The following is a 57671-nucleotide window of genomic DNA, read 5'->3' as shown; positions in this document are numbered from 1 at the left end:
CCAGTCCAATACCGCAGGCCGCGATCTGAATGACGCGCAGCTGAAATACGCCGCGGATGTGGAAGGTCGCGTGCAGCGTCGCATCGAAGCCATCCTTGGCCCGGTCGTGGGTAACAGCAACGTGCATGCGCAGGTTACCGCGCAGATTGACTTCTCTAATAAAGAACAGACCGAAGAGCAATATAGCCCGAATGGCAACCCGGCTCAGGCGGTAATGCGCTCTCGTCAGGTCAATGAAAACGAACAGGTTGGCGGCGCATACCCAGGCGGTGTGCCGGGCGCACTGTCTAATCAGCCAGCACCGGCTAACGCGGCGCCAATCTCAACGCCACCGGCTAATCAGCAGAACGGTCAACAAACGAATCAGCAGACCACCTCAACAGCCAGCACCGCCGGTCCGCGTACCAGCAGTCGTAACGAAACCACCAACTACGAAGTGGACCGTACCATCCGCCACACCAAACTGAACGTGGGCGATGTACAGCGTCTGTCGGTTGCGGTGGTGGTGAACTACAAAACGCTGGCGGATGGCAAGCCGTTGCCGTTGACCGCCGAGCAGATGAAACAGATTGAAGACCTGACCCGTGAAGCGATGGGTTACTCCGAGAAGCGCGGCGACACGCTCAACGTGGTGAACTCACCGTTCAACTCGGTTGAAGAGTCAGGTGGCGAACTGCCGTTCTGGCAACAGCAGGCGTTTATCGATCAGCTGCTGTCCGCAGGTCGCTGGCTGCTGGTTCTGATCGTCGCGTGGCTGCTGTGGCGTAAGGGTATTCGTCCTCAGCTCCAGCGTCGTGCTGAAGCTGAAAAAGCGGCGCGCGAACAGGTCAGTACCCGTCAGGAAGTGGAAGATGCGGTTGAAGTTCGCCTCAGCAAAGACGAACAGATGCAGCAACGCCGTGCTAACCAGCGTATGGGCGCCGAGGTCATGAGCCAGCGCATTCGCGAAATGTCAGATAACGATCCGCGCGTCGTGGCGCTGGTCATCCGCCAGTGGATGGGTAACGAACATGAGTAACACGCTTTCAGGCACCGATAAAAGCGTCATCCTGCTGATGACCATTGGCGAAGACCGTGCGGCCGAGGTGTTCAAACACCTCTCGCAGCGCGAAGTACAGATTCTCAGTGCGGCAATGGCAAACGTACGCCAGATCTCTAACAAACAGCTGACGGAAGTGCTGTCTGAATTTGAGCAGGAAGCCGAACAGTTTGCCGCGCTCAACGTCAACGCCAACGACTATCTGCGCTCCGTGCTGGTCAAGGCGCTGGGCGAAGAGCGTGCTGCCAGCCTGCTGGAAGACATTCTGGAAACGCGCGATACCGCCAGCGGTATCGAGACGCTCAACTTTATGGAACCGCAGAGTGCCGCCGACCTTATCCGCGACGAGCACCCGCAGATTATCGCCACCATTCTTGTCCACCTGAAACGTGGCCAGGCGGCCGATATTCTGGCGTTGTTCGAAGAGCGCCTGCGTCACGATGTGATGCTGCGTATCGCGACCTTCGGTGGTGTCCAGCCAGCCGCGCTGGCGGAGCTGACCGAAGTGCTGAACAACCTGCTCGATGGCCAGAACCTCAAGCGCAGCAAAATGGGCGGCGTGAGAACGGCGGCAGAGATCATCAACCTGATGAAAACGCAGCAGGAAGAAGCGGTCATTACCGCCGTTCGCGAATTCGACGGCGAGCTGGCACAGAAAATTATCGACGAGATGTTCCTGTTCGAAAACCTGGTCGAAGTGGACGATCGCAGCATCCAGCGCCTCCTCCAGGAAGTGGACTCCGAGTCGCTGCTTATCGCCCTCAAAGGTGCCGAGCAGCCGCTGCGCGAGAAGTTCCTGCGCAACATGTCTCAGCGTGCGGCAGATATCCTGCGCGACGACCTTGCCAACCGTGGCCCGGTCCGTCTGTCTCAGGTGGAAAACGAACAGAAAGCCATCCTGCTTATCGTTCGTCGTCTGGCGGAAACCGGCGAGATGGTGATTGGCAGCGGAGACGACACCTATGTCTAATGAACTGCCGTGGAAGCGCTGGACGCCCGACGATCTGGCGCCTCCCCTGTCAGAGTTCACACCCGCCGTGCTGTCGCCCGAAGAGGGCGACCCGGATGTCGAGCAGCCTGAGCTGAGCGAAGAAGAGCAGCGCGCGCAGATGCTGGCCCAGCTGCAGATGCAGGCCCATGAGCAGGGCTACACGGCTGGCCTGAACGAAGGACGCCAGAAAGGCCACGATCAGGGGTATCAGGAAGGTCTGGCCAAAGGGTTAGAACACGGCATTGAACAGGCGCGCCAGCAACAGGCTCCACTTCACGCCCGTATGCAGCAGCTGGTCAGCGAGTTTCAGCACACGCTGGATGCGCTGGACAGCGTCATTGCCTCAAGGCTGATGCAGATGGCGCTGGAAGCCGCCCGTCAGGTGATCGGCCACGCGCCGGCGGTGGACAACACCGCGCTGATTAAACAAATTCAGGGCCTGCTTCAGCAGGAGCCGCTGTTCAGTGGGAAACCGCAGCTGCGCGTGCATCCGGACGACCTCCAGCGCGTGGAAGAGAGTCTGGGCGCGACGCTGAGCCTGCACGGCTGGCGTCTGCGCGGCGACCCGTCGCTGCATCACGGAGGCTGCAAGGTCTCTGCCGATGAAGGCGACCTGGATGCCAGCGTTGCGACCCGCTGGCAGGAACTGTGCCGCCTGGCAGCACCGGGAGTCGTCTGATGACTGCACGCCTCACCCGCTGGCTCAACACGCTCGATAATTTTGAAGCGAAGATGACGCAGCTGCCGTCCGTTCGCCGTTACGGACGACTCACGCGTGCCACCGGCCTGGTGCTGGAAGCCACTGGCCTGCAGCTTCCGCTGGGAGCCACCTGCGTGATTGAGCGTCAGGATGGACTAGAGACGCGTGAAGTTGAGAGCGAAGTCGTCGGCTTTAATGGCCAGCGCCTGTTCCTGATGCCCCTTGAAGAAGTTGAAGGCATCCTGCCCGGGGCGCGCGTGTATGCGAAAAACATCAGCGGCGATGGACTGCAAAGCGGGAAACAGCTCCCGCTTGGCCCTGCCCTGCTTGGCCGCGTACTGGACGGAAGCGGTAAACCGCTGGACGGTCTGCCCTCGCCGGACACCACCGAAACCGGCGCGCTGATCACCCAGCCGTTTAACCCCCTTCAGCGTACCGCCATCGAACATGTCCTCGACACCGGCGTGCGCCCGATTAACGCCCTGCTGACCGTAGGCCGCGGGCAGCGTATGGGCCTGTTTGCCGGCTCAGGGGTGGGCAAATCCGTCCTGCTTGGCATGATGGCACGCTACACCCAGGCCGATGTCATCGTCGTGGGTCTGATCGGTGAACGTGGTCGCGAAGTAAAAGACTTTATTGAAAACATTCTCGGTGCAGAAGGCCGTGCCCGCTCGGTGGTCATCGCCGCACCGGCGGATGTCTCACCGTTACTGCGTATGCAGGGTGCTGCGTATGCCACCCGTATCGCGGAAGATTTCCGTGACCGTGGCCAGCACGTGCTGCTCATTATGGACTCACTGACCCGCTATGCGATGGCGCAGCGTGAAATCGCTCTCGCCATCGGAGAACCTCCGGCGACCAAAGGTTATCCGCCTTCGGTCTTTGCCAAGCTCCCGGCGCTGGTCGAACGTGCAGGAAACGGCATCAGCGGCGGCGGCTCAATCACCGCTTTTTATACGGTTCTGACCGAAGGCGATGACCAGCAGGACCCGATTGCCGACTCCGCGCGTGCGATCCTCGACGGTCATATTGTGTTATCGCGCCGTCTGGCCGAAGCCGGTCACTACCCGGCAATTGATATCGAAGCATCAATCAGCCGTGCAATGACGGCATTGATCACAGAGAAGCACTACGCCCGCGTGCGTAACTTCAAACAACTCCTCTCCAGCTTCCAGCGCAACCGCGATCTGGTGAGCGTGGGGGCGTATGCCAAAGGCAGCGACCCGATGCTCGACAAAGCGATTAGCCTGTGGCCGCAGCTGGAGGCGTTTTTGCAACAAGGTATTTTTGAACGCGCCGACTGGGAAGACTCACTCCAGGCACTGGAGCTGATTTTCCCGCAGGTGTAACACAGGTGGAGGGCGAAGGTCATGGCGCAAAACAGCGCGTTATCAACGCTGAAAGATCTGGCTGAGAAAGAAGTTGATGATGCCGCATTGCAGCTTGGCGCAATGCGACGCGGGTGCCAGCAGGCTGAAGAGCAGTTGAAGATGTTAATCGACTATCAGCATGAATATCGCACCAACCTCAATACCGATATGACACAAGGCATTGGAAGCCAGCGCTGGATTAACTATCAGCAGTTTATTCAGACGCTGGAAAAGGCGATTGAACAGCATCGCCAGCAGCTTAACCAGTGGACCCAGAAAGTCGACACCGCGCTGAATTTCTGGCGCGAGAAAAAGCAGCGACTGCAGGCCTGGCAGACCTTACAGGACCGACAGATCGCGGCAACGACCCTGGCGGAAAACCGTCTGGATCAGAAGAAAATGGATGAGTTTGCCCAGCGCGCATCAATGAGGAAACCGGAATGATCACATTGCAACAACTGCTGATGACCGACAGCGACCTGTCGGGCGGCATGCAAACAGGGAAAGGCACTGACGGTGCACAAGACTTTCTTTCTCTGCTGGCAGGCGCCCTGACTGACGCAACAGGCCAGGGCAACGATGCGCCGCTGACGCTGGCTGACCTGAAAGCAGCCGGCAGTAAGCTGTCAAAAGTTGCTCAGGAAGCCGGGGGAGAGAACACCCTGCAGGACAAAATAGCCAACCTGCTCTCGCGTCAGCCAGCCCTGACAGGCGATGAACCGACAGCAGCCACCCCGCTGGAAACCCTCGTTTCCGGGCTGGTGCCGGTTTCAAAAGGTGATGCCCTGAAGACCCTGAGCGCGGTGAAAACGCAGGATGACAGCAAAAGCGAGCTGAGCGAAGAAGAGCTGGCAGGGTTGAGCGCGCTGATGGCGATGCTGCCCCACCAGCAGACGGCAACGCCGGTGGCCTCTGGCGCGACAGGTATTGGCGTGACGGCGAAATCAACGCTGAACGCTGCCGCGCTTTCGCAAAATGGTGCAGGTCAACAGTCCATGAGCACCCTGCTGGCGGGCCATGAAAAAGCGCAACAAGCGTCGACTTATCAGGCGCAGGCGCAGGCGCAAAACGCCGATCCGTCTCAACCGGTCAACGCACCGGCGACCCCGATCGTGGCCGCCGCCGCTGAGAAGCAGGATCTCGCCAGTTCACCCTCTTCAACAGCCCCGACCGCAACGCTTGCGCCCGTCATTTCCAGCAACGTCACCAGCCACGCTGCCGCAACCGTTGCCACGGCACCGGTATTGAGCCAGCCGTTGGGAACCCAGGAGTGGCAGCAATCCCTGAGTCAGCACATTACGTTGTTCACGAAACAGGGCCAGCAGACCGCAGAGTTGCGTCTGCACCCGGAAGATCTGGGCCAGGTCCAGATTACCCTGAAACTGGATGATAACCAGGCACAGCTGCAAATGGTGTCGGCGCACAGCCACGTGCGTGCGGCCCTGGAAGCTGCACTGCCGGTCCTGCGCACGTCGCTTGCTGAGAGTGGCATTCAGCTCGCGCAAAGCAGTGTCAGCAGCGAGAGCTTTGCCGGACAGCAGCAGTCCTCCTCTCAACAGCAGCAACAGGCTTCACGTTCCGGTAATACCGGCGGTTTTAATGATGAGAGCGATGAGTTACTGCCTGCCCCTGCCGCCCTGCAATCCGCGGCGCGTGGCAACAGTGCCGTAGACATCTTTGCCTAAACGCCAGAGGTAGCGTGATTATCCCCGTCTTTTCCACGCTTTGACGACAGCAGGACACGGGATAATCACCTTATTAAGCTGTACCGAAACAGGAAGCTCGTATCAGATGACTGACTCCGCGATCACCAAAAAAAGCAAGCGTTCCATCTGGATCCCGCTGCTGGTGTTAATCACGCTCGCCGCCTGCGCTACCGCGGGCTATAGTTACTGGCGTATGCAGCAGGAACCTTCTACCGCTGCAGCCAAAGCCGAACCGCCTCCTCCGCCGGCACCGGTATTCTTCCCACTGGATACCTTCACCGTGAATCTGGGTGATGCGGATCGTGTGCTGTATGTGGGTATTACGTTACGCCTGAAAGATGAAGCCACGCGTGCGCGCCTGAATGATTATCTTCCTGAAGTGCGTAGCCGTCTGCTGCTGCTGTTCTCTCGTCAGGACGCCTCTACACTTGCTACCGATGACGGTAAGCAAAAGCTGGTCGACGCCATTAAACAGACGCTGGCGACCCCGCTGGTAAACGGTCAACCCAAGCAGGAAGTCACTGACGTTCTGTATACAGCCTTCATACTGCGGTAACGACATGGGCGACAGTATTCTTTCTCAGGCAGAAATCGACGCGCTTCTTAACGGCGACAGCGATAAGAACGATGATCCGCAACCGGGTATTGGCGGCGATAGCGATATTCGTCCCTATGATCCCAATACCCAGCGCCGCGTAGTACGTGAACGTCTGCAGGCGCTGGAGATCATTAACGAACGTTTTGCACGTCAGTTCCGTATGGGGCTGTTTAACCTGCTGCGTCGTAGCCCGGATATCACGGTCGGTGCGATCCGCATCCAGCCGTATCATGAGTTTGCCCGCAACCTGCCGGTGCCAACGAACCTTAACCTGATCCACCTGAAACCGCTGCGCGGCACAGGTCTGGTGGTGTTTTCGCCAAGCCTGGTGTTCATTGCGGTGGATAACCTGTTTGGTGGCGACGGGCGTTTCCCAACCAAAGTGGAAGGGCGTGAATTTACCCACACCGAGCAGCGCGTCATCAACCGCATGCTGAAGCTGGCGCTGGAATCTTACAGCGACGCGTGGAAAGCGATTAACCCGCTGGAAGTGGAGTACGTACGTTCTGAGATGCAGGTGAAATTTACCAATATCACCACCTCCCCGAACGATATCGTCGTGAATACCCCGTTCCATGTGGAGATCGGTAACCTGACCGGTGAGTTCAACATCTGCCTGCCGTTCAGCATGATCGAACCGCTGCGTGAACTGCTGGTCAACCCGCCGCTTGAGAACTCACGCAACGAAGATCAGAACTGGCGTGAAAACCTGGTGCGTCAGGTTCAGCATTCTCAGCTTGAGCTGGTGGCGAGCTTCGCGGATATCCCGCTGCGCTTATCCCAGATCCTGAAATTACAACCCGGCGATGTTTTGCCGATAGAAAAACCCGACCGCATTATTGCCCATGTGGATGGTGTCCCCGTGCTGACAAGTCAGTACGGCACAATTAACGGTCAGTATGCGTTACGCGTTGAGCACTTGATCAACCCGATATTGAATTCGCTGAATGAGGAACAGCCCAAATGAGTGACATGAACAATCCGTCCGATGAAAACAGCGGAGCACTGGACGATCTGTGGGCTGACGCGTTAAACGAGCAAAAAACGACTCCGGCCAAAAGTGCAGCGGATGCTGTGTTCCAGCAGCTCGGCGGCGGCGATGTCAGCGGTACGCTGCAGGATATTGATCTGATTATGGATATCCCGGTTAAGCTGACCGTGGAACTGGGCCGCACCCGCATGACCATTAAAGAGCTGCTGCGTCTGACGCAGGGTTCCGTGGTGGCCCTTGACGGTCTCGCCGGCGAACCGCTGGATATTCTGATCAACGGTTATCTCATTGCCCAGGGTGAAGTCGTGGTGGTTGCCGATAAATACGGCGTGCGCATCACCGACATTATTACGCCATCTGAACGTATGCGTCGTCTGAGCCGTTAAGCATGAAAACCCAGGCAACAATATCACAGCCCTCTGCCGTTCCCGGCTCTCCGCTGCTCCAGGTGAGTGGCGCGTTGCTCGGTATTATTGCCTTTATTCTTATCGCCGCATGGCTGGCGAAGCGCTTCGGCCTGGCGGGTAAAACCGCCGGCACCCGCGGTCTGAAGGTCAGCGCCAGCACGACACTGGGGCCACGCGAGCGCGTGGTCGTTGTCGATGTGGAAGATGCACGGCTGGTGCTGGGCGTGACTGCCTCCAGCATCAACGTCTTGCATAAACTGCCGCCAGCCCCGGCAACGGGTGACGAGCGCGCAGAAGTCCCTGCGGATTTTCAGTCCGTCATGAAGAGTTTGCTTAAGCGTTCCGGGAGATCCTGATGCGCCGTTTGTTATCCCTTACGCTTGCGGGCGTCGGCCTGTTTGCCCCTGCGGTTTACGCGCAACTGCCCGGTCTGGTCTCAACCCCTCTTGCAGGCGGCGGGCAAAGCTGGTCTCTGCCGGTGCAGACGCTGGTTTTCATCACCTCGCTGACGTTTATTCCGGCGATCCTGCTGATGATGACCAGCTTCACCCGAATCATCATCGTCTTTGGTCTGCTGCGCAATGCGCTGGGCACCCCGTCCGCGCCGCCTAACCAGGTACTGCTGGGTCTGGCGCTGTTTTTAACCTTTTTCATTATGTCGCCGGTTATCGACAAGATTTATACCGACGCATACCAGCCGTTTAGCGAAGATAAAATCTCCATGCAGGAGGCGCTCGATAAAGGGGCTCAGCCGCTGCGGGAGTTTATGCTCCGCCAGACCCGGGAAGCGGACCTGGCACTCTTCGCCCGCCTGTCCAATACCGGCGAGCTTCAGGGACCGGAAGCCGTTCCGATGCGTATTCTGCTGCCTGCGTATGTCACCAGTGAGCTGAAAACGGCCTTTCAGATTGGCTTTACCATCTTTATTCCGTTCCTGATTATCGATCTGGTGATCGCCAGCGTTCTGATGGCGCTCGGGATGATGATGGTGCCCCCGGCCACCATTGCCCTGCCCTTTAAGATCATGCTCTTTGTCCTGGTCGATGGCTGGCAACTGCTGGTCAGTTCGCTGGCGCAGAGTTTCTACAGTTAAGGAGCCGTAATGACGCCAGAATCGGTCATGATGATGGGCACGGAAGCGATGAAAATCGCGATAGCCGTTGCCGCGCCGTTACTGCTTGTCGCGCTGGTGACCGGTCTGATTATCAGTATCCTGCAGGCCGCCACGCAGATTAACGAAATGACGCTGTCATTTATCCCAAAAATCATCGCCGTGTTCGTGGCGATTATCGTTGCCGGGCCGTGGATGCTGAACCTGTTGCTGGACTACATGCGCAACCTGTTTACCAATCTGCCGTACATCATCGGCTGACCCGACGATGCTGCACTTCACCAGTGACCAGTGGGTTCAATGGCTTGGCGTCTATTTCTGGCCGATGCTGCGTATCCTGGCGCTGATTACAACGGCCCCCATTCTCAGTGAGAAAACGATACCCAAGCGCGTCAAAGTGGGGCTGGGCATCATCATCACCATTATCGTCGCCCCTTCTCTCCCGCCCGTGGATATTCCGATCTTCTCGGCGAAAGCGGTGTGGGTTGCACTGCAACAGGTGATGATTGGCGTGGCCGTAGGCTTTACCATGCAGCTTGCCTTCGCGGCCGTGCGGACCGCCGGCGAACTGATTGGCCTGCAAATGGGTTTATCATTCGCCACGTTTGTGGATCCCGGCAGCCACCTCAACATGCCGGTGCTGGCGCGCATTATCGATCTGCTCGCCATGTTGCTGTTCCTGTCGTTCAACGGCCATCTGTGGCTGATCTCCATGCTGGTGGATACTTTCCATACGCTGCCGATTGGGGAAAACCCGGTGAACAGCAACGCGTTTCTGGCGCTTACGCGTGCGGCCGGGCTTGTTTTCCTGAACGGCCTGATGCTGGCGCTGCCGATTATCACCCTGCTGCTGACCGTGAACCTCGCCTTAGGGTTACTCAACCGAATGGCACCGCAGCTCTCGGTGTTCGTCATTGGTTTTCCGCTGACGCTGACGGTCGGTATTTTATTAATGTCATTACTGATGCCCCTTATCGCCCCCTTCTGTGAGCACTTATTCGGCGAGATATTCAATCTGTTAGCAGATATTGTCAGTGAGCTACCGCGTAAATAATAGCCCTCACAGTTGATATTGTCTTTCTGAGGATATTCCTAAAATAAAACGTGAAAAACATCTTCCAGGATATATCTGACGGGGTTTAATTGTTTCTAACCACCTCACAATACTTAATATTTACTTTACTTTAAGAAGATTCCTGGCAAATTATACGTAACTTTACGGGATAGTGAGTCCGCCTGAAAGTCTTTGTCATGCTCACAGGTTTATTAATTTTTTCCATCCCGTATGGCTGTTATGAGCTCTCAGGCAGATGGTGAATTATCGTTACGCATTGAGTGAGGGTATGCCATGTCAACGATCATTATGGATTTATGCAGCTACACCCGGCTAGGGTTAACCGGGTACCTGGCAAGCAGAGGGGTAAGAAAGAGAGACATCAACGATGCACACACCGTTGACGAACTCGCAGCCGCTTGTGACGAACTTAAACCAGGCGTGGTGTTTATTAATGAGGACTGTTTCATTCACGATCCAGCCAACAGTCAGCACATTAAGCAAATCATTAATCAGCATCCAAAAACCCTGTTTATTGTTTTTATGGCGATCGCGAATATCCATTTCGATGAGTATTTGTTGGTTCGTAAAAATTTATTGATCAGTTCTAAATCGATTAAACCAGAGTCGCTGGATGACATTCTGGGTGATTATTTGAATAAAGAAGTTAAAAATGTAGGAGCGGTTAACTTACCCACCCTATCATTAAGCAGGACTGAATCAAGCATGCTGCGAATGTGGATGGCAGGGCAAGGGACTATTCAGATCTCAGACCAGATGAATATTAAAGCCAAAACCGTTTCGTCACATAAAGGAAATATTAAAAGGAAAATTAAAACGCATAATAAGCAAGTGATCTATCACGTGGTACGCCTCACCGATAATGTGACGAACGGGATTTTCGTCAACATGCGTTAGTCGCTAAAAAAACCCTTTGCACCCTACCTTTGATCTCTGGCCTGGCCAGAGATTTTTGCTTCTGTGGACAGTGTCGGGCGTGCCAGTCGCCACCCGACGCCATGCTATTGCGCTTTCTCTACAAAGATGCCATCCGGGTGTCCCAGTTCGTTAAAAAACCAGATGCCGAGCGGGTAGTCTTCAAGTGATACCAGGTACATCGTGCCTTCACTAAACTCTTCAATTGCCAGGACCACACCCGGGCGGCGCGGCCCACCGTCCGTTTTAACGGTTACCCGATCGTTGACCTTCATACGTTCCTCCTCTGGTTTTGAGCCAGTGTAGAACAAAACGCCTTAACTGGCATCGCTGCCCGGTGTGAATGGCGTTTTTGTGCGCAGTCTATACTTACGGTTGGAGACGGCAAAATGAGGTACCCCGTAATGAAGACCGACAAAGAGTACAGCGACACCATCAAACGCGAGGTTGAGGTGGATGTCGATGCCCTGCTGGCCGCCATCAATGAGATCAGTGAGTCAGAAGTCCGTCGTTCAGACGACAATTCAGACAGGGTCATTGTGAACGGAAGGGATTATCACACCTACCGTGAACTGGCGGAGGCCTTCGAGCTTGATATACACGATTTTAGCGTGTCTGAAGCAAATCGTTAGGACGAAAAAAATCCCGGTCATGGGGATGGCCGGGATCAAAACTTGCTTATGCAAGAAGCACTTGAAAATTCGTTACACCAGGAAATCTGATGTACACAAAACACTATCCTCAACCATTTTGTATGACAAGCATATATTCTCATGGCGAATATAATATTTGGTACATAATAAATTTAGTTATGAGGGACAACATGCGCTGCATGCGGGTTTGGCAGGAGAGAGACCCTTTTGCCTGACTTAAGCATTAGGAATTTTTTTAGGAATATTCTTAGGTGGCAGTTTGTCAGTTATCAGGAGTCGTTATGCCTTCACTGCAGGATAGCCTGCTGATCTTTTCCGATCTCGACGGCTCGTTGCTCGATATTCATACGTACGAGTGGCAACCGGCCATGCCCTGGCTGGACACCCTCCAGGATAATCAGGTGCCGGTTATTCTCTGCAGCAGCAAGACCGCGGCAGAAATGCTGGATATCCAGCAGGATCTGGGTCTGGAGGGGTTACCCTTCATAGCTGAGAATGGCGCGGTGATTCAGCCCGACGTGCGCTGGGAGACAGGTCAACGCCACATCAGGGGGATGACGCACCGTGACATTCGACCGCTGATCGACCAGATTCGCCAGCAGCGGGGCTTTAAATTCACCACCTTTGATGACGTCGACGAACGGGTTATCAGCGAGTGGACGGGGCTGACGCGCTATCGTTCGACCCTCGCGCGCCGACACGAAGCCTCCGTCACGCTCATCTGGCGCGACAGCGATGAAAAAATGGCGCAATTTGACGCGGCGCTGGCGCAGTGCGGCCTGAAATGCCTGCAGGGAGCCCGCTTCTGGCATGTTCTGGATGCTCGCTGCGGTAAAGACGTTGCGGTTGACTGGCTGATTGAGCAGTACCGTGCGCGGGAAGGCATCGTGCCGGTCACCCTGGGGCTCGGCGATGGTCCAAATGATGCCCCGCTGCTGGACAGCGTGGACTACGCCGTGGTGATTAAGGGCATTAACCGGCAGGGCATCACGTTACGTGACGATAACCCCGCCCGGGTGTACCACACGCAACAGCCCGGACCCGCGGGCTGGCAGGAGGGGCTGGATCACTTCTTATCCTGATCGTGCCAGAACACCCGGTTGCGCCCGCACTGCTTGGCCTGATACAACCGGGCATCCGCCACTGACTGCAGCTGTTCGAAATCGTAATTGTCCTTTTCCTGGGCGCTACTTACCCCCAGTGAGGCACTGATACGCACGGTGGTACTCTTTTTCACCAGGATCTCTTTACTGTTGATGCGTGAGCGAATGCGTTCCGCAATCCCCCTCGCCTCTTCAAGCCCGCTGCCGGGCAGTACCACGCAGAACTCTTCCCCACCCACGCGTCCGGCAACATCATTCTTGCGCAGTGCGCTGCCAATCAGGCCCGCGGCATGGGAAAGCACTTTGTCCCCGGCCTGATGGCCAAAGCGATCGTTAATGCTTTTAAAATGGTCGAGATCGATTTGAATCACCGAGAACGGCAGCGACTGCTGCCGACATTTTTCCGACAGCATTTTGGCACGCTCAAACAGGGCACCACGGTTATTCAGGCGGGTGAGCGGATCGTGCCAGGCCTGCCACTGCAAAGAGTGCTGAAGCGTGTACATATTGCTGACCATCCGGCGGATAACCAGCCACGAGATAAGAAGCATGGCGGTGAAGAGTGCCCAGAGCAGCGCCAGCACGATACTGATACTGCCGAAGTCCCCCTTCACGCCTTCATGAAGGGTATGAACGCGTAAAATCACACCATCGAAGTGATCGAGCCGCTCCCAGCTGATAAAGCGGCTTCCGAGGCGGATCCCCCCGCCGGTATCGTTCTCGATTGCGTGTGCTATCTGCGCCGTTTCGCGTTCGTCAAACCGGTTCACCAGGCTGCCGGCCTCTTCTGACGTGGCAATCATATTCAGCCGGGTGTCGTACAGCTGATATTCCCCCTCTGTACGCTCTTGCGTTGCCTCTTCCAGCAGATGTTTCATGGTCTTCAATGAGAAATCCATCGCCACAACGCCATACCAGTAATGGTCAAAATAGATCGGCACGCTGGCCGTGATCATCCGTTCACCACCGGTCCAGGACGACGGGCTGGAGATAAACCAGCGCACCGCGCGAGCGTGATTGTTACGTTCAGACTGCTGGGTAAACCACGGCTGGGTAACCAGATAGTAATAGCGCTGGCTAATATCACTCGTCTGTTCAGGCGCGTCCGTCGCAAGGTAAAACCCGGCGCGTGACGCATAGATTACCCGCTCTTCACTTTGCCCCACCGAGGACGCCAGTCGGAGTAAATACCCCACTTCGAGGGCGGCAGAAATTTCATTGCTGATACGCTCAGGATCACGATTCAACAGCGTGGTTTTTTCGACGAACGCATCCGACACGCCGTTAATGGGGAGAGTGCGTTTTTTATCAACGGCGAGCTGCCAGCTGGGGCGCGTGCGAAAGGCGTTAAAGCGTGAAATCGCTTCATACAGGACATCAAAGGCCAGCGGCGTCTGGATGGCATCACGCATGCTTTTGCGGAAAAAAAGCATTTTATCCACGCTGTACTGTAACTGCCGGTCCAGCGAAGTGGCTACCGTTTCCAGATGATTACGCTGGCTGGAGATATACGCATCTTCCAGTACCACCACCTCTCGCCAGGTCAGGAGCGTGGAAAATATCAGTACGATGAGAAAACAGAGATTAACAATCAACCCCGGATTGCTACGCATATGCAGCCATTGCAGAAAAGATCGTCTTACAACAAAGGTCTCGCGCTGCACACACACTCCCTGATTACTGCCCGACGCCGGATACGGAAGGTAAAAACGCCCGGCAAAGCCGGGCGTTATGTCATTAAGCCTTGTCTCGCTTGCGCTGCCCGTCTCCCGGCTGAAGCTCATCTTCACGGAACGCTTCCCGCTTGATGCTATAACCGTCGTGCCACCGGCATTCCACCATACCGCTGGAATACCCGGTGACAATCATACGTGGGCCGCCCTTCTTAGGCTTAACTTCATCACTGACCAAAAAGACCATACCTGCCTCCTGTATCAGGGTGAAACGTTTTCAATTTAGACGAGGAATGATCTTTTTGCACCCCGCAACAGGTAACAATTAGTGCGACGTTCCGCGGATTTTTTCGACCAGTTTTACGGCCCCAACCACGATAATGCCAATGATAAAGCCCAGCACAAGATTAAGCAGCGTGGGCAGAATTGCCGCCACTATGCTGCCCTGCGCCGAGGCGAAATGTTCAATAGCATGATGCAGCGGCGCGATACCGTGTACCACAATACCGCCTCCGACAAGGAACATCGCCAGCGTGCCAACCACTGACAGGCTCTTCATCAGCCAGGGCGCGGTTACCAGCAGGCTTTTACCGATACCTTTGGCGATAGCGCTCGATTTTTCTTCCAGCCAGTAGCCGATATCATCCAGCTTAACGATAAGCCCCACCAGCCCGTACACCCCCACCGTGACCAGAATGGCGATCCCGGAGAGGATCAGGACCTGGTTCAGAAGCGGTGCTTCAGAAACAATACCTAAGGTAATGGCCACGATCTCCGCCGACAGAATAAAGTCGGTACGAATGGCACCTTTCACCTTATCACGCTCGAAGGTTTTAGGATCCTGCGCGGCCAGCGCCTCAAGACGCTGCTGGCGCATTTCCGGCGTGTCGCTGTTCTTACGTGCGGCGAACGAGTGCAGGATCTTTTCAGCGCCTTCGAAGCATAAAAATGCGCCGCCAATCATCAGCAACGGCGTGATCGCCCATGGGATAAACGCGCTGATCAGCAGCGCAAGCGGCACCAGGATCACCTTATTCAGGAATGAGCCTTTCGCTACGCCCCATACCACCGGTAATTCACGGTTGGCCCGAACGCCGCTCACCTGCTGGGCGTTGAGCGATAAATCGTCTCCCAGAACCCCGGCGGTTTTCTTCGCCGCCAGTTTTCCCATCACCGAAATGTCATCCAGTAAGGTGGCAATATCATCCAGTAATGTTAATAAGCTACTTCCTGCCAAAATCTCATTCCTTCTTTTTTTGGTAATTAAGTGAATAGTATGGAGCAAAAGTGTAAACCCGGAAACAGGCACCTCGCGTCAACAAAAAATTCACATCAACTACACAATTAAAGGGCTCGCCAGCCCGATAGTTTTGGCGTTTACTGTCAGCGACCTTTTCATTTTGTCGCGAGGGATTATGCGTTTCCGGCAACTGCTACCGCTCATTGGGGCACTTTTTTCGCTGTATATCATCTGGGGTTCCACCTACTTTGTCATTCGTATCGGCGTAGAAAGCTGGCCGCCGCTCATGATGGCGGGCGTACGCTTTCTCTCGGCGGGCGTGTTACTGATGGCCTTCCTGCTGTTACGGGGCCATAAGCTGCCTCCGCTTCGCCCGATGCTCAATGCCGCCCTGATTGGCCTGCTACTGCTGGCCATAGGGAATGGGTTTGTGACGGTCGCCGAGCACCAGAACGTGCCGTCCGGAATTGCCGCCGTCGTGGTCGCGACCGTCCCGCTGTTTACGCTGTGCTTTAGCCGTCTTTTCGGCATCCGCACCCGCAAGCTCGAATGGGTAGGGATTGGGATCGGGCTTGCCGGGATCATCCTGCTCAACAGCGGCGGTAACCTGAGCGGAAATCCGTGGGGCGCAGTGATTATCCTGATCGGCTCCATGAGCTGGGCATTTGGGTCGGTATACGGTTCACGAATTGAGCTACCGACCGGCATGATGGCGGGCGCGATTGAGATGCTCGCGGCGGGAATTGTGCTGCTGATTGCCTCAACGCTGACGGGCGAAAAACTGACAGCCATGCCGGACCTTTCGGGCTTCCTGGCCGTGGGTTACCTGGCATTATTTGGCTCTGTCATCGCCATTAACGCCTATATGTTCTTGATCCGCAATGTCTCGCCGGCGATCGCGACCAGCTACGCTTACGTGAACCCGGTGGTTGCCGTACTGCTGGGCACCAGCTTTGCGGGCGAAACGTTATCTCCGGTGGAATGGCTGGCGCTGGGCGTGATTGTCTTTGCCGTTGTGCTGGTAACGCTGGGGAAATATCTGCTTCCTGCGAAGCCGGTTGTTACGCCGTGTGAGGTGGAGAAACCGTAAGCGGGTGAATACCCTGGGTGTCGATCTGCGCGGCCTGCCCGCCGCCGCAGATCCACTCTTCCAGCCGTTCTGTCAGGTCGGCATCGGTACGTCTTAATCTGCCGCGCAGCGCGCACTCCCAGACAATCAACACCCGCCAGCCCTGCGCGAGAAGCGTGCTAAGGTCACGGTTGTCCCGCGCAACGTTCTTGCCAATCTTCTCCAGCCAGAAATCCGTACGCGTCGCGGGAACCTTAAACAGGTAGCAGTCGTGGTGATGCCAGAAACAGCCGTGGGTAAAGATGATGCATTGATACGCATCGATAACGAAATCCGGACGGCCCGCAAGCGCGGCATCCTGCACGCGGAAATCAAACCCCGCCTCGGTCAGCAGCCCGGCTAGCCGCTTTTCAATGGCGGTATCACGCGTGCCGATGGCACGCATGTTTTTACTGCGCGTCGCCTTATTGTGAACATCCATCATTGACGGCCTCACTCTCACGTAACGCCACGGCCTGTCTGATGCGGGAGGCCAGCAGTTTTGCCACCGCCGCAAACGCGGGAACGACCACCGAGTTACCAAACTGCCGATAAGCCTGGGTGTCCGACACCGGAATGCGGAAGGTGTACCCCTGCGGGGTCTCAAACCCCATCAGCCGAGCGCATTCACGCGGCGTTAAGCGGCGCGGACGGTGACGCTGGTTATCGGGATCGTCAAACTCTTTCTCCCCCAGCGCTTTGTCCCAGCCCCGGTCGATCAGGATCTCTGCGCCATCTTTATAGTAGCGAGCGGACAACGTGCGCGTCACACAGTGCGGATCGTTCGGATTAACCATCCCGAAGCCAAAACCGTTGCCTTTGGCCTGGTGTTTTTTCGCATAGCGGTAAAGGTATTTCCACAGCACCGGGGTGAGGATAAATTTCGCGTCGACGACAGGCTCCAGCAGGTCGGCCACGGTTGGGCGACGCGCAGGATATAAAGAGGGAATATCCCGCAGGGTAAAATCCCCCTTCAGGTTGAGGTCGCGGCGAAAACCAACCAGCACAATGCGTTCGCGGTGCTGCGGCAGGAAATATTTACCGTCGATGATTTTCGGGTCATCCGCGCCCATATGCTGAGCATCCGCTACGTCATACCCCAGCTCATCGAGCGTTTGCATGATAATGCGGAAGGTCTTTCCGCCGTCATGGCTCTTGAGATTCTTGACGTTCTCCAGCACGAAAATCGCCGGACGACGGGCATCGATAATGCGGACAACATCAAAGAACAGCGTGCCTTGCGTATCGCAGGCAAAACCGTGGGCGCGTCCGAGGGCATTCTTTTTCGACACGCCGGCCAGCGAGAAAGGCTGGCACGGGAAGCCCGCCAGCAGGACATCATGGGCCGGAATTGACTGGCGAATGTGCTCAGCCGCCTCTTCATCACTCACGCCGCTTTTGTGGCTCAGCGTAACATCACGGATATCGGCGTTGAAACGGTGTTCATGGGGATCGCAGTACCAGTTGGCTTTGTAGGTACGGACCGCATGTTTGTTCCACTCGCTGGTAAACACACACTGCCCGCCAATCGCCTCAAACCCGTGTCGAATGCCGCCAATGCCGGCAAACAGATCGATAAAACGGAAGGCATAGTTTGGGTGCGCGGCTGAAGGACGCGGAAGCAGGTTTTGCAGATAACGAAACTCGCCCTCACTCAGACGCTGCCCTGCCCGCTCGCTGGTCAGCAGTCTCTTCAGGATTGCCGGGCTCCAGTGGCTCTCACCGTGCGCCACCAGCTGATTCGCCAGCGTTTTAGCATCATAGATATCCAGCAGCTGGCGCAATAAAGCCTGTACCGTTGCCGTTGATTTCTCAGCCTGCTCTGGCGCGGGCTCACTCACTGATCGATTTTCCTGCATTCTTTTAACCGGAGAATAAAGACTGGAAACAGATTACCACAGTTCACTCGCTCAAACTGCGACGGAAGCGGCTCAGCACCTGGGTATCCAGCCCCAGGCAGTCGCCCTGTAATTCGGCACTTAATTTCGCCATAAACTGGATGAGAAAATCGGCGTTGTGTTGCGCAAGTTCGCGCCCCACGTCTGTGTGCATTGTATCAGGCAAGCGCAGCAGCTTGGTCTGAAAATGGTCGAGGGCAAAGGCGCGGTCATTAAGGGTGCGCGCGTCGGCAAACGGGTCTTCAGCGTTAAAGAGCGCCACGCCCAGCGCCCCCGATACCGCAAAGACGCGCGCAAGACCAATAGCACCAAGCGCTTCCAGCCGGTCAGCATCCTGAACAATTTTGGCTTCAAGACTGTGCGGCGCGATACCGGCGCTAAAACTGTGCGCTTCAATGGCATGCTCCACGGCCGCATAGCGTTCAGAGGAGAAATCCGGAAAATCGCGACGCAGAATATCGAGCGTCTTGCTGGCCGCCAGACGTGATGACTGGCTGCGTTGGGGATGGTTTTTCGGCAGGCTGACAATGTCATGGAAATAACAGGCGGTCAGTACCACCAGTGAATCGACCGCCTGGTTCGCCATGATTGTTTGCGCCGTCATCCAGACACGACGAAAGTGCGAAATATCATGCGCGGCGTCGTGGGTCGCGTGGTTTTCATCGAGCCAACGCTCAAAGCGAGACTGCCACTGCGTAAGTTCCATCATCACGTCCTGTTGTTAAAACGGCTACAATAGCAACTTTCCCCGCCGCTATCACGGCTTGTCCTGACAGGGACGCGTGTACCCTGCATTCCCGAGGAAATATATTTAATATCAATTGGAGATATTAAATAATACTGCCGCTAAATACTTAATGATAATTTATTTCTATATATCCTAAACTCTAATTCACCAGAAAAATAAAGCGACAGATAGAAATGTTTTGCAATATTTCTACGATTTTAATTACATTTATTTTTGAACCAAAATGACATTGCGTAGAATAGTATCAATTCTGTAATGACAGAGAGTGATTACATATATTCATATTAATTATCTTTAAAGGGAATATATAATGAAAAGAAAAGTTCTGGCAATTCTCGTACCCGCGTTATTAATGGCTGGCGCAGCACATGCAGCTGAAATGTATAACAAAAATGGTAATAAAGTTGATCTGTACGGTAAGATCGATGCGCGTCATACCTTCTCTGATCACCCTGGGGATGATGGCGATGAAACCTATGTACAAATTGGTTTCAAAGGCGAAACACAAATCACTAACGATGTTATTGGTTATGGCCAGTGGGAATATAAAACCTACGCCAATAATACCGAAAGTGCCGGTGATACTTCATTTAACCGTCTGGCGTACGCTGGCCTGAAATATGGCGAATACGGTTCATTCGATTACGGTCGTAATTACGGCGTCGTGTATGATGTTGAAGCCTGGACCGATATGCTGCCCGTATTTGGGGGCGATTCTTATACCTGGACCGACAACTTCATGGTCGGCCGTGCAAACGGTGTGGCGACTTACCGTAATGCCGATTTCTTCGGCCTGGTTGAGGGTCTGAATTTTGCGCTGCAGTATCAGGGGGCAAACGAAGGTCAGGACGCAACAGAAGATCAGGAAGGGACCAAGAACGGTCATAACGACGTGCGTTTCCAGAACGGTGATGGCTTCGGTATGTCCACTAGCTATGATTTCTCCGGCGATCTGTCTGGCCTGACCTTAGGCGCGGCCTACTCCTCTTCTGACCGTACCAATGAGCAGGAAGCGAAGGGTATACAAGACAGCGCACGTTTCGCCGGCGGTAAGACTGCGGAAGTGTGGACCGTTGGCGCGAAATATGATGCCAACAGCGTTTATCTGGCGATGATGTATGCGCAAACCCGTAATATGACGCCATATGGCGATACCGGGATTGCGGATGAGACGCAGAACTTTGAAGCCGTGGCACAATACCAGTTCGACTTCGGCCTGCGTCCGTCCCTCGCATGGGTTTACTCCAAAGGCAAGGACATGACTTATCCTGGCAATGCGGGTAACCCACAGGGCCAGCATGGCGACATGGATCTGGTTAACTATATCGACGTCGGTATGACCTACAGCTTTAACAAAAACTTCTCCACCTATGTTGATTACAAAATCAACATGCTGGACAACGACGAAAGCTTCTACGAAGCAAACGGCATCTCTACAGATGACATCGTTGGCGTAGGTATGACGTACCAGTTCTAACTTCCCACTATGATAAAAGCCCGCATCGCGGGCTTTTTTTATTCAACAGAGAAATGTTACGGAGCTTCCTGCAGTGCCAGACGAATAAAGCCGTTGTTCTGCGCCAGCAGTTCATGCGCCTTCCAGGCATCCAGCCCTGTCAGCACCATCAGCACCGCTGTTTTACAGTTATGGTTGCAGCTCTCCAGCGCGGCTTTCGCCGCTGACCGGGTGCATCCCCCCGCTTCCATGACGATGGCAATTTGCCGTTCAGACCATTTGGTGTTGCTGGCGTCCAGATCCACGCGCAGGTTGCTGAATACGCGTCCGGTTCGAACCGCCAGGCCGGTGGTTATCATGGTCAGGATCATTTTTTGTGCGATCCCGGCTTTGGTATTGATATAACCCGCGATCGCGTCCGCGCCAAGCTCCGGGGCAATCACCATGCTCGCCAGCTGTGCGGCTTCACTTTGCGCGTCATCCGTAATAGCCGCGACCGGGGAACCCAACGACCACGCATGGCGCATCGCGCCCCAGACCCACGGTGTTTTGCCGCTGACGGTGACCGCCAGCATCATATCCTGTTCACCAAATTTGATGGCCTGCAGGTCGGCGACACCGCGCTCGTAGCTGCCCGCCTCCTCTCCCGCCGTTATGGCGATCACAGGCGTTTTTCCCGGGGCATACTCATCGGCTGCCTGCTGCGCGACACGACCTGACGGGCCGGCGCCAACAATGACCAGACGACCACCGTGACTCAGGGTCGCAGCGGCGTTATCCACCACGCGGGCGATCGTTGTTAAACATGGGGTTATTGCAGCGGAGATGAGGGCATCATCCTGGTGAATGACTTTCAGCATGTCCAGCGTGGACAATCTATCGATATTCATCGTGCTGGCGTGCCGTCTTTCCTTGACCGAACCGGTAAGCGTAATGCTCATAAACAACCTCCTTATTATGAGTACCCCTACACTATAAAGTGTTTTAGACAGGTGACCTGCGAGGAGGGTCACGAAAAGAGGACCGAATCCATGCCTTTACATGGCTTTAAGAAACGCGCGTCATCGGCGATAATTACCCCTTTCTTAATCATCGCGGAGTTTTGATGAGCGATTTGCAGCCCTTCCCCCTGACGCGCAAGCGCCCCATGAAACTGAACACCCTGGTCACGTTAATGGTGTGCGCGATTATCGGTTCTGTGCTGCTGTTGGTATTTGCGCTCTATTCCGTCCAAATCACCCGTGCCACCCGCGATGATGTTAAGGATACGGCCCTTGGGATCGCGCGAACGCTGGCCGACAGTCCCGAAATTCAACGCGGTCTGATGCAGGCTCCCCAGGCGGATATTATTCAGCCCATCGCCCAGGCGGTCACCAGGCGCAACGACCTGCTCTTCACCGTGGTCACCGACATGCGCGGTATTCGTTACTCGCACCCGAACGAAGCCCTGCTAGGTCTGCACTTTATCGGCGATGACCTGACGCCCGCGCTGGAAGGAAAGGAACATGTCGCCGTTAACCGGGGTGCCCTCGCCGAAGCGCTTCGCGTCTTCACCCCCGTCTTTGATAGCCAGCACGAGCAGATCGGCGTGGTGGTGGTCGGTATCTCCCTTAAAAAAGTGGAAGATCAGATTGCCCGCGGGCGGCTTAACGCCGTCTGGACCATATTATTCAGTATATTGATGAGCTCGCTGGCCATCTGGGGCCTGGTTCGCGTGCTCAAACGTATCCTGTTCGGCCTTGAGCCGTATGAGATCTCGGCGCTGTTCGAACAGCGGCAGGCGATGCTGCAGTCGCTTCGCGAAGGGGTACTGGCCGTGGATATTCAGGGGCGGGTGACGATGATTAACCACACCGCCAGAGAAATATTGCTTCTGCCTTCCGGCAAACAGACCGAAAATGCCAGTGCTCCCCTGCTGGCAAGCCTGCGGGAAGTCTCGAAGAGTGGCATTGCACGCAAGGATCAGGAGATCAGCTGCAACGGGCGACTCTTGCTGTGCAACATGGTACCTGTTAAAAGCCAGGAGCGGGTTATTGGTGCCATCACCACTTTTCGCGATAAAACGGAAATCAGCCAGCTGATGCAGCGTATCGATGGCATGGTCAATTATGTCGATGCCCTGCGCTCCCATACGCACGAGTTTATGAACAAACTGCACGTGATCCTCGGTCTGCTGCATATGAAGCGCTACGACAAACTTGAAGAGTACATCATCCAGACGGCGCATAATTATCAGACCGATATTGGTACCATTCAGAGCAAAGTTAAATCTCCGGTGATAGCCGGGTTCCTGCTGGGTAAAATCAACCGGGCTAAGGAAGCAGGGATCGCCCTGACGCTGGCCGATGAGTGCCAGATACCGGATACCGCCAACGAAGAGCAGGTTGCGGTGCTGATTACCGTGCTGGGTAACCTCATTGAAAACGCGCTCGACGCGATGGAAGGACAGCAGGAAGGCGAAATTGGCCTGCTGCTACATTATCAGAATGGCTGGCTCAGTTGCGAAGTCAGCGACGATGGCCCCGGTATTGATCCGGCTCAGCTCGAGGCTGTTTTTACAAAGGGCTTCTCAACCAAAGGCGAAAATCGCGGCGTTGGGCTGTTCCTTGCTCGTCAGCAGATCCAGAACCTGGGCGGAGACATTACCGTCGAGTCTGAGCCTGGCGTATTTACCCAATTTTTTGTTCACATCCCCTGGGATAGCGAGAGGAATATCGCGTGATAAATGTGTTAATTGTCGATGATGACGCCATGGTGGCCGACCTCAACCGTCTGTATGTCAACCGTGTTGAAGGCTTTAGCTGCTGTGGCGTCGCCTCCACGCTCAACCAGGCCAGGGCCATCATTAACGACCCCAGCCAGCCTGTCGATCTGGTGCTGCTGGATGTCTATATGCAGCAGGATAACGGGCTGGATCTCCTTCCCGTCATCCGTGCCTCAGGCCGGCCGATCGATGTCATTATGATCTCCTCCGCCGCCGATGCCGCCACCATCCAGACCTCCATCCATTACGGTGTGGTGGATTATCTGATTAAACCGTTCCAGTTCCCGCGTTTTGAAGAGGCGCTGAACGGCTGGAAGGCAAAGCACAGCCTGATGGGATCGCATCAGTACTATGAGCAGGCCGACGTCGACAGATTGATCCACGGCGGTGCGCCGGAACTGGCGGACAGTAAAAAACTGCCGAAAGGGTTAACGCCGCAAACGCTGCGTACGATTTGTCAGTGGATTGATGCGCACCCGGAGACGGAGTTTTCCACCGATGATCTGGCAAACGCGGTCAATATTTCACGCGTGTCCTGTCGCAAATACCTGATCTGGCTGGCGCAAATCAACATTCTGTTTACCAGCATTCACTACGGTGCCACCGGGCGGCCGGTGTATCGCTATCGCCTGCAGCCCGAACAGACGGCACTGCTCAAGCAGTACTGTCAGTAACGCGGTAGCTGTTATCCAGCAAGGTAAAGCGGAAGTGGTGCGCTGAAGAGAGCACCACTTCTTTTGTTTTGGTCACGAAGATTGCTTCAATGTCGGGTCGTGCACGCAGCGCTGAACAGCCTTTACTGACGCCCATGCCGTACATCAGCGTGGTCCAGATATCACCATCAATGGAGTTTTTCGAAATGATGGTGACGCTGTCCAGTTCGTTATCCAGCGGATAGCCGGTGCGCGGGTCAAGTATGTGGTGATAACGCCTGCCGTTCTGCTCAAAAAAGCGTTCGTAGGTACCCGATGTCACCACCGACATGTTCTCTACGGTCATCGTACCGATCAGCGCCTCCCCGGCGAACGGTTTTTTGAGCCCCACGCTCCAGCCCCCTTCCGGTGAACCCAGCGTCTGGATATTACCGCCAAGATTTATAAGCCCCAGTTGAGCACCCTCTTTACGCAGGTAATCGCGCACTCTGTCGGCGATATAGCCTTTGGCGATGGCCCCCAGATCAATCTCCATGCCCGCCCGGGCCAGGAACACGCTGCTGCTGGCCTCATCAAGGACCACATCCTCAGGATGGGTAATGGCGAGCAACGACGCGATTTCATCGGCAGGCGGAACGCTATCTCCCCGAAAACCGATTTTCCAGCGTTTCACCAGCGGGCCGATGGCCAGGTTAAATGCGCTGTCCTTGAGCTGGCTTGCCGCTTTCGCACAGCGGATAAGCTCAAAAACCGGGCGACTGACGGTGACAGGATGCTGACCGGCAGCATGGTTGATATCCATCACCTGCGAGCTGGCACGGTTGACGGTCAGCAGGTCTTCATACTGTTTAATCAGTCTAAAAACGCGAGAAGCGAGGGCTTCATCATGAGCGAAAAGCTTCAGGAGAATGGGCGATCCCATCAGAACGGCGGAGTAACTGTAGACGCGGTGGTCAGAAGACATGGTGCAAGCTCCCTGGTTGAAATGCCGGATACACGGTGCGTATCCGGCATACCCTTACGGCTGACTTACGCCCTTTTCGCGCGCATCGCCGCCTGATGTCCGGCAAGCGTACCAAAAATAATGATATCTGCCACCGCGTTACCCCCGATACGGTTACCACCGTGGATACCACCGACCACTTCACCGGCCGCAAATGCCCCTGGCAGCACGTTGTGGTTGCTGTCCAGTACGCAGGTTTCGGTGTTAATGGTCACACCGCCCATGGTGTGGTGCACGCCCGGCGCAATCTGAATGGCATAGAATGGCCCTTCGTTGATTGGTGCACGCAGCGCGGTCGTACGGCCAAAATCGTCATCGTGCTGTTTTTCAACAAAGCCGTTGTAACGCTCCAGGGTCGCCAGGAAAGCGTGGTAATCCATACCCAGGGCTTCAGCCAGCGCTTTAGGTGAGCTGGCGCTAGTGACAAACCCTTTGGCGATGTACTCATCTGCCGCTTTGTTTTTGGCGCGGACGTGCTCATCAAAGACGATGTAAGCGTATTTCTCCGGCAGGGCGATAATTTGTGCAGAGACTTTATCGCGGGTTTCCATCTCGTTGAAGAAACGGTTCCCCTGCTGATTCACCAGAATCGCCCCGCCACCGCGGATGGATTCGGAAATCAGGTACGAGGTTTTCTGCTCAACGGTTGGGTGGATCTGGATTTCCCCCATATCGACCGTACCGGCGCCAATACGCTCCAGCAGCGCGATACCGCCCCCTGTCGCCCCTTTGTGGTTGGTGGTCACGAAACCTTCCAGGTCAGGACGGTACTTAACCACCATCTGGCTATTGGCGCTGAAACCACCGGTAGCCACAATGACGCTTTTGGTTGCTACGGTAAGGGTTTCGTTTTCTTCCGTGGTCAGACGTACGCCGGTGACTTCGCCGTTCTCGAAGAGAATGTCGCTGACCGACGTATCGAGCATAACCTCGATGTTGCGTTTGTTGACGTTACGCACCAGGCCGCTAATCAGATAGCCGCCCACCGCAGAACCGTCTTTTGGACGGTGAGTACGGTCGATGCTCATCCCGCCGGTGGTGGTGATGTCGTTGAGCATAATGCCGCGGGTCGCCAGCCACTCGATCGCCTGTGGGGCATTTTCCACAAAGCGGCGCAACAGTTCCGGGTTGTTCTTGTTTTTACCGCCTTTCAGGCTTTCCTGATAAAACAGCTCTTTGCTGTCCTGAATCCCTTTCACCCGCTGGAAGCGTGTTTCCGCGGCGTTCATCCCCGCAGACGCTTTAATGGTGTTACCGCCGATGGAGGGCATTTTCTCAACAATCAGCACGCTTGCGCCTTCGTCATGCGCCTGGATTGCTGCGGCCAGACCCGCGCCACCGCTACCGACCACCACAACGTCAACGCTTCGGGTCTCGTTCGGGTCGACACCCTCTTCGGCTGCCAGCGCTTTGCTGGATTTCAGCATGGCTTTGGACACCGCTTTTTTGACCGCTTCACTCTGGCTGGTTGCACCGGTAATGGCATCCACGTGCGGGGTGTTTGCATCCAGAATACGGGTGCGGATCTCTTCGAAGCTGGTGACAAACTCAACGTCCTGGGTCGGGCCAGAAGCCAGTTCAATGTCGGCGATGCGGTCGGTCTCCAGGCTGACGTTAATCACCAGTTCGTTGCTATCGTCCCGAACATTCTCAATAAACATGCCCGGTTTAAATTTCGATTCACCCATGCTCATATCGCGGATCATCGCCTCCACCAGCGAGAAACGCCACAGCGGCTCAGGGATGCTTAGCGCTTCGCGTCGGGTGCTGTCCATAAACAGTTCCAGCGTTTCTCCCGCCGCGATGCGGTCTGTCCAGTCCGGGTAGGCGATGGTGGCGCGGCCTACGGCGATAAGATCGTAGCCATGTTCCAGCGCCTCGTTCGCATCCGCGGCATTGACCACGCCACCGACGCCCATGACCGGCACCTGCGTCAGCGTGTCAGAACGCATTGCGCGGTATTTTTCGATAAGCGGGGTCGGATCCTGCGTGTCGACAATAGAAGGACGCAGGGTTGCGCCAACGGAGAAGTGCAGATAATCCACACCGCGCGCGGCCAGCTTTTCCAGCAGGTACATGGTGTCTTCAAAGCGGATGCCCGGCTCTTCCAGCTCTTCAGGGGAGAAGCGATAGCCGATGATAAAGGCGTCATCGGCGTACTGGCGCACCATTTTATGGGTGATGTCGAGCACGGCCAGCGGGAATTTCGCGCGGTTATCGCGGCTGCCACCCCACTCGTCGTCACGCTGGTTAGAGTTTGGAGAGTAGAACTGCTGAATCAAATAGGTGTTGGCCCCATGGATTTCAACGCCATCGAAACCCGCCTGAATCGCACGGCGTACTGCTTCACCGAACTTACCGATCATCCCTTCGACTTCTTCCCCCGTCAGGGCAACCGGCGTGGCGGCGCCGTCACGTGGCGCGGCAACGGCACTTGGCCCCACCGGCGTGCGGCCACCGATCAGTTTCGGATCAACCATGCGGCCGCCGTGGTAGATCTGCAGCAGCGCTTTAGATCCTTTGGACTTAATCGCCTCAGCGATCTTCGCCAGCCCGGCGATTTTCTCGTCGTTATCAATGCCAATCGCACCCGGGAAGGCGAGACCGAGATCGTCAACAAAGCAGCACTCAACAATAATGGTACCAATACTGCCTGAGCGGGCGCGATAGTACTCAACCAGCTCGCTGGTCACCGTACCGTCGTAATAACCGGTACAGGTCGTCATAGGGGCCATTAACAAACGGTTTTTCAGTTCGGTACCATTCGGTAATGTGAAGGGGCTTAGAATACGTTCGTTAGTGCTCATAATAGAAACTCCAAACTTTAAAATTAAGAATTCGTTATCGGGCTCAGTTTTATTTCGATTTTTTATTCCGATGTCATAATACTAATATAATGATTTTTTTAGTTTCTAAAGCTATTACGTTAGTTAAAAAACTATTTAATCCCCTCAATAACATTAATAACACATTGGTGTTAGCAATATTAATTACTCCATTCACAATCCTTTAAACACTGTTAACGTATCAATGACCTTTTCACGATCCCAAGAGACAAAAACAAACCATTGTAAACAAAGAGTTATATGAAAATGGTTATATGAAATGTTAACAACCTTGAGTAAAATCCATATCAAAATAAATAATAACCACATACGCCAGAGTGGTTATTATCAGTTGAACAAAAACACCACCGCAACTCTATTTTCTTGATCGCGATCAAGCATCGAGACAGTCAAAGGCGCAATATATAAATATCATCAATTTTTAATTTAGCGCATCAAAAATGCGTTAAATCGCTATTACTGAAATAGCAAATGCGCACCTTTAGTAACTAAATAAAATAAAAACAAACTAAAGAAAGCAAATGAATATTTCAGCGCATAACCGAATTCCTGACAACTTAAGACGCGAAACTATGAATACAAAAACTGCTGTAACGCCCCCTGTGGCGAGTCACGCATCCAACGGAAAGGCAAAACGTCTGCTAATGATGGCATTGCCCATTGTCGTTGCCGTGCTGTTACTGTTTGTTCCGGTCCCGGAAGGGCTTCCTCCTTACGCGTGGCACTACTTCGCTATCTTTGTCGGCGTGATTGTCGGTTTAATCTTCGAACCGCTGCCAGGCGCGGTCATTGGCCTGACCGGCGTCGTGGCAATTGCGCTCTGCAGCCAGTGGGTGTTGTTCAGCCCGGAACAATTGGCCGACCCGAAATTCAAACTGGCGGGTGCCTCCTTTAAATGGGCCGTGAGCGGTTTTGGTAACTCTACCGTATGGCTGATTTTCGGTGCCTTCATGTTTGCCGCAGGCTATGACAAAACCCGCTTCGGCCGCCGTCTGGCGCTGATTCTGGTGAAATATCTGGGTCGTCGCAGCCTGACGCTCGGTTACGCTATCACCTTCGCGGACCTGCTGCTGGCACCGTTTACACCTTCCAACACCGCGCGTAGTGGCGGGACCATCTATCCGATTATCGCTAACCTGCCGCCGCTGTATGGTTCAAAACCGAACGATCCAAGCGCGCGTAAAATTGGTTCTTACCTGATGTGGGTGGCGATCACCGCGGCCTGTATTACCAGCTCAATGTTCCTGTCTGCCCTCGCACCGAACCTGCTGGCGCTGGCGCTGGTGAAAAGCACCGTGGGGATCGACATCTCCTGGGGCACCTGGTTTATCGCATTCCTGCCGCTGGGCGTGCTGCTGATTCTGACCATGCCGCTGCTGGCCTACTGGTTCTACCCGCCTGAAGTTAAAGTGAACAACGAAGTGCCACTGTGGGCGACCCGTGAACTGGAAAAACTGGGCAAACTGTCCCGTAACGAAATCCTGCTGCTGATTTTCGTCTGCTGCGCGCTGCTGATGTGGATTTTCGCCGCCGCGTGGATTGAACCGGCGATGGCTGCACTGTTAATCGTGGGTCTGATGCTGTGGACCGGGGTGCTGGAGTGGAACGATATCACCGGGAATAAAGCCGCCTGGAACACCTTCGTCTGGTTCGCCACCCTGGTTGCGCTGGCGGATGGTCTCTCCTCCACGGGCTTCATTAGCTGGCTGGGTAAAGAAGGCGGTCTGCTGATGAGCGGTATCTCGCCGGGTGTTGCCACCATCGTACTGCTGCTGGCGTTCTACCTGCTGCACTACCTGTTTGCCAGCACCACCGCACACACCACGGCGCTGCTGCCAGCGATGCTGACCATCGCCTCTACCATTCCTGGCATGAATATGGAGGTGTTCGTCCTGCTGATGGTGACCTCCCTGGGTGTCATGGGGATTATCACCCCTTACGGTACCGGCCCTAGCCCTATCTACTACGGTAGCGGCTACCTGCCAACCAAAGACTACTGGCGCCTCGGCACCATCTTTGGTGCCATCTTCCTGGCGGCCCTGCTGCTGATTGGTTATCCGTGGATGTCCATGATGTTCTGATCCCTGACCGCCGGACTACCCCTCCGGCGGTTTTATTTTTTTGGAGCAATACGCTATGTCAAACAAACCGTTTTACTACCAGAACCCCTTCCCTCTTGCACACGACGATACCGAATACTATCTGCTGACCAAAGAACATGTCTCTGTTGCCGAATTTGAGGGTCAGGAGATCCTGAAAGTGGAACCCGAAGCGCTGACGCTGCTGGCACAGCAGGCCTTCCACGACGCCGCCTTTATGCTGCGCCCTTCGCATCAGAAACAGGTTGCCGCTATTCTTAACGACCCACAAGCCAGCGAAAATGATAAATACGTTGCCCTGCAGTTCCTGCGCAACTCTGAAATCGCGGCCAAAGGCGTGCTGCCCACCTGCCAGGATACCGGTACGGCGATCATCATGGGTAAAAAAGGCCAGCGCGTCTGGACCGGTGGCGGTGACGAAGCCGCGCTGAGTCAGGGTGTCTATAACACCTACATCGAAGATAACCTGCGTTATTCCCAGAATGCCGCGCTGGATATGTATAAAGAGGTCAATACCGGCACTAACCTGCCTGCGCAGATCGATCTCTACAGCGTCGACGGGGACGAGTATAAATTCCTGTGCATGGCAAAAGGCGGCGGTTCCGCGAATAAAACCTATCTCTATCAGGAAACCAAAGCGCTGATTACCCCGGCGAAGCTGAAAAACTACCTGGTTGAGAAAATGCGTACCCTGGGTACCGCGGCCTGCCCGCCTTACCATATTGCCTTCGTGATTGGGGGAACGTCGGCTGAAGCGACGCTGAAAACCGTTAAGCTCGCCTCAACGCGCTATTACGACGCGCTGCCCACCGAAGGCAACGAACACGGTCAGGCGTTCCGTGATGTTCAGCTCGAACAGGAACTGCTTCAGGAAGCACAGAACCTCGGCCTCGGCGCGCAGTTTGGCGGGAAATACTTCGCCCATGATATTCGCGTGATCCGTCTGCCGCGCCACGGTGCCTCCTGCCCCATTGGCATGGGCGTCTCCTGCTCCGCTGACCGCAACATCAAAGCCAAAATCAACCGCGACGGTATCTGGATTGAGAAGCTGGAACACAATCCGGGCCAGTATATTCCTGAATTCCTGCGTCAACAGGGTGAAGGCGACGTGGTCAGCATCAATCTGAATAAGCCGATGAAGGAGATCCTGGCCCAGCTTTCTGCTCATCCGGTCTCTACCCGCCTGTCACTGAACGGCACAATCATCGTGGCGCGCGACATTGCCCACGCGAAGCTGAAAGAGCTGCTCGACAACGGTGAAGAACTGCCGCAGTACGTCAAAGACCATCCAATCTACTACGCAGGCCCGGCCAAGACTCCGGAAGGCTATGCATCAGGCTCTCTCGGCCCAACCACGGCTGGACGGATGGATTCGTACGTCGACCTGCTGCAGTCTCACGGTGCGAGCATGATCATGCTGGCGAAAGGCAACCGTAGCCAGCAGGTGACCGATGCCTGTCATAAGCACGGCGGTTTCTACCTCGGCAGCATCGGCGGCCCGGCGGCGGTACTGGCACAAAACAGCATCAAGCGTCTGGAGTGCGTGGCCTATCCTGAACTGGGTATGGAAGCCATCTGGAAAATCGAAGTGGAAAACTTCCCGGCGTTTATCCTGGTGGATGACAAAGGTAACGACTTCTTCCAGCAGATCCAGAATCAGCAGTGCAATGGGTGTTCACAGCGCTGAGTTTTTCCACAACGCCGGTAACAGCGACAGCGTTTCAGCGATCCTCTCTCGCTTGTCGCTTCCCGGCTTCCAGATGGTCACCATCGTCTGACTTATCCCCTGGCTGCCCACTTCGGTGTGCAGCCTTTTTACCTTTTTCCACCCGGTCGGCTGGAAATGCGTCGGTAAAAATCCCCAGCCGCATCCCTGCTCCAGCAGGCCCCGCAACATCTCCAGCTCATTGGTGAAAAGGGTGTGCCCCGATATCTGCAGACGACGTGCCACCGGCTCATCCGAGGCGGCGTGCATAATCACCTGCGGCACCAGCGACAACTCAAGCAGCGACAGCGGCTGCGTGGCTTCAGCGAACAGCGTGTTGCAGGCGTAGAAATCCATATCGATCGCCCCGAGCGCCCGCCACTCCATTTCATTACCCACACTGCGATTACGTGCCTGGCAAATGCCCAGATCCGCCTGCCCGCTGGCCAGCATCGCTTCAGCCTCATCCCGGGAGGCGCTGACCAGGCTCAGACGTAAATGTCGCTTCGCCATCTCGCCAATCAGCGCCTGCAAAAATGGCCTTGAGGTAAAGGGATCGTAAACCAGCGTGATGTCCTGCGTAGCACGCTCCGGTACCGCGCTGGCAAATGCCTCAAAGGCTTTCACCTGGCGCATCAGCAGGTGCGCCTGCCGCTGCAGCTGCTCGCCCTCAGGGGTCAGACGCAGTGTGCGTCCTTCACGCACAAACAGCCTGTACCCTAATCCATCTTCGAGAAAATCAATCAGGTCGCGCAGCGTCGTACGATCTTTCCCGAGCTTCATCGCCGCTTTTGCCAGGCCACCGTATTCCACCACGGCGGTAAACGCTTCCAGTTGGGCAAAGGAATAAATTACCGTCGACACGCCACTCTCCATTCAGTTTTCGGGGGGAATTTCCCCCATTACGCGTTTTTTATTATAAGTCGCGGGTTCTTAAACTGAAGGCGTTCCTAATCACAGCGAGAAAAATGATGAATTATCCTTCACTGAACCGCACGCTGCTGGCGGGCGTTGTAATTAGCCTGTGCAGCGGTCTGTTTGCGCCTGTCGCGCTGGCTGCCTGCGACGGTACTGACCTGAACACCTGCCCTGCTCCGTTCGACAAACAGCTTCCTGACACGCACAAGATGCTCACCTGGAGCCAGGCGGATCGCGTGGTCGGCTTTCGAAATGACTACCGCAACTACGCGGGAGATGTGTTCCATCACGGCAACGCCACGCCGCTGCTCAGCGCAGAGAAACCGCTCACTGACGCCCGCTATCAGGTCAACGGCAAGACCTATAACCTGCAGGACTACCTGAAACGTCAGAACGTGAGCGGCATGCTGGTACTGAAAGACGGCAAAATCGCGTGGAAATATCTCGGCGAAGGCAATACGGATACGACGCTCTGGACCTCCCGTTCGGTCGGGAAATCCGTGGTCTCAACGTTGGTTGGTGTGGCTCTCAAAGAGGGAAAAATTCGCTCACTCGACGACCTGGTCACGCAATACGAGCCAGACCTGAAAGGCACCGCCTGGGACGGTGTGACGTAAAACAGCTGATCACCCACACCTCCGGCGTGGCATGGAACGAAGACTACACCAATCCCACCTCCGATTTCGCACAGCTCACCGAGTGTGAAGCGAAACCAGGTACCTATGACTGCGTGCGTAAACTGGTGTCCGGGCTGAAACGCGAACACCCGGCAGGCCAGCACTGGTCTTACTCCTCCGGTGGTGCCTGGCTGTTGGGTGACGTGCTTGAGCGTGCAACGGGCATGACCCTGGCCGCCTATCTTGAGAAGAGCATCTGGCAGCCGTACGGCATGGCGAGCGACGGTGTATGGCATGCCTACCGTAAAGGTCAGCATGATGTCGGCGCGCATGGCTTTAACGCCACGCTGGAAGACTGGGGACGCTTCGGGGAGTTTATCCTGCATAACGGCACACTACCGAACGGCAAACAGATCCTGCCTGACAACTGGGTGAAAGACGCCTCATGCTGGACGCAGGCTGATGGATCTGTCTCTGACGCACACCCGACCGGCTTGTACGGCTATCAGTGGTGGAACAACGAAGTGCCCGTCACGGCCACGAAGGTGGTGCCCGCGGCGAATGAGTCGCTGAAAGGCTCGCTCTGGGCGCTGGGGATCTTTGGGCAGATGATCATGGTAAACCAGGCGGAAAATCTGGTGATCGTTCAGTGGTCCACCTGGCCGCAGGCCGAACCGTCGTTTAGCGCACAGCCGCTGGAAGCCTCACTGATGTTCAGTGCGATTGCCAACGCGTTGCGGTAAGTCGCGGTAAGTGATAGTTAACAGCCAGGCATCGCCTGGCTTTTGTATTCTCTGCAAACAAGGGTGCCTCTGCGCGATGTCACAAAACGGCAATATCAGTGACTTACCCAAACTGGTGAATAAAAAATCAATTAATTGTTAAGTTGTTGTTACGGCAATCACTCCCGATCGACCACGCGCTATTGATGCGTTAAATGCATCAGTCCATGTATTAATTGCGCTTATAAATTTGGGGTTCTTGATCCAGTTTTCAGAAACAGACGAGCAAAACGTCAACAATAAACTGGAGATAACCATGTTTTCCTCAACCTCACCTGCAACCGTTCGCTCGAAAGCGGGCGCGATACTTCGCGTGACGTCCGGCAACTTTCTCGAGCAATTCGACTTCTTCCTCTTTGGCTTTTATGCGACCTACATCGCGCATACCTTTTTCCCGGCGAGCAGTGAATTTGCTTCCCTGATGATGACGTTTGCCGTCTTCGGCGCAGGATTTTTAATGCGCCCCATCGGGGCAATCGTACTGGGTGCCTATATCGACAAGGTTGGGCGCAGAAAAGGACTCATCGTGACCCTGTCGATTATGGCGGCGGGTACCTTCCTGATCGTGCTTATTCCGTCTTATCACAGCATAGGTCTGTGGGCACCGTTACTGGTTCTGACTGGCCGACTGTTGCAGGGGTTTTCTGCCGGAGCGGAGCTGGGTGGTGTATCGGTCTATCTGGCTGAAATTGCCACGCCCGGCCGCAAAGGTTTTTACACCAGCTGGCAGTCCGGCAGCCAGCAGGTCGCGATTATGGTTGCGGCAGCCATGGGGTTTGCGCTGAATGCGCTGATGGCAGAGAGCGCCATTCGTGAATGGGGCTGGCGTATCCCGTTCCTGGTCGGCTGTTTAATCGTACCGTTTATCTTTTTCCTGCGCCGCAAGCTGGAGGAGACAGAGGAATTCAACGCACGCCGCCATCATCTGGAGATGCATCAGGTCTTTAAAACCCTGCTCGGTAACTGGCAGGTGGTCATTGCCGGCATGCTGATGGTGGCAATGACCACCACGGCCTTTTATCTGATCACCGTTTACGCGCCGACTTTCGGGAAAAAAGTGCTGATGCTCAGCGCTTCGGACAGCCTGCTGGTTACGCTTCTGGTGGCAATTTCCAACTTTATCTGGCTGCCGATAGGCGGTGCGCTGTCGGACCGCTTTGGGCGTAAACCGGTGCTTATCGCCATGACGCTGCTGGCTCTGGCGACGAGCTACCCGGCACTGACGCTGCTGGCGCAGGCACCGAGCTTCTCAATGATGCTGAGCGTCCTGCTGTGGCTCTCTTTCCTCTATGGCCTGTACAACGGTGCGATGATCCCGGCGCTCACGGAGATCATGCCTTCTGAAGTTCGCGTGGCGGGGTTCTCTCTGGCCTACAGTCTGGCAACGGCGGTATTTGGGGGGTTCACGCCGGTAATGTCTACCGCGCTGATTGAATATACCGGGGATAAAGCCTCTCCCGGCTACTGGATGAGTTTCGCCGCGGTATGCGCCCTGCTGGCAACGCTCTACCTGTACCGTCGTCGTGCAGTGACGCTGCAAAATACCGTGAAATCAGAGGGGGCGGCATGAGACTGATTCCTCGACTGACCACCGGCGCGTTGATACTGACCGTCCTGAGCTTCAGTGCCTCAGCGAAAGAGGTGACGGTCATGATCTCAGGCGGTTTTAAAGCCGCCCTTGAAAAGCTGGCACCGGAATATGAACGCCAGACCGGAGATAACATTGTGCTCATTCCCGGCCCGTCTATGGGAACGACTCCGCAGGCAATTCCTAACCGGCTTGCGCGCGGGGAAAAAGCCGACGTGGTGATCATGGTGGGCGATGCGCTGGCAACACTTGAAAAGGACAACCTGACTCAGCCTGGCTCGCGCACGGAACTTGCGGACTCCCCTGTCGGTATGGTGGTAAAAAAAGGCGCAGACGTCCCGGATATCAGTAACGAGGCAAAACTTCGCCATACGCTGCTTCAGGCGGAGTCCATCGCCTACTCCGACAGCGCCAGCGGCAGATACGTCAGCCAGACGCTGTTCAAAACGCTGGGGATTGAAAAAGAGGCGATGGGTAAAGCAACGAAGGTTGAGCGCATCCCCGTCGCCGAAGAAGTGGCGAAAGGGAAATACGCGGTAGGTTTCCAGCAGGTCAGCGAACTGCTGCCGATTCCAGGGGTGACGTTTGTTGGCAAACTCCCGGACAACCTGCAATACATCACCCGCTTTGCGGGCGCCGTGACCCGCCACGCCGACCATCCTGGCGAAGGGAAAGCGCTGCTGGATTACCTTTCCTCGACACAGTCCAGCGCCGTGATTCGCGACACGGGGATGAGCCCCGTCACGTCCCGCGGTACTGCTCAGTAATATGTTTTTCCAGTTCAGCCGCAATGTAAGACTGGATGCGCCCCCGGCGTCGAATCAACCCCACAGTGCGTTTCACCTCCGGCGCCACGAGCGGGACAGACGTCAGTAGCGAGTGCTCTGACATCGGCATCGACATGGCGGGCACGGCAGCAATGCCGATGCCCGCCTCTACCATACCGAGCATCGTGGTCACATGGCGCGTTTCGCAAACGCTGGGACGCGCAGGCACGATATCCCCCAGCATCCGGTCGAGCAGGTTACGGTTGCCTGACGTTTTGTCGAGGATGATATAGTCCTGCTGATAAAACGCCTGCCACGTCAGGTGAGTCTTTTTTGCCAGAGGGTGATCGCGCCTGCACGCGGCGACATAGCTATCTTCCACAAGGGGGAAAAACTCGATTTCAGAGGGCAAACTCCCGGTGAAACAGATCCCGAAATCCGCCTGGCTACGGGCAACCGCGTCAATGACATTCCCCGCGCTGCTGTCGATGAGCTTAATCCGGACACGCGGATAACGGGACTGAAAGCGACGAATGACATCCGGCATAAAGTAATAGGCCGCAGACGGTACCGTAGCGACGGTAATCAGCCCGGTCCGCTCTTCACTCACTTTATCAATATCAGCCAGCATGGACTCAACGTTATCGAGCAACTGCGCTGAACGTTCAGCAAAGTTCTGCCCGTACAGTGTCAGAGCCACGTGGCGGGTGGTCCGGTCAAACAGCTTCGCTCCCAGCGCCGCCTCCAGTTTTTCAATCCTGCGGCTCAGTGCTGACGGGGACAAACAGATAGATTCAGCAGCAACCCGAAAGTTGCCGTATTCCACTAACGCTCTGAAAGCATAAAGATCGTTAAGGTCAAAATTTACGGGCATAGCGTCTGAATGTCCTGTCTGGCAATACGAACGAAAGTCAAAAATAATAGCGGCTTATTGTCCTGCCGCAACCGGTGAAACACCGAAATCCCTTAAGGAGTTGGTTTTCACGCTGACCTTAATGGGGGAAGTGTCATAAGATTAGGCTTCGACTGAGTTCACAAAATGAAGGTGATACCAGCAAACCGCTATCCACCGTTACGTACGAAGTGATAGTTTATCCAGGCTGGAATTGAAGCAATGACCGAATGTCTGGCATTTTAACAGAACCTTACCTTCCCCTTTTGTTCAAGTGACGAGTTTGCGAGCAAAGCGATGATTAAGTGGCCCTGGAAAACGAATGACGCTGGCCGAAATATGGCGCTGCCGTGGGATGAAGCGCTGGCGATCCCTGTTCTGGCTAATCTTCAGCCGGATGAACAATCAAAACTGGTTCAACTGGCGGATCGCTTTTTGCAGCAAAAACGTCTGGTTCCGCTGCAGGGCTTCGAGCTGGATCCCCTGAAAAACGCGCGTATCGCCCTGCTTTTCTGTCTGCCGGTACTGGAACTCGGTATTGAGTGGCTGGATGGCTTCCATGAAGTGCTCATCTACCCTGCACCGTTTGTGGTGGACGATGAATGGCAGGACGATTTCGGCCTGGTGCATAACCAGCGGGTGGTGCAGTCCGGGCAAAGCTGGCAGCAAGGGCCCATCATCCTGAACTGGCTTGATATTCAGGACTCGTTCGACGCATCCGGCTTTAACCTGATCATTCACGAAGTGGCGCATAAGCTGGATACCCGCAATGGGGATCGCGCCAGCGGTGTACCGCTGATCCCGCTTCGTGAGGTTGCAGGTTGGGAACACGATCTGCATGCGGCAATGGATAATATCCAGGATGAGATAGATCTGGTGGGCGAAAGTGCCGCCAGCATCGATGCCTATGCGGCAACCGATCCTGCGGAGTGCTTTGCGGTGCTGTCAGAATATTTCTTTAGCGCGCCTGAGCTTTTCGCCCCCCGTTTCCCGGCCCTCTGGCAACGGTTCTGTCAGTTTTATCAGCAAGACCCTCTGCTGCGTCTGCGGCAAAATGAGGATCCTGCCGGCAATTCATCTCACCAGCTCCATTAAGACGGGTCGACATGGGTACGATTGACCGACCGTACCCATAGGCTCATCACCAGAAACATCAGCGCCATCACCCAGGCGGCCTGCGTTAAAAATACCTCGCCGAATAAACGCGTGACGACAGGCACCAGCAGCGCACTCAGGCCGTAGCCCAGCGTGTGGCTGGTGGCAATCACTCCCGCCCCTTTTCCGGTGGTCAGCCGTTCATTCAGCAGCAGCTGGTATCCCGGCGTCGCCATGGCGGCTCCCAGCGACGTCATGACAATTCCCACGTAGAACAACACCAGCCCGGCAATACACATTAGCCCCAGTCCCGTCACCATCAGTACCGCGGCCAGGCAGAGCAATGTCACCGGGCTGAAATGCTGTGGACGGACCACCAGAAATTGCGCAGCGAGGGTTGCCAGCGCGGCCAGACTCAGCAGCAGCGCGACATGATGACTCACCTCTCGCGGGTTACCCTCCAGCAGAGGGCTGAGATGCGGTGACAGGCCAAGCTGCATCAGGCTCACCAGTGCGGCCAGAAGCAACGCCAGCACAAGGTACGGCAGCATTGAAACCTGCACACGCGTCGCCTGATGCGCGACCGGCGGCAGCGGCGGATCGGCGACCTCTCGAAGGACCAGCAGGAGAGCAATAAACGGTGCAATCGCCATCAACCAGAGGGGTGCCACCGGATTGACGCTAAGCATCATCGCCGCCAGCGGCGGCCCCAGCAGACGACCGCAGCTGAGGCCGGAGCTAATGGTCGCCAGCGCGGCCATGCGTTTATCCAGACCCGCGCGCTGAATGGCCCATGTCTGAGCCGCGGGCACCAGCCCTGAGACGGTCAGGCCGTACAGCGTGCGCGAGAGGATCAGGCCCGCCAGCCCCCAGACAGCACTCATCATCCCGCTTGCCATCGCCCAGACCACCAGCGCCATCACGACGAAACTTGCCAGATAGCCACTTAGCGAGGCCTGCATCACGACCTTGCAGCCGTGTCGCTCACTCTGGCGTCCCCACCACGGCGATGCGGGTAAAAAGAGCATGGAGCCGAACATTAACAGCCCCGCCCAGACGGAGAGCGATAACCCGGTCAGGGTGACCAGTTGCGGCAGCATGACCAGCAAACCGTTTTGCCCAATACCTAACAATCCGGCGCATAGCGCCAGTGGCCAGTTCGCTTTCGGGGTGAGGTTTTCCGTCAGTGTTTCAGGGTAAGTGCGCATGAGAATGTGAACATAGTGTCAATAAATGTGTGGAAATCATGAAGTTTATGAAAACAAATATTGCAAAAATAGTTGCGACTGTAAACAGAATGCATATCATAACGATAATTATTATCAATCATGGAATGAGGTACACCTATGCGTACTCTGCCCCGCTCCGCCGGTACAGACGTTGCGGCCCAGTGTTTTTTGAACGCCCTGTTGCGTGAAACGAAGGACTGGCGCTATCTCCCCGCTACCGTTGCGGATGAGCTATCGCAGATTCATATTCCGCTCTCTTCAACCCAGGCCATTCGGGTTCCGGTACGCTATTTCTCTCCAACTCAGCATCATCAGTATCACTTTCCGGCGACGCTTATCCAGCGCGACAGCGACAGCGGTGACGCCGTCACTTTCACGCAACTGATTGACTTAATTCTGGAAAAACCTTCAGTTAAGGGCTCACTCGATACCGAAACGCTGGCTCGCTTTAAGCAACGCACCCTTGAAAGCCATGCCCACACCTGGCAGGCCATCGATTTGCGCCACAATTGGGCAACCCTGCGTGACAAACCGCTGAATTTTGCGCAAGCAGAACAGGCGCTGCTGGTGGGCCATGCGTTTCACCCGGCCCCCAAATCTCACGAGCCGTTTAACGAAAGTGAAGCGCGCCGCTATTTGCCTGATTTTGCCTCCCGCTTCCCGCTGCGCTGGTTTGCGGTTAAGCGTGAATTGATTGCCGGCGACAGCCTGGCCGTCTCTCTTCGCGAACGCCTGCTGCGCTTCGCAGCGCAGAGCGCCCCTGAGCTCCTCGGTCACTTCACCGATACCTGCTGGCTGCTGCCGATGCATCCGTGGCAGGCCGAGCATTTGCTGGGTCAGGCCTGGTGCCAGCGTCTTGTGGCTAACGGCGACCTGCAGGATTTGGGCGAAGCGGGCGCGCAGTGGCTGCCCACCAGCTCCTCGCGCTCGCTGTACAGCGAAACCAACAGCGACATGATCAAGTTTTCCCTCAGCGTGCGCCTGACCAACTCCGTGCGCACGCTGTCGGTGAAAGAGGTTAAACGCGGTATGCGCCTGGCGCGTCTGGCTAAGACAGCGCGCTGGCAGACCTTACAGGCACGCTACCCGACCCTGCGTGTTATGCAGGAAGACGGCTGGGCGGGGCTGCGTGATGAAAATGGCGTCATCCAGGAAGAGAGCCTGATGGCCCTGCGCGTGAACCTGCTGTTCGGGACACCAGACAGCCAGACCAACGTACTGGTGAGCCTGACGCAGGCGGCACCGGACGGAGGTGACAGTCTGCTGGTTGCGGCGGTACGTCGTCTGAGCCAGCGCCTGGATTTACCCCTTGCCGGGGCTGCGCGCTGCTGGGTGCAGGCGTATTGCGATCGCGTTTTACTTCCGCTGTTTAGCGCGGAAGCGGATTACGGCCTGGTTCTGCTGGCGCACCAGCAAAATATCCTCGTTGAGATGCAGCAGGATTTCCCCGTCGGGCTGATCTACCGCGATTGTCAGGGCAGCGCCTGGACTGAAGGGGCCGATGAATGGCTAAAAGAGGCGGGTGAACATGATGTGGAAAACCGTTTTGGCGAAAGCCAGCTGCTGCGCTACTTCCCCTACTACCTGCTGCTGAACTCAACGCTTGCCGTGACTGCCGCCCTCGCCGCCGCCGGTTTCGACAGCGAAGAGAGCCTGATGGCGCAGGTGCGTGACGCACTGGTCGAATTACGCAAAACAGCGAAACAGACCCGCTGCCTCGACTACGTGCTCGACAGCCCAACCTGGAACTGTAAAGGCAACTTTTTCTGCTACCTGCACGATCGCAACGAAAACACCATCGCCGATCCGGCAGTGATCTATTTCGACTTTAGCAACCCGTTTTACAAGGAGAAGGCGTGATGGCAAACGCGAATATCGCCCATTCTGGCTATGGCTTTCGCTGCACCGCAACGGAGAACACTCTACCCCTGACGTTAGGTCTCGACGGCAGCGCAGTGCTTGAGCGCGTGAGTGGTATCCCGGAAGGCTGGTTAGTCGACGCGCTGGATCAGCTGTTCATCGCCGCACCGGCACTGACCGGCGTCACGCTCCCCTGGTCTGCCTGGCAGGATGAACCGCAGGCGCAGGCGCTGTTTACGCTTGCCAGCGGAGATTATCTGGCGCGCGAAACGTTCTGGCAGTTGCCTCTGTGGCTGAAGGGAGAACGGCCCCAGAACCACGGCGGCATGCAGTTCGATGAAAGCCGTCAGCTTTACTTCCCGCTGCGCCCTCACCGTCCGCAAGGCGAAGTCTATCGCCGTTACGACCCGCAGATTAAACGCACCCTGAGTTTCCGCGTGGCCGATGTGGCGCAGGACGGCGAACGTTTCACCCGCTGGATGAACACCCCGCGCGTTAACGCCTTCTGGGAGATGGCCGGCCCGCAGGCGGAGCAGGAAAATTACCTGCGCCGTCAGCTCGACTCGACCTATTGTTATCCGCTTATCGGCTGCTTTGATGACCAGCCGTTCGGCTACTTTGAAATTTACTGGGCGGCGGAAGACCGTATTGGCCGTCACTATCGCTGGCAGCCGTTTGACCGCGGCCTGCACATGCTGGTTGGGGAAGAAAACTGGCGCGGCGCGCAGTATATCCGCAGCTGGCTGCGCGGTCTGAGCCATTATCTGTGGCTGGATGAGCCACGCACAACACGCATCGTTGCCGAGCCGCGTTTCGACAACCAGCGCCTGTTCCGCCATCTTTCGTCTGCCGGTTTCGAGACCGTAAAAGAGTTCGACTTCCCGCATAAACGCTCGCGCCTCATCATGAACCAGCGTCACCGCTTCTTCAGCGAGGTGGGACTGTGAACGTGTACTGGCAGAAAGTGAACCGCGACATGGTGGCGAAGATCCTCGCCGAGCTGGAATATGAACGCACCCTGAGCGCCCGGCAGCTTGCAGACAATCGCTGGCAAATCACCATAAGCGCGGAGACCTGGCAGTTCCAGGCCACGCGCGGGATCTGGGGCTGGCTGCATATCGACCCCGAGAGCCTGACCACCGTCAGCGGTAACGCAGTGGACGCAGAAACTGCACTGCTGCAGCTTGCGACGGTACTGGAGATGAGCGACGCGCAGACCGCGGAGCATCTGGAAGATCTCTATGCCACGCTGCGGGGTGATATTCAGCTGTTACAGGCGCGCGAAACGCTGGATGCTGACGCGCTCATTCATCTCGACCCGGACGAATTACAGTGCCTGATGAGCGGCCATCCTAAGTTTATCTTTAACAAGGGACGCCGCGGCTGGGGGCTGGATGCGCTACGCCAGTATGCTCCGGAATACCGTGGCCGTTTTCGCCTGCACTGGGTCGCCGTGCAACGTGCGCACCTGGTCTGGAGCAGCGATGTTGATTGCGATATCAATACCCTGCTGGCGAGCGCCATGGATAACGCCGAGCGCGCCCGGTTTGATGCCCGCTGGCAGGCGCTGGATCTTGATGATAACTGGCTGCCCGTGCCGCTGCATCCGTGGCAGTGGCAACAAAAGATTGCTGTCCATTTCCTGGCGCAACTCGCGCGCGGCGAAATGGTTGAGCTGGGCGAGTTTGGCGACGAGTACCTGGCGCAGCAATCGTTGCGTACCCTCACCAATGCCAGCCGCCGCGCGCCGTTTGACATCAAGCTGCCGCTGACCATTTACAACACCTCCTGCTATCGCGGTATTCCGGGTAAGTACATTGCCGCTGGCCCGCTGGCCTCACGCTGGTTACAGCAGCAGTTCGCCAGCGATGCCACGCTTATTCGCTGTGGCGCGCAGGTGCTTGGCGAGCCCGCGGCCGGGTATCTTTCCCACCCGGGTTACGCCGCGCTGCCGAAAGCGCCTTACCGCTATCAGGAGATGCTGGGGGTTATCTGGCGCGAAAATCCGTCCTGTTATCTTCAGCAGGGTGAAGAAGCGGTGCTGATGGCTGCGTTGATGGAGAGCGATAACGCCGGACGCCCCTTGATTGACGCATGGATTGCCCAATCCGGTTTGACCGCTGAAGCCTGGCTGGAAAAGCTCTTTGACGCGACGGTCATCCCCTTCTATCACCTGCTCTGCCGCTACGGCGTGGCGCTTATCGCCCACGGCCAGAACGTGACGCTGGTGATGAAAGACGCCATCCCGCAACGCATCCTGCTGAAAGATTTCCAGGGGGACATGCGCCTGGTGGATGAAGATTTCCCGCAGGCAGCAAGCCTGCCTGAACAGGTGAAGTCCGTCACGGCGCGCCTGAGTGCGGATTACATCATTCACGATCTGCAAACCGGTAATTTTGTCACGGTGCTGCGGTTTATTTCACGCCTTACCCTGCAAAGCGGCGTCAGCGAAACCCGTTTCTACCAGATCCTGGCCGAGGTATTGCGCCGCTATATGGCCGCGCATCCCGATCTCGCCGAACGCTTCGCGAAGTTTGATCTGTTTAAGCCGCAAATTATTCGCGTGATCCTCAACCCGGTCAAACTGACCTTCTCGGAACACGACGGCGGCAGCCGCATGTTGCCGAACTATGTCACCGATCTTGATAACCCTCTTTTTCTGGTCTCCCAGGAGTCAGCGCAATGAAAACGTATGATTTCATCGGCATTGGTATTGGCCCGTTTAACCTCAGCATCGCCGCACTGGCTGAAGGACTGGACGGTTTTAGTTCGCTGTTTCTTGAACGCAAGCCGCATTTCTCCTGGCACCCTGGCATGATGGTGCCGGACTGCCATATGCAAACCAGCTTCCTGAAAGATCTGGTGAGCGCCGTGGAACCCACCAATCGCCACAGTTTTCTTAACTATCTGGTGCAGCGTAAAAAGTTCTATCGTTTTCTGACCACCGAGCAGCGTACCGTTTCTCGCGAAGAGTTTGCCGATTACCTGTGCTGGGCCGCGGAAAATCTCACTAACCTGTCCTTCAGCCAGCAGGTACAGCAGGTCAGTTTTGATGAAAAAAACGGTCTGTTCGACGTGGTGACTCAGCGCGATCGCTTCCTGGCGCGTCACGTCTGCGTGGGAATTGGCAAACAGATTAACCTGCCTGACTGCGCTCCGGCGCAGGATGACAGCTGCTTCCACGCCAGCGAGATGATGCTGCGCACGCCGGATTTAGCGGGTAAACGCGTCACCGTCGTCGGCGGAGGTCAGAGTGGTGCGGATCTGTTTCTGAATATCTTCCGCGGGGAGTGGGGTCAGCCACTGAGCCTGAACTGGGTTTCCCGACGCAACAATTATAACGCGCTGGATGAAGCGGCTTTCGCCAACGAGTATTTCACACCGGAATATGTAGACAGCTTCTCTACGCTTGGCGAAGAGGCGCGTCGTCAGATGCTGCACGAGCAGAAGATGACCTCTGACGGCATCACTACGGAGTCTCTGCTGGCGATTTATCGCGCCATGTATCACCGCTTCGAAGTGCTGCGGGAAAAACCGTGGGCACACCTCCTGCCCTCTCGCTCGGTCACCGCGATCGCGCAGCAGGAAAACGGTAAGCGCCTGACGTTACAGCATCACCTTGACGGCGGCCGTGAACAACTCGATACCGACGTGGTGATTTTCGCTACCGGCTATCGCACCGCGCAGCCTGCGTTTCTGGCACCGCTCTCCCATCGCCTGCGTCTGGACGCCGACGAAACCTTCTGCATCAACAATGATTTCACCCTTGAATGGGACGGTCCGCAGAGCAACCGCCTGTTCGCCGTGAATGCCGGGATGCACCGTCTTGGCATTGCCGAACCCCAGCTCAGCCTGATGGCCTGGCGCGCCGCGCGAATTCTGAATCGCGCGCACGACGACGAGCCGTTTGAGCTGGCCACCACCCCTGGCGTGATCCACTGGCGTAGCACTCCCCGCCCGGACAGCAGCCAGGTTTATCAATCTTTAGCAAGAACCACCGAGTACTGACACACACATTCAGGAACTACATAACAATGAAACGTTCTCATCTTTGGGTTTTAAATCCTTGCTTGCTTGCAATGCTTTCTACCTCTGCGTGGGCGGAAGAACAAAAGGAAGAAAATATTGTTGTCTCCGCCAGCCGCGCGCACCGCAGCGTGGCGGAGATGGCGCAGACTACCTGGGTTATTGAGCGTGCTGAGATTGAACAGCAGGTTCAGGGTGGAAAAGAGATTAAAGAGGTGCTGGCGCAGCTGATCCCGGGCATGGACGTCAGCAGCCAGGGCCGCACCAACTACGGTATGAACCTGCGCGGCCGCTCGATGATGGTGATGGTGGATGGCGTGCGTCTTAACTCCTCCCGCAGCGACAGCCGCCAGCTCGACTCCATCGATCCGTTCAACATTGACCGTATCGAAGTGATCTCCGGCGCCACGTCCCTCTACGGCGGCGGCAGTACCGGCGGTCTGGTGAATATCGTGACCAAAAAAGGCCAGCCTGATACCGAAGTGGAGTTCCAGACCGGAGCAAAGAGTGGCTTTAACAGCCATAACGATCACGATGAGAACGTGTCAGCCGCGGTGAGCGGCGGCAACGACAATGCCTCTGGCCGGTTGTCAGTATCGTATCAGCGCTACGGCGGCTGGTACGACGGCAAAGGCAACGAGGTGATTATTGATAACACCCAGACCGGATTACAATATTCCGACCGTCTGGATGTGATGGGAACAGGCACCCTCAACATCGACGATCACCAGCAGCTGCAGCTTACGACGCAATACTACAAGAGCGAGTCCGACGGGAAGCACGGCCTGTTCCTCGGGGAAAACTTCTCCGCGGTTACGGGTGATGCCAAAGCCTACAATAAAGGCAACCTGAACTCTGACCGCCTGCCGGGCACAGAGCGGCATCTGATTAACCTGCAGTACTCCAACACCGATTTCTGGGGCCAGGATCTGGTCGCACAGATTTACTATCGTGACGAAAGCCTGACCTACTACCCGTTCCCGACACTGACCAAAGGCGTGGTGAGCAGCATCGGTGCGTCGCAGCAGAAAACCGATTTTTACGGCGGCAAGCTGACGCTGAACAGCAAACCGATGGATGATTTAACGCTGACCTGGGGTGTGGATGCTGACCACGAAACCTTCGACGCTAACCAGCAGTTCTTCAACCTGGATAAAGCGGCAGCAAGCGGCGGCATGGATCTGGAGAACGCCTATAACGTGGGCCGTTACCCGGGTTACAGCATTACCAACCTCGCCCCGTTCCTGCAGGCCAGCTACGACATTGATGCCATTACCCTGAGCGGCGGCGTGCGCTATCAGTACACTGAAAACAAGGTGGATGACTTCGTTGGTTATACCCAGCAACAGGCCATCGCTAACGGGAAAGCCACATCGGCTGATGCGGTACCGGGCGGGAAAACCAATTACAACAATTTCCTGTTCAACGCCGGGATCCTTGGCCGTCTGACCGAACAGCAGCAGCTGTGGTTTAACTTCTCCCAGGGCTTCGAAATTCCGGACCTGGCGAAGTACTACGGCTCCGGTACTTACCAGCTTGTCGACGGGCACTATCGCCTGCTGAACAGCGTGAACGTGAACGACTCGACGCTGGACGGCATTAAGGTTAACGCGTATGAGCTGGGCTGGCGCTACACCGGCGATAACCTGCGCACGCAGGTTGCGGCGTACTACTCGCTCTCGGATAAAACCATCACCATCAACAAAACGGACATGACCATCAACCTGGAAGACGACAAACGTCGTATCTACGGGATTGAAGGCCAGGTGGACTATTTCTTCACCGACAGCGACTGGAGCACCGGCGCGAACTTTAACGCCATTAAGTCTGAAACCCGCGAAAACGGTAAATGGGAGAAGCTGACGGTAGACAGCGCCAGCCCATCGAAAGCCAGCGCCTGGGTCAACTGGGCACCGGGCGACTGGACCCTGCGCGTGCAGAGTACGCAGACCTTTGACGTGTCTGATGCCGACGGTAAGAAGATCGATGGCTATAACACGGTCGACTTCCTGGGCAGCTACGACCTGCCGGTGGGTAAAGTGAGCTTCAGCGTGGAAAACGTGCTGGACAAAGACTACACCACCGCCTGGGGTCAGCGTGCGCCGGGGCTGTATAGCCCAACCTACGGTGCACCAGGTCTGTATACTTATAAAGGCCGTGGCCGTACGTTTGGTCTGAACTACTCCGTACTGTTCTAATCCTGCGCGCCGCCTGCGGGCGGCGCAATTTGCTGTGTAATTTCAGCACAAATTTGCTATAAAATCAGCGATTTGCTGAAATTGTCGGCAAACGAACGAAAAGTGCGTTTTCCCCCTTTGACAAGACGAACTGAGGTCGATACTATGCGCCTCGTTCACACGATTCCTCTGTAGTTCAGTCGGTAGAACGGCGGACTGTTAATCCGTATGTCACTGGTTCGAGTCCAGTCAGAGGAGCCAAATTTGAAAAGCCTGCTTTTAAAGCAGGCTTTTTGCCTTTCTGTTAGCCGTTACTTTCCACAGCCCCTGTCACCTGACGCCAGGTCGCCACTTCCTCATCCAGCCACTCACTAAAGAGAGCCACCTCCGGTTTCGCTTCCGTTAACTGCGATGTCACCAGCCAGTAAGGCCAGGGATAAGGTGCAGTGAAAGAGGTAAGCTGGACCAGCTCGCCCCGGGTGATGGCATCCTGTACCAGAGAGCGACGCTCCAGCGCGATACCTTTACCGAGTCTGACAGCCTCAAGGACTAAATTTGAGTCGTTAATGCATAACCCGCCGGGCACAATATCTTTTTCCAGTCCCGCATTGAAACACCAGGTTTTCCACGACTCCATGGAGAATATGATTTTACTCTTCGCCACCTCAGTTGGCGTTACCGGGAGGACGCCGCCGTTATAACCGGGTGCTGCAACCACAATCAGTTCATCTGAAAAAAGATAATGGCAGTCGCTTCCTTCCCAATTACCTTTCCCCATGCGTATCGCCACATCTATCCCTTCCTGCTGCATGCGGGTGATCGTCAGACTGGCTTGGATCCGCAGCGTGATGTGTGGATATTTTTCCCGAAACAGCGCCAGACGCGGCAACAACCAGTGACAACCAAAAGACGGCACCATCGCCAGCGTCAGTTCCAGTATTCTCGGTTTCACCTGCACTAACCGGGTGGCATCTGCGATGTGATTCAGCGCTTCGCGCACCTGTAACGCGTAGAGACGCCCCTCTTCGTTGATCTGCACACCTCGCCCATGACGGATAAACAGCTTCACCCCCACCATTTCCTCCAGCACTTTAATCTGCTGGCTGATGGCGGAATGGGTAACGTGAAGCTCTTTCGCCGCAAGCGTTACGCTGCCAAGGCGAGCCACAGCTTCAAAACTACGCAAACTTGCGATAGGTGGAAAATCCGACATGAAACCACGCCCTCATACACTGAACCTGATAAACGCTAACCGGCCAATCTGTCAGTAATACTCACTCAGGCCGTAAAATACTGATGATATTCGCCATAACGAATTTATTGTAATGTCTGTTTATCATCTTCAATGAAGCGTTATTTCACACAGACAGGAAAACTGGAATCATGATAGAGCTGATTGGCATGATGGATTCTCCTTATGTACGCCGCGTGGCGGTCTCCCTGGAACTTTATGGCGTTGCGTTTGAAAGCCAGCCGTTGTCCGTATTCAGCTCATTTGAGGAATTTTCCCGGATTAACCCTGCGGTAAAAGCGCCAACGCTAGTTCTGGAGAATGGAACACGTCTGATGGACTCGTCTCTCATACTGAATTATTTTGAGGCTCAGGCCGCGCCTGAACGGAGACTCCTGCCCGTGACGCCGGATGCACTGGCGAACGATCTCCAGACGCTGGGCTTTATCCTCGCCGCCGCGGAGAAAGCTGTGCAAAATGTGTACGAACACAACCTGCGCCCGGCGGAGAAACAACATAATCCGTGGATAGAACGTATTACCGTCCAGCTGCTGGCTGCCTGTCGGGAATGGAACGCGCTGCTGGAAGCCCGTCCGGAAAATGCGGTGGCCGATCAGGTTACTGTCACCAGTACGGTTATCTGGACATTTATTCAGTCAATGATCCCTCACGTCGTTAACGCCGGGGATTTTAAAAGAATTCAGGCGGTAGCCGACGTTTTCGAAAACCAGGCGGCATTTAAAAAATACCCTTTTAGTTAACGCTTCGCTCGGCGTGTTATGGGGCTTTTCAGCCCTTTTTTGCCGCACGGGAATATTATCCTCATCTAAAAGAATCATATTTCTTTATTTATTCTTATATGTAACCCAATGGAAAATATGAGAAACATTTCAATATAAAGCAATCTTATGACGTCACAAGGTATCGTTATTCATCAGGATATTATTGAGAACAAGCGGTCAGGAAATTAAACGGTTTCAATAAAAAAGCCTGCTTTAATTGCAGGCTTGTGCTTCTTGTCGACGGCGACGGGTGCTATAAGGGGCTTAAATCTGATAATCAATCGCCACTTCTTCTGGCTCCATCACCTGACGTTTAATCTCATCCACGGACAGCCCGGCGTTGCAGAGTTCGATAAAGCGCCACACATAGTTGCGCTGCAGTTGTCCACGCTTCAGGCCGAGCCATACGGTATTGGCATCAAAGAGATGACGCGTATCCAGCCGTACCAGGTTCTCCGTCTCGCGTTCACCACCGGACTGTTCCGCCACCAGACCAATGCCCAGCCCCAGCTCGACGTAGGTTTTGATTACATCAGAGTCCTGTGCACTCAGCACCACATCCGGCGTTAAGCCTTTGCGGTTAAAGGCTTCATCAATGCGCGAGCGTCCGGTAATACCCTGCCGGTAGGTAATCAGTGGCCATTTCGCGATATCTTCCAGCGTCAGGGGCGTAACCTGATTCAGCGGATGGTCGACGGGAAGTAACAGACTGTGGTACCAGCGAAACCACGGGAAAGCCACCAGCAGCGGATCGTTGCTCAGGCGTTCACTGGCAATGCCGATATCTGCCCCACCGTTTTGCAACAGCACGTCAATTTCCTGCGGTGTGCCCTGGATAAGCTCCAGACGGACGTCAGGGAAAAGTTCACGAAAGGCTTTAATCACCGGCGGCAGGCTGTAACGCGCCTGGGTGTGGGTGGTGGCAATAGTGAGGACGCCCGAGGCGTCATTGGTAAAGAGATCCGCCAGGCGACGTACATTGCTGGCCTCGTTGAGGATCCGCTCAGCGATGGTCAGCAAGGCTTTTCCCGGCTCCGTCATGCCAAGCAGGCGCTTGCCGCGACGGATAAAAATCTCTATCCCCAGTTCTTCTTCCAGCTCGCGGATATGGCGACTGACGCCGGACTGAGAGGTATAAAGCATATTGGCGACCTCGGTCAGGTTGTAGTCCCGCCTGGCCGCCTCACGGATAATTTTAAGTTGCTGGAAATTCACGATTCACTCCGGCGCATCTGACATAACGCTATTGTTAGAGTCAGCTGACCTGCAGAACAAATAATAAAAACCAGCATCTTATGCTTTTATGGAATATCAACTCACCAGCTGCAGCTCACGGTTCTCCAGAGACGGTTTGCTGACCAGCGACATCAGAATCTCTTTTACCGCCTGCGCCTGAGGTGACAGCGATCCGCGCGCGGACATATTCAGCGACAGCGGTAAGCTCATCGAAGGCGTGGTGATGCGCGCCATCCAGCCGTTTGCCGCGCTGCACAGCGAACGTGCTGCGGATTCTGGCAGAACGGTCACACCCATACCGCTGGCTATAGCGGCGGTTAGCGTGGAGATGGAATCAATTTCACCGATAATTTTTGCCGTCAGGCGGCGCAGGGAGAACGCTTCATCCACACGCACGCGCACCGCGCTGTAGTCACGCGGCAGGAAAAGATTCATTTCTGCAACGGCCGTCAGATCGACGCTCTGCCCCGGACAGTCGCGGGTGCCCACAAGGTAGAGATCTTCTTTCAGCAGCGGCTGGCTGGTGATCCCGGCCACCGGTGAGCGATCGTACAGCACCGCCATATCCAGCTGGCCGCTAAGAAGTTTGTCATTCAGCACAGAACCGCTGTTCTCATGCAGGTAAACCAGTACTTCTGGCAGCTCTGCGCGGACGGCCTGCAGCAGCGGCATGGTAATAGAGGACGCGGCCGTTCCCGGAGCCAGCCCAATGGATACGTGGCCGCTCAGCGTCTGGCCCACGTTATTCACCGCCAGCTGCGCCTGTTCGCACTGGCGAAGGATGGTGCGCGCATGGGTATAAAGGATTTTGCCTGCTTCCGTTGGCGTCACGCCACGTTTGGTGCGGATCAACAGCTGCTGATCCATCTCGCCTTCCAGAGTAGCCACCTGCTGGCTCAGCGCAGGCTGCGCGATGTGCAGCACTTCCGCCGCTTGAGTCAGGCTGCCGATATCGACGATTTTTACGAAGTATTTCAGTCGTCTTAAGTTCATTTTGCCCCCTGTTCGAAATGCTGTGCCGGTACTGGCTTTTCATTGTTGATAGGGTTTTGCAATATGAATGCCAGTTTTACGAAGAGGTCTGATTTGTCGCTAAGCGGCTGAAAATAAGGAAAGCTAATCATAAGCAGCGGTTTTATTACTGAAACAGCAGTTTATGATCTGCCCCATTAGGGGTATATGCGCACCATTACGGTGCATTCCGGCGTCAAAAACGCCATTTTGCTGATTTTGTCAGCAAACGATCAAAAGGCGTTGATCCACCCTTTGACAAGGCCGGCTGACGTCGATAATATGCGCCCCGTTCACACGATTCCTCTGTAGTTCAGTCGGTAGAACGGCGGACTGTTAATCCGTATGTCACTGGTTCGAGTCCAGTCAGAGGAGCCAAATTTGAAAAGCCTGCTTTTAGAGCAGGCTTTTTACTTTTCTGCGGCAGGTAAAATTGCCCTCAGTTGCTGAGCTTAACCGGCATCCCTGACCGACGTTCCAGTTCCGCGCCCGCCCCCTCGTTGACAAGCTCGGTTCGCAGCGAGGCAGATATCGGCAAAGGCACTTTCCGGGTCGATTCAAATTCCGCCCGGTTCCGTGATAACGGCTCATGCACCTCTACCCAGCGGCTGCCGTCCGGCTCTGTCGTCACTTTAACGGGCTGATCGATAAGCTGCACACGGGTGCCTACCGGGACGTTATCGAAAAGATATTTAATGTCGTTATTGCGCAGACGAATACACCCCTGGCTCACCCGCAGTCCGATGCCAAAATTGGAGTTTGTCCCGTGAATGGCATACAGCCTGCCAATATAAATCGCATACAGTCCCATTGGGTTATCGGGCCCGGCGGGCACGAATGCAGGCAGCGTTTTCCCCTCTGCCGCATAGGCGCGGCGCGTATTCGGCGTAGGAGACCAGGTGGGGCCTTCCTGCTTACGTTCTACTGCCGTGACCCAGTTTCGCGGGGTTTCGCGCCCGGCCTGACCAATGCCGATGGGTAACACTTCAACGGTATTGCTGCCTGGTGGGTAATAGTAGAGGCGCATTTCTGCCGCATTAACGATAATTCCCTCGCGGACGGTGTCAGGCAAAATCAGCAGCTGGGGTATCACCAGTTGCGTACCGGATTTAGGCAAAAAAGGATCCACGCCCGGGTTCGCTTCCAGCATATTGCTCAGACCCTGCCCGTATTGCGCGGCAAACGCTTCGAGCGGTAGCGTATTGTGATCCGGCACGGTAATGGTTTGCGAAGTGCCCACTAGCCGACTGCCTGTCGGCGGTAAAGGATAACTTACCGCCTGAACGCTCTGGCTGATAAGTAATGCAGCAAGACAACTCAACACATTTATACGACACATATTCCCTTCCTCAGTCGCACCTCGATTTGCTAAGCATAGCGTAGCCGCTTTGTATTACCCATCAGGAAATAAAATCAGTTTGCACACGCGCCCTGGCGCGGTAGTCTCATACGTTCCGTTTATATGACGGTGGCTATGTGAGTGACCTTTTCTTATACCAATAATTAGAAATACGTGCAGACAGGACAACTATGGACTCCACTCTCACCTCCACACATCCCAACGAGGAGACACCTTCGCTCAATCGTGCCCGCCGCGCAGCCCTCGGCAGCTTCGCGGGTGCCGTCGTCGACTGGTATGATTTTCTGCTTTACGGCATTACTGCTGCGCTGGTGTTTAACCGCGAATTCTTCCCCCAGATTAGCCCGGCAATGGGTACGCTCGCCGCGTTTGCTACCTTTGGCGTCGGCTTCTTGTTTCGTCCACTGGGCGGGGTGATCTTTGGCCACTTCGGTGACCGTCTCGGTCGCAAACGCATGCTGATGCTCACCGTCTGGATGATGGGCATCGCCACCGCGCTGATTGGCGTTCTCCCTTCATTTTCCGCCATTGGCTGGTGGGCGCCGGTGCTGCTGGTTACGCTGCGCGCCATTCAGGGCTTCGCGGTAGGCGGCGAATGGGGTGGCGCGGCGCTGTTATCCGTTGAGAGTGCCCCGAAGAACAAGAAAGCGTTTTACAGCAGCGGCGTGCAGGTGGGCTATGGCGTAGGTCTGCTGCTCTCCACCGGGCTGGTGTCGCTGATGAGCCACTTCACCACCGATGAACAATTCCTGAGTTGGGGCTGGCGCATTCCGTTTATCTTCAGCATCGTGCTGGTTGTCGCTGCCCTGTGGATCCGCAACGGCATGGAAGAATCTGCTGAGTTCGAACAACAGCGGCAAGAACCGCCCGTTGCCAGAAAACGGCTGCCGGTGATGGAAGCGCTTGTCCGGCATCCTGGCGCTTTTCTGAAAATTATCGCCCTGCGCCTGTGCGAACTGCTGACGATGTATATCGTGACCGCATTTGCCCTCAATTATTCAACGCAAAATCTCGGTCTGCCCCGCGAGCTGTTCCTGAACATTGGCCTGCTGGTCGGCGGGATCAGCTGCCTGACTATCCCCAGCTTCGCCTGGCTGGCGGACAGGTTTGGTCGCCGTCGCGTCTATATCACCGGGGCGCTGATTGGCACCCTCAGCGCCTGGCCGTTCTTCATGGCGCTGGAGGCACAGTCGATCTTCTGGATTGTCTTCTTTGCCATCATGCTCGCTAACATCGCCCACGATATGGTGGTCTGCGTGCAGCAGCCCATGTTTACCGAACTGTTCGGGGCGAGCTATCGCTACAGCGGCGCGGGCGTAGGCTATCAGGTGGCAAGCGTGGTCGGCGGCGGGTTTACGCCATTTATTGCCGCCGCGCTGGTGACCTTCTCCGGCGGCAACTGGCATAGTGTGGCACTTTATCTGCTGGCCGGTTGCCTGCTGTCAGCGGCGACGGCGCTCTTGATGAAAGAGACGAGCCACACCTGATCTCACTTTTGTTTCACAGGCGTGTGACATACTATCGGGTAGAGTCGCACACCTGTGGAACAAGGAGACAGAGATGAATAATAAGGGCTCCAGCCTGACCCCGGCTCAGGCACTGGAAAAACTCGATGCACTGTATGAACAGTCCGTCAACGCGCTGCGCAGCGCCATCAGTGAGTATATCGAAACAGGGAAACTCCCCGACGAAAAGGCCAGAAGTAAGGGCCTTTTTGTTTATCCATCGCTTTCCGTCACCTGGGACGGCAGCGCGACTAACACGCCGAAAACGCGCGCCTACGCACGCTTTACCCACTCCGGCTGCTACAGCACCACCGTCACCCGCCCTGCACTGTTCCGCCCTTATCTTGAAGAGCAACTCACGCTGTTGTATCAGGATTACGGCGCGCACATTGCCGTTGAACCTTCACAGCATGAGATCCCGTATCCGTATGTGATTGACGGTTCGGCATTAACCCTTGACCGCTCAATGAGCGCGGGGCTGACGCGCCATTTCCCGACCACCGAGCTGTCGCAGATTGGCGATGAGACGGCGGATGGTATCTACCACCCGGCAGAATTTTCACCGCTGTCGCACTTTGATGCCCGCCGCGTGGATTTCTCTCTGGCGCGCCTGCGTCACTACACCGGGACGCCCGTCGACCATTTCCAGCCCTTTGTACTGTTTACCAACTACACCCGCTATGTCGACGAGTTTGTCCGTTGGGGCTGTAGCCAGATCCTCGACCCGGATAGCCCTTACATCGCGCTGTCCTGCGCTGGCGGGATCTGGATCACCGCGGAAACCGAGGCACCCGAGCAGGCCATCTCCGACCTGGCGTGGAAAAAACACCAGATGCCTGCCTGGCACCTGATCACCGCTGACGGCCAGGGGATCACCTTAATTAACATCGGGGTTGGTCCGTCAAATGCCAAAACCATCTGCGACCATCTGGCGGTATTGCGCCCGGACGTGTGGCTGATGATTGGACACTGCGGCGGCCTGCGTGAAAGCCAGCTGATTGGCGACTACGTGCTGGCCCACGCCTATCTGCGTGATGACCATGTGCTTGACGCTGTGCTTCCACCGGATATTCCTATCCCGAGCATCGCCGAAGTGCAACGTGCGCTGTATGACGCCACCAAAGAGGTGAGCGGTATGCCGGGTGAAGAGGTTAAACAGCGTCTGCGTACCGGTACGGTAGTGACGACGGATGACCGCAACTGGGAACTGCGTTACTCCGCCTCCGCGCTGCGTTTCAACCTCAGCCGTGCCGTCGCGATTGATATGGAAAGCGCCACCATCGCCGCACAGGGATATCGCTTCCGTGTCCCTTACGGCACGCTGCTGTGCGTTTCCGACAAACCGCTGCATGGCGAAATTAAGCTTCCGGGTCAGGCCAACCGTTTCTATGAAGGGGCAATCTCCGAACATCTGCAAATCGGCATTCGCGCCATTGATTTGCTGCGTGCGGAAGGTGACAGGCTGCATTCCCGTAAATTACGTACCTTCAACGAGCCGCCATTCCGCTAACCAGAACAAGGAATCACCATGCACACCCCATCACGCTTATCGGCCCTGCGCCGGTGGCTACAGGAAAACAATCTTGATGGCATGATCGTGCCGCGCGCGGATGCCTGGCAGAGTGAGTATTGCGCGCCGTACGATGAAAAGCTGGCCTGGCTGACGGGCTTTGATGGCTCCGCAGGTCTGGCGCTGATTCTGAAAAACACAGCCCTGCTGTTTGTCGATGGCCGCTATCAGGTTCAGGCTCGCCTTCAGGTCAATATGGATGAAATTGAAATCCACCATCTGCACAATGAACCGCTGGCCGAATGGCTCACAGCCAACGCCGGGGCCGGCATGCGTATTGGGTTTGAAGCACTGCTGATGACCAATACGGAGTTCGGGCAACTGTCTGCAACACCCTGTGAACTGGTTCCGCTCAGTCAGTCGCCGTTTGATACCTTATGGCACGATCGCCCTGCCGCGCCGGCGGGACGTATTCGAGAAATGCCGGTGGAGGTCAGTGGCGAAAGCAGCCTCGCCAAACGCCAGCGCGTTGCCGCCGTGCTGGCCGCACACGATGCCGATTATCTGGCCGTGACTCTGCCGGATAACATCGCCTGGCTGTTGAACGTGCGTGGCGCCGACATCCCATCCAGTCCTGTTCCCCTCTCCTTTGCCCTTCTTGACCGTGACGGTAGCGTGGAGTGGTTTGTTAACGACAATAAGCTCAGCGAGCTACCCGAGAGCGTGAGAAACGCGTTCAGGATTGCGCCACAGGATGCCTTTATCGAACGCTGCCAGCGCCTGTCACAAGGTAAGCGGGTGATGGTTGATGCCGATTCCGCACCGGTCGCCCTGCGCTTTGCCATTGAGCCAGAGGGCGAAATAGCCTGGCGAACCGATCCCATCACTCTGATGAAAGCCACTAAAAACCCGGTCGAACTTGCCGGGTACCGCGAGTGTCATCACCAGGACGGTGCTGCCTGGGTGAATTTCCTGGCCTGGCTAAGCCGTGAAGTCCCCCTGCGTGAGGCGGCAGGAAAACCGCTGACGGAGCTGGAAGCGCAGGCGCAGCAGCTTGCGTTCCGTAAACAGCAGCCTGGATTTATTGAGCAAAGTTTTGCCACCATCTCCGCCTCCTCCAGTAATGCGGCGATGTGCCACTATCACTCAAGCGAAGCCAGCAATAAGCCCATCGGTCATCATCATTTTTACCTTAATGATTCCGGCGGTCAGTACCATAACGGCACCACTGAC

50 protein-coding genes, 2 tRNA genes and 2 pseudogenes (2 of these 54 only partly in view) are annotated in these 57671 nt (G+C 55.7%); 37 read left to right on the top strand and 17 right to left on the bottom strand.

From position 1 onward, the window contains the following. From fliF to rcsA, 14 genes and pseudogenes are all read left to right on the top strand, one after another. On the top strand, positions 1–1018 hold the 3' portion of the coding sequence (fliF, locus tag BJ887_RS04445) for a flagellar basal-body MS-ring/collar protein FliF (RefSeq protein WP_014170729.1). The gene continues 662 nt to the left of window position 1, outside the view; 1018 of the gene's 1680 nt are visible here — the last part of the coding sequence; its start codon lies beyond the left edge, outside the window; the stop codon is at positions 1016–1018. Continuing rightward, positions 1011–2009 carry a flagellar motor switch protein FliG gene (gene fliG, locus BJ887_RS04440; RefSeq protein WP_014170730.1) on the top strand — a complete coding sequence of 333 codons (999 nt, stop codon included), beginning with the start codon at positions 1011–1013 and terminating at the stop codon, positions 2007–2009. The genes fliF and fliG overlap by 8 nt, the downstream gene beginning before the upstream one ends. Further along, entirely contained in the window at positions 2002–2709 is a 708-nt protein-coding gene (gene fliH, locus BJ887_RS04435) for a flagellar assembly protein FliH (protein ID WP_032678466.1), read from the top strand. The genes fliG and fliH overlap by 8 nt, the downstream gene beginning before the upstream one ends. Beyond that, the gene (gene fliI, locus BJ887_RS04430) at positions 2709–4079 is read left to right on the top strand and encodes a flagellar protein export ATPase FliI (protein WP_032680683.1); all 1371 of its coding nucleotides are present in this window, start codon (positions 2709–2711) and stop codon (positions 4077–4079) included. Before fliH ends, fliI begins: the two co-directional genes overlap by 1 nt. Before the next feature lie 21 nt (positions 4080–4100). Beyond that, positions 4101–4544 (top strand): flagellar export protein FliJ, encoded by a 444-nt coding sequence (gene fliJ / locus BJ887_RS04425; RefSeq protein WP_014170734.1) that lies wholly within the window; start codon positions 4101–4103, stop codon positions 4542–4544. Then, positions 4541–5785 carry a flagellar hook length control protein FliK gene (gene fliK, locus BJ887_RS04420; protein WP_121339374.1) on the top strand — a complete coding sequence of 415 codons (1245 nt, stop codon included), beginning with the start codon at positions 4541–4543 and terminating at the stop codon, positions 5783–5785. Before fliJ ends, fliK begins: the two co-directional genes overlap by 4 nt. 106 nt (positions 5786–5891) lie before the next feature. Continuing rightward, positions 5892–6362, top strand: a complete 471-nt coding sequence (gene fliL / locus BJ887_RS04415) for a flagellar basal body-associated protein FliL (protein ID WP_020883336.1) — start codon at positions 5892–5894, stop codon at positions 6360–6362. Positions 6363–6366: 4 nt separating this feature from the next. Next, entirely contained in the window at positions 6367–7371 is a 1005-nt protein-coding gene (fliM, locus tag BJ887_RS04410; RefSeq protein ID WP_014170737.1) for a flagellar motor switch protein FliM, read from the top strand. Further along, positions 7368–7781 carry a flagellar motor switch protein FliN gene (fliN, locus tag BJ887_RS04405; protein ID WP_014170738.1) on the top strand — a complete coding sequence of 138 codons (414 nt, stop codon included), beginning with the start codon at positions 7368–7370 and terminating at the stop codon, positions 7779–7781. The genes fliM and fliN overlap by 4 nt, the downstream gene beginning before the upstream one ends. A 2-nt stretch (positions 7782–7783) precedes the next feature. Further along, positions 7784–8158 (top strand): flagellar biosynthetic protein FliO, encoded by a 375-nt coding sequence (gene fliO, locus BJ887_RS04400; RefSeq protein WP_025203802.1) that lies wholly within the window; start codon positions 7784–7786, stop codon positions 8156–8158. Further along, positions 8158–8895: a flagellar type III secretion system pore protein FliP gene (gene fliP, locus BJ887_RS04395; protein ID WP_008500316.1), complete on the top strand. Its 738-nt coding sequence runs from the start codon at positions 8158–8160 to the stop codon at positions 8893–8895. The genes fliO and fliP overlap by 1 nt, the downstream gene beginning before the upstream one ends. A 9-nt stretch (positions 8896–8904) precedes the next feature. After that, positions 8905–9174, top strand: coding sequence for a flagellar biosynthesis protein FliQ (gene fliQ, locus BJ887_RS04390; RefSeq protein WP_008500315.1), 270 nt, complete (start codon positions 8905–8907; stop codon positions 9172–9174). A 7-nt stretch (positions 9175–9181) separates the two neighbouring features. After that, a pseudogene (gene fliR / locus BJ887_RS04385) lies at positions 9182–9983 on the top strand (flagellar biosynthetic protein FliR). 278 nt (positions 9984–10261) lie between these two features. Beyond that, the gene (gene rcsA / locus BJ887_RS04380; protein ID WP_008500313.1) at positions 10262–10885 is read left to right on the top strand and encodes a transcriptional regulator RcsA; all 624 of its coding nucleotides are present in this window, start codon (positions 10262–10264) and stop codon (positions 10883–10885) included. A gap of 104 nt (positions 10886–10989) precedes the next feature. On the opposite strand, the gene dsrB is transcribed toward rcsA, so the two are convergent. Further along, positions 10990–11178: a protein DsrB gene (gene dsrB / locus BJ887_RS04375; RefSeq protein ID WP_020883333.1), complete on the bottom strand. Its 189-nt coding sequence runs from the start codon at positions 11176–11178 to the stop codon at positions 10990–10992. 129 nt (positions 11179–11307) lie between these two features. Between dsrB and yodD the strand changes: the two genes are divergently transcribed. Both yodD and BJ887_RS04365 read left to right on the top strand, forming a co-directional pair. Then, positions 11308–11535: a YodD family peroxide/acid resistance protein gene (gene yodD / locus BJ887_RS04370; protein ID WP_008500310.1), complete on the top strand. Its 228-nt coding sequence runs from the start codon at positions 11308–11310 to the stop codon at positions 11533–11535. 302 nt (positions 11536–11837) lie between these two features. Beyond that, positions 11838–12638 (top strand): mannosyl-3-phosphoglycerate phosphatase-related protein, encoded by an 801-nt coding sequence (locus BJ887_RS04365; RefSeq protein WP_044857332.1) that lies wholly within the window; start codon positions 11838–11840, stop codon positions 12636–12638. Here the strand turns inward: BJ887_RS04365 and dgcQ are convergent. From dgcQ to BJ887_RS04350, 3 genes are all read right to left on the bottom strand, one after another. Continuing rightward, complete coding sequence (gene dgcQ, locus BJ887_RS04360) at positions 12623–14323, bottom strand: cellulose biosynthesis regulator diguanylate cyclase DgcQ (protein WP_121339372.1); 1701 nt, start codon at positions 14321–14323, stop codon at positions 12623–12625. The genes BJ887_RS04365 and dgcQ overlap by 16 nt on opposite strands. A gap of 73 nt (positions 14324–14396) precedes the next feature. Further along, the gene (locus tag BJ887_RS04355; RefSeq protein WP_014170745.1) at positions 14397–14579 is read right to left on the bottom strand and encodes a YodC family protein; all 183 of its coding nucleotides are present in this window, start codon (positions 14577–14579) and stop codon (positions 14397–14399) included. 78 nt (positions 14580–14657) lie between these two features. Continuing rightward, positions 14658–15569: a DUF808 domain-containing protein gene (locus tag BJ887_RS04350; RefSeq protein ID WP_020883330.1), complete on the bottom strand. Its 912-nt coding sequence runs from the start codon at positions 15567–15569 to the stop codon at positions 14658–14660. A gap of 178 nt (positions 15570–15747) precedes the next feature. On the opposite strand from BJ887_RS04350, the gene yedA reads away from it, so the two are divergent. Continuing rightward, positions 15748–16662, top strand: a complete 915-nt coding sequence (gene yedA / locus BJ887_RS04345; RefSeq protein WP_020883329.1) for a drug/metabolite exporter YedA — start codon at positions 15748–15750, stop codon at positions 16660–16662. Here the strand turns inward: yedA and BJ887_RS04340 are convergent. The 3 genes from BJ887_RS04340 to BJ887_RS04330 all read right to left on the bottom strand — a co-directional run bounded on the left by BJ887_RS04340 (position 16634) and on the right by BJ887_RS04330 (position 19284). Next, positions 16634–17125, bottom strand: coding sequence for a very short patch repair endonuclease (locus BJ887_RS04340; protein ID WP_121339371.1), 492 nt, complete (start codon positions 17123–17125; stop codon positions 16634–16636). The genes yedA and BJ887_RS04340 overlap by 29 nt on opposite strands. Next, a complete protein-coding gene (locus BJ887_RS04335; RefSeq protein ID WP_121339369.1) occupies positions 17106–18521 on the bottom strand; it encodes a DNA cytosine methyltransferase in 1416 nt (471 codons plus the stop codon). The genes BJ887_RS04340 and BJ887_RS04335 overlap by 20 nt, the downstream gene beginning before the upstream one ends. Positions 18522–18582: 61 nt before the next feature. Further along, positions 18583–19284 carry a phosphohydrolase gene (locus tag BJ887_RS04330; RefSeq protein ID WP_121339367.1) on the bottom strand — a complete coding sequence of 234 codons (702 nt, stop codon included), beginning with the start codon at positions 19282–19284 and terminating at the stop codon, positions 18583–18585. A 352-nt stretch (positions 19285–19636) separates the two neighbouring features. Between BJ887_RS04330 and ompC the strand changes: the two genes are divergently transcribed. Beyond that, entirely contained in the window at positions 19637–20803 is a 1167-nt protein-coding gene (ompC, locus tag BJ887_RS04325; RefSeq protein WP_044858312.1) for a porin OmpC, read from the top strand. A gap of 56 nt (positions 20804–20859) precedes the next feature. Here the strand turns inward: ompC and BJ887_RS04320 are convergent, their stop codons facing one another. Then, the gene (locus BJ887_RS04320) at positions 20860–21723 is read right to left on the bottom strand and encodes an N-acetylmuramic acid 6-phosphate etherase (RefSeq protein WP_020883324.1); all 864 of its coding nucleotides are present in this window, start codon (positions 21721–21723) and stop codon (positions 20860–20862) included. Between the two features lie 164 nt (positions 21724–21887). On the opposite strand from BJ887_RS04320, the gene BJ887_RS04315 reads away from it, so the two are divergent. Continuing rightward, on the top strand, positions 21888–23504 hold the full coding sequence (locus tag BJ887_RS04315) for a sensor histidine kinase (protein ID WP_020883323.1): 1617 nt from the start codon (positions 21888–21890) through the stop codon (positions 23502–23504). Beyond that, a complete protein-coding gene (gene dcuR / locus BJ887_RS04310) occupies positions 23501–24220 on the top strand; it encodes a two-component system response regulator DcuR (protein WP_014170753.1) in 720 nt (239 codons plus the stop codon). Before BJ887_RS04315 ends, dcuR begins: the two co-directional genes overlap by 4 nt. On the opposite strand, the gene BJ887_RS04305 is transcribed toward dcuR, so the two are convergent. Together BJ887_RS04305 and BJ887_RS04300 are read right to left on the bottom strand one after the other, a co-directional pair. Further along, on the bottom strand, positions 24201–25163 hold the full coding sequence (locus BJ887_RS04305; protein WP_121339365.1) for an FAD:protein FMN transferase: 963 nt from the start codon (positions 25161–25163) through the stop codon (positions 24201–24203). The genes dcuR and BJ887_RS04305 overlap by 20 nt on opposite strands. A gap of 65 nt (positions 25164–25228) precedes the next feature. After that, entirely contained in the window at positions 25229–28009 is a 2781-nt protein-coding gene (locus tag BJ887_RS04300) for a flavocytochrome c (protein WP_121339363.1), read from the bottom strand. 611 nt (positions 28010–28620) lie between these two features. Between BJ887_RS04300 and BJ887_RS04295 the strand changes: the two genes are divergently transcribed. Beyond that, positions 28621–30129: an anion permease gene (locus tag BJ887_RS04295; protein WP_074164934.1), complete on the top strand. Its 1509-nt coding sequence runs from the start codon at positions 28621–28623 to the stop codon at positions 30127–30129. Positions 30130–30184: 55 nt separating this feature from the next. Next, a complete protein-coding gene (gene fumA / locus BJ887_RS04290) occupies positions 30185–31834 on the top strand; it encodes a class I fumarate hydratase FumA (RefSeq protein ID WP_121339361.1) in 1650 nt (549 codons plus the stop codon). Here fumA and BJ887_RS04285 read toward each other — a convergent pair. Next, positions 31823–32728, bottom strand: coding sequence for a LysR family transcriptional regulator (locus BJ887_RS04285; RefSeq protein WP_078774567.1), 906 nt, complete (start codon positions 32726–32728; stop codon positions 31823–31825). The two genes, fumA and BJ887_RS04285, sit on opposite strands and share 12 nt — an antisense overlap. Positions 32729–32823: 95 nt before the next feature. Here BJ887_RS04285 and BJ887_RS04280 point away from each other — a divergent pair. The 3 genes and pseudogenes from BJ887_RS04280 to BJ887_RS04270 all read left to right on the top strand — a co-directional run bounded on the left by BJ887_RS04280 (position 32824) and on the right by BJ887_RS04270 (position 36524). After that, a pseudogene (locus BJ887_RS04280) lies at positions 32824–34130 on the top strand (serine hydrolase domain-containing protein). A 295-nt stretch (positions 34131–34425) separates the two neighbouring features. Continuing rightward, the gene (locus tag BJ887_RS04275; RefSeq protein WP_020883317.1) at positions 34426–35739 is read left to right on the top strand and encodes an MFS transporter; all 1314 of its coding nucleotides are present in this window, start codon (positions 34426–34428) and stop codon (positions 35737–35739) included. Next, complete coding sequence (locus tag BJ887_RS04270; RefSeq protein WP_041162759.1) at positions 35736–36524, top strand: substrate-binding domain-containing protein; 789 nt, start codon at positions 35736–35738, stop codon at positions 36522–36524. The genes BJ887_RS04275 and BJ887_RS04270 overlap by 4 nt, the downstream gene beginning before the upstream one ends. On the opposite strand, the gene BJ887_RS04265 is transcribed toward BJ887_RS04270, so the two are convergent. Then, positions 36499–37398 (bottom strand): LysR family transcriptional regulator, encoded by a 900-nt coding sequence (locus tag BJ887_RS04265; RefSeq protein ID WP_121339359.1) that lies wholly within the window; start codon positions 37396–37398, stop codon positions 36499–36501. The genes BJ887_RS04270 and BJ887_RS04265 overlap by 26 nt on opposite strands. 315 nt (positions 37399–37713) lie before the next feature. Here BJ887_RS04265 and mtfA point away from each other — a divergent pair, with 315 nt between their 5' ends. Then, positions 37714–38511, top strand: coding sequence for a DgsA anti-repressor MtfA (gene mtfA / locus BJ887_RS04260; RefSeq protein WP_014170764.1), 798 nt, complete (start codon positions 37714–37716; stop codon positions 38509–38511). On the opposite strand, the gene BJ887_RS04255 is transcribed toward mtfA, so the two are convergent. Beyond that, positions 38508–39719, bottom strand: coding sequence for an MFS transporter (locus BJ887_RS04255; protein WP_121339357.1), 1212 nt, complete (start codon positions 39717–39719; stop codon positions 38508–38510). The genes mtfA and BJ887_RS04255 overlap by 4 nt on opposite strands. A gap of 138 nt (positions 39720–39857) precedes the next feature. On the opposite strand from BJ887_RS04255, the gene BJ887_RS04250 reads away from it, so the two are divergent. The 6 genes from BJ887_RS04250 (at position 39858) to BJ887_RS04225 (ending at position 48064) form a co-directional block, all read left to right on the top strand. Then, on the top strand, positions 39858–41600 hold the full coding sequence (locus tag BJ887_RS04250; RefSeq protein WP_121339355.1) for an IucA/IucC family siderophore biosynthesis protein: 1743 nt from the start codon (positions 39858–39860) through the stop codon (positions 41598–41600). Further along, positions 41600–42547: a GNAT family N-acetyltransferase gene (locus BJ887_RS04245; protein ID WP_121339354.1), complete on the top strand. Its 948-nt coding sequence runs from the start codon at positions 41600–41602 to the stop codon at positions 42545–42547. Before BJ887_RS04250 ends, BJ887_RS04245 begins: the two co-directional genes overlap by 1 nt. Continuing rightward, the gene (iucC, locus tag BJ887_RS04240; RefSeq protein ID WP_121339352.1) at positions 42544–44286 is read left to right on the top strand and encodes an IucA/IucC family siderophore biosynthesis protein; all 1743 of its coding nucleotides are present in this window, start codon (positions 42544–42546) and stop codon (positions 44284–44286) included. The genes BJ887_RS04245 and iucC overlap by 4 nt, the downstream gene beginning before the upstream one ends. Beyond that, positions 44283–45608, top strand: a complete 1326-nt coding sequence (locus BJ887_RS04235) for a lysine N(6)-hydroxylase/L-ornithine N(5)-oxygenase family protein (protein ID WP_014170769.1) — start codon at positions 44283–44285, stop codon at positions 45606–45608. The genes iucC and BJ887_RS04235 overlap by 4 nt, the downstream gene beginning before the upstream one ends. 26 nt (positions 45609–45634) lie before the next feature. Next, complete coding sequence (locus BJ887_RS04230) at positions 45635–47824, top strand: TonB-dependent siderophore receptor (protein WP_014170770.1); 2190 nt, start codon at positions 45635–45637, stop codon at positions 47822–47824. Between the two features lie 164 nt (positions 47825–47988). Further along, positions 47989–48064 (top strand) — tRNA-Asn (locus BJ887_RS04225). A 43-nt stretch (positions 48065–48107) separates the two neighbouring features. Here BJ887_RS04225 and BJ887_RS04220 read toward each other — a convergent pair. Then, positions 48108–49016 (bottom strand): LysR substrate-binding domain-containing protein, encoded by a 909-nt coding sequence (locus BJ887_RS04220; protein WP_121339350.1) that lies wholly within the window; start codon positions 49014–49016, stop codon positions 48108–48110. 170 nt (positions 49017–49186) lie between these two features. On the opposite strand from BJ887_RS04220, the gene BJ887_RS04215 reads away from it, so the two are divergent. Beyond that, the gene (locus BJ887_RS04215) at positions 49187–49795 is read left to right on the top strand and encodes a glutathione S-transferase family protein (RefSeq protein WP_121339348.1); all 609 of its coding nucleotides are present in this window, start codon (positions 49187–49189) and stop codon (positions 49793–49795) included. Positions 49796–50080: 285 nt separating this feature from the next. On the opposite strand, the gene cbl is transcribed toward BJ887_RS04215, so the two are convergent. After that, positions 50081–51031 carry an HTH-type transcriptional regulator Cbl gene (gene cbl / locus BJ887_RS04210; protein WP_025203722.1) on the bottom strand — a complete coding sequence of 317 codons (951 nt, stop codon included), beginning with the start codon at positions 51029–51031 and terminating at the stop codon, positions 50081–50083. Between the two features lie 96 nt (positions 51032–51127). Continuing rightward, on the bottom strand, positions 51128–52045 hold the full coding sequence (nac, locus tag BJ887_RS04205; protein ID WP_014170773.1) for a nitrogen assimilation transcriptional regulator NAC: 918 nt from the start codon (positions 52043–52045) through the stop codon (positions 51128–51130). Between the two features lie 320 nt (positions 52046–52365). Between nac and BJ887_RS04200 the strand changes: the two genes are divergently transcribed. After that, a tRNA-Asn gene (locus BJ887_RS04200) sits at positions 52366–52441 on the top strand. A 61-nt stretch (positions 52442–52502) separates the two neighbouring features. Here BJ887_RS04200 and ldtA read toward each other — a convergent pair. Next, a complete protein-coding gene (gene ldtA / locus BJ887_RS04195; protein WP_121339346.1) occupies positions 52503–53402 on the bottom strand; it encodes a L,D-transpeptidase in 900 nt (299 codons plus the stop codon). A gap of 191 nt (positions 53403–53593) precedes the next feature. Between ldtA and shiA the strand changes: the two genes are divergently transcribed. From shiA to BJ887_RS04180, 3 genes are all read left to right on the top strand, one after another. Then, positions 53594–54910 (top strand): shikimate transporter, encoded by a 1317-nt coding sequence (gene shiA, locus BJ887_RS04190; protein WP_121339344.1) that lies wholly within the window; start codon positions 53594–53596, stop codon positions 54908–54910. Positions 54911–54983: 73 nt separating this feature from the next. Continuing rightward, a complete protein-coding gene (locus BJ887_RS04185; protein WP_014170778.1) occupies positions 54984–56438 on the top strand; it encodes an AMP nucleosidase in 1455 nt (484 codons plus the stop codon). Between the two features lie 18 nt (positions 56439–56456). After that, on the top strand, positions 56457–57671 hold the 5' portion of the coding sequence (locus BJ887_RS04180) for an aminopeptidase P family protein (RefSeq protein WP_121339342.1). 558 nt of this gene lie beyond the right edge of the window; 1215 of the gene's 1773 nt are visible here — the first part of the coding sequence; the start codon lies at positions 56457–56459; its stop codon lies off the right edge, out of view.

Source organism: Enterobacter sp. WPR_3_1, assembly GCF_003635055.1.
Classification (GTDB): domain Bacteria; phylum Pseudomonadota; class Gammaproteobacteria; order Enterobacterales; family Enterobacteriaceae; genus Enterobacter; species Enterobacter ludwigii.
This window is presented reverse-complemented; position numbering and strand designations above follow the sequence as displayed.

Bases quoted from the DNA above. Each gene is read 5' to 3' on its own strand.
- BJ887_RS04330 (WP_121339367.1), bottom strand. From the start codon at position 19,284: ATGGAACTTACGCAGTGGCAGTCTCGCTTTGAGCGTTGGCTCGATGAA.
- dsrB (WP_020883333.1), bottom strand. From the start codon at position 11,178: ATGAAGGTCAACGATCGGGTAACCGTTAAAACGGACGGTGGGCCGCGC.
- fliQ (WP_008500315.1), top strand. From the start codon at position 8,905: ATGACGCCAGAATCGGTCATGATGATGGGCACGGAAGCGATGAAAATC.
- fliG (WP_014170730.1), top strand. From the start codon at position 1,011: ATGAGTAACACGCTTTCAGGCACCGATAAAAGCGTCATCCTGCTGATG.
- yedA (WP_020883329.1), top strand. From the start codon at position 15,748: ATGCGTTTCCGGCAACTGCTACCGCTCATTGGGGCACTTTTTTCGCTG.
- fumA (WP_121339361.1), top strand. From the start codon at position 30,185: ATGTCAAACAAACCGTTTTACTACCAGAACCCCTTCCCTCTTGCACAC.
- BJ887_RS04230 (WP_014170770.1), top strand. From the start codon at position 45,635: ATGAAACGTTCTCATCTTTGGGTTTTAAATCCTTGCTTGCTTGCAATG.
- fliP (WP_008500316.1), top strand. From the start codon at position 8,158: ATGCGCCGTTTGTTATCCCTTACGCTTGCGGGCGTCGGCCTGTTTGCC.
- BJ887_RS04340 (WP_121339371.1), bottom strand. From the start codon at position 17,125: ATGATGGATGTTCACAATAAGGCGACGCGCAGTAAAAACATGCGTGCC.
- fliI (WP_032680683.1), top strand. From the start codon at position 2,709: ATGACTGCACGCCTCACCCGCTGGCTCAACACGCTCGATAATTTTGAA.
- BJ887_RS04235 (WP_014170769.1), top strand. From the start codon at position 44,283: ATGAAAACGTATGATTTCATCGGCATTGGTATTGGCCCGTTTAACCTC.
- yodD (WP_008500310.1), top strand. From the start codon at position 11,308: ATGAAGACCGACAAAGAGTACAGCGACACCATCAAACGCGAGGTTGAG.
- BJ887_RS04315 (WP_020883323.1), top strand. From the start codon at position 21,888: ATGAGCGATTTGCAGCCCTTCCCCCTGACGCGCAAGCGCCCCATGAAA.
- BJ887_RS04275 (WP_020883317.1), top strand. From the start codon at position 34,426: ATGTTTTCCTCAACCTCACCTGCAACCGTTCGCTCGAAAGCGGGCGCG.
- rcsA (WP_008500313.1), top strand. From the start codon at position 10,262: ATGTCAACGATCATTATGGATTTATGCAGCTACACCCGGCTAGGGTTA.
- BJ887_RS04255 (WP_121339357.1), bottom strand. From the start codon at position 39,719: ATGCGCACTTACCCTGAAACACTGACGGAAAACCTCACCCCGAAAGCG.
- BJ887_RS04320 (WP_020883324.1), bottom strand. From the start codon at position 21,723: ATGAGCATTACGCTTACCGGTTCGGTCAAGGAAAGACGGCACGCCAGC.
- mtfA (WP_014170764.1), top strand. From the start codon at position 37,714: ATGATTAAGTGGCCCTGGAAAACGAATGACGCTGGCCGAAATATGGCG.
- BJ887_RS04215 (WP_121339348.1), top strand. From the start codon at position 49,187: ATGATAGAGCTGATTGGCATGATGGATTCTCCTTATGTACGCCGCGTG.
- fliH (WP_032678466.1), top strand. From the start codon at position 2,002: ATGTCTAATGAACTGCCGTGGAAGCGCTGGACGCCCGACGATCTGGCG.
- fliJ (WP_014170734.1), top strand. From the start codon at position 4,101: ATGGCGCAAAACAGCGCGTTATCAACGCTGAAAGATCTGGCTGAGAAA.
- BJ887_RS04295 (WP_074164934.1), top strand. From the start codon at position 28,621: ATGAATACAAAAACTGCTGTAACGCCCCCTGTGGCGAGTCACGCATCC.
- fliK (WP_121339374.1), top strand. From the start codon at position 4,541: ATGATCACATTGCAACAACTGCTGATGACCGACAGCGACCTGTCGGGC.
- fliN (WP_014170738.1), top strand. From the start codon at position 7,368: ATGAGTGACATGAACAATCCGTCCGATGAAAACAGCGGAGCACTGGAC.
- BJ887_RS04355 (WP_014170745.1), bottom strand. From the start codon at position 14,579: ATGGTCTTTTTGGTCAGTGATGAAGTTAAGCCTAAGAAGGGCGGCCCA.
- nac (WP_014170773.1), bottom strand. From the start codon at position 52,045: ATGAACTTAAGACGACTGAAATACTTCGTAAAAATCGTCGATATCGGC.
- ompC (WP_044858312.1), top strand. From the start codon at position 19,637: ATGAAAAGAAAAGTTCTGGCAATTCTCGTACCCGCGTTATTAATGGCT.
- BJ887_RS04300 (WP_121339363.1), bottom strand. From the start codon at position 28,009: ATGAGCACTAACGAACGTATTCTAAGCCCCTTCACATTACCGAATGGT.
- BJ887_RS04220 (WP_121339350.1), bottom strand. From the start codon at position 49,016: ATGTCGGATTTTCCACCTATCGCAAGTTTGCGTAGTTTTGAAGCTGTG.
- BJ887_RS04265 (WP_121339359.1), bottom strand. From the start codon at position 37,398: ATGCCCGTAAATTTTGACCTTAACGATCTTTATGCTTTCAGAGCGTTA.
- BJ887_RS04250 (WP_121339355.1), top strand. From the start codon at position 39,858: ATGCGTACTCTGCCCCGCTCCGCCGGTACAGACGTTGCGGCCCAGTGT.
- shiA (WP_121339344.1), top strand. From the start codon at position 53,594: ATGGACTCCACTCTCACCTCCACACATCCCAACGAGGAGACACCTTCG.
- fliL (WP_020883336.1), top strand. From the start codon at position 5,892: ATGACTGACTCCGCGATCACCAAAAAAAGCAAGCGTTCCATCTGGATC.
- BJ887_RS04185 (WP_014170778.1), top strand. From the start codon at position 54,984: ATGAATAATAAGGGCTCCAGCCTGACCCCGGCTCAGGCACTGGAAAAA.
- BJ887_RS04245 (WP_121339354.1), top strand. From the start codon at position 41,600: ATGGCAAACGCGAATATCGCCCATTCTGGCTATGGCTTTCGCTGCACC.
- fliO (WP_025203802.1), top strand. From the start codon at position 7,784: ATGAAAACCCAGGCAACAATATCACAGCCCTCTGCCGTTCCCGGCTCT.
- ldtA (WP_121339346.1), bottom strand. From the start codon at position 53,402: ATGTGTCGTATAAATGTGTTGAGTTGTCTTGCTGCATTACTTATCAGC.
- BJ887_RS04305 (WP_121339365.1), bottom strand. From the start codon at position 25,163: ATGTCTTCTGACCACCGCGTCTACAGTTACTCCGCCGTTCTGATGGGA.
- BJ887_RS04270 (WP_041162759.1), top strand. From the start codon at position 35,736: ATGAGACTGATTCCTCGACTGACCACCGGCGCGTTGATACTGACCGTC.
- fliM (WP_014170737.1), top strand. From the start codon at position 6,367: ATGGGCGACAGTATTCTTTCTCAGGCAGAAATCGACGCGCTTCTTAAC.
- BJ887_RS04285 (WP_078774567.1), bottom strand. From the start codon at position 32,728: ATGGAGAGTGGCGTGTCGACGGTAATTTATTCCTTTGCCCAACTGGAA.
- BJ887_RS04365 (WP_044857332.1), top strand. From the start codon at position 11,838: ATGCCTTCACTGCAGGATAGCCTGCTGATCTTTTCCGATCTCGACGGC.